Annotated in this window: 44 protein-coding genes and 2 pseudogenes; 21 read left to right on the forward strand and 25 right to left on the reverse strand. The window is 68.2% G+C overall.

The features are described 5' to 3' along the window. The 9 genes and pseudogenes from ACFW3F_RS20105 to ACFW3F_RS20145 all read left to right on the forward strand — a co-directional run. Positions 1-184 (forward strand): annotated as a pseudogene (locus ACFW3F_RS20105) (ABC transporter ATP-binding protein); the annotation flags it as partial. A 108-nt stretch (positions 185-292) separates the two neighbouring features. Then, positions 293-1,789, forward strand: coding sequence for an acetyl-CoA acetyltransferase (locus tag ACFW3F_RS20110; protein WP_388060513.1), 1,497 nt, complete (start codon positions 293-295; stop codon positions 1,787-1,789). Between the two features lie 72 nt (positions 1,790-1,861). Next, the gene (locus tag ACFW3F_RS20115; RefSeq protein WP_388060515.1) at positions 1,862-2,176 is read left to right on the forward strand and encodes a hypothetical protein; all 315 of its coding nucleotides are present in this window, start codon (positions 1,862-1,864) and stop codon (positions 2,174-2,176) included. Beyond that, positions 2,173-2,616 (forward strand): Zn-ribbon domain-containing OB-fold protein, encoded by a 444-nt coding sequence (locus tag ACFW3F_RS20120; protein WP_388060517.1) that lies wholly within the window; start codon positions 2,173-2,175, stop codon positions 2,614-2,616. The genes ACFW3F_RS20115 and ACFW3F_RS20120 overlap by 4 nt, the downstream gene beginning before the upstream one ends. Continuing rightward, a complete protein-coding gene (locus tag ACFW3F_RS20125; protein WP_388060519.1) occupies positions 2,613-3,797 on the forward strand; it encodes a transporter in 1,185 nt (394 codons plus the stop codon). The genes ACFW3F_RS20120 and ACFW3F_RS20125 overlap by 4 nt, the downstream gene beginning before the upstream one ends. 46 nt (positions 3,798-3,843) lie before the next feature. Then, positions 3,844-5,283: an aldehyde dehydrogenase gene (locus ACFW3F_RS20130; protein ID WP_388060520.1), complete on the forward strand. Its 1,440-nt coding sequence runs from the start codon at positions 3,844-3,846 to the stop codon at positions 5,281-5,283. Positions 5,284-5,345: 62 nt separating this feature from the next. Beyond that, the gene (locus ACFW3F_RS20135; protein ID WP_388060522.1) at positions 5,346-7,718 is read left to right on the forward strand and encodes a CaiB/BaiF CoA transferase family protein; all 2,373 of its coding nucleotides are present in this window, start codon (positions 5,346-5,348) and stop codon (positions 7,716-7,718) included. 12 nt (positions 7,719-7,730) lie between these two features. Beyond that, positions 7,731-8,732 carry a GNAT family N-acetyltransferase gene (locus tag ACFW3F_RS20140; protein WP_388060524.1) on the forward strand — a complete coding sequence of 334 codons (1,002 nt, stop codon included), beginning with the start codon at positions 7,731-7,733 and terminating at the stop codon, positions 8,730-8,732. A 47-nt stretch (positions 8,733-8,779) separates the two neighbouring features. Beyond that, positions 8,780-9,760, forward strand: a complete 981-nt coding sequence (locus tag ACFW3F_RS20145; RefSeq protein WP_388060526.1) for a PDR/VanB family oxidoreductase — start codon at positions 8,780-8,782, stop codon at positions 9,758-9,760. Between the two features lie 39 nt (positions 9,761-9,799). Here ACFW3F_RS20145 and ACFW3F_RS20150 read toward each other — a convergent pair whose 3' ends face one another. From ACFW3F_RS20150 to glp, 7 genes are all read right to left on the reverse strand, one after another. Next, on the reverse strand, positions 9,800-10,459 hold the full coding sequence (locus ACFW3F_RS20150) for a TetR family transcriptional regulator (RefSeq protein WP_388060528.1): 660 nt from the start codon (positions 10,457-10,459) through the stop codon (positions 9,800-9,802). A 112-nt stretch (positions 10,460-10,571) separates the two neighbouring features. Further along, positions 10,572-11,405, reverse strand: a complete 834-nt coding sequence (locus ACFW3F_RS20155; protein WP_388060530.1) for a universal stress protein — start codon at positions 11,403-11,405, stop codon at positions 10,572-10,574. After that, positions 11,402-13,081: an MDR family MFS transporter gene (locus ACFW3F_RS20160; RefSeq protein WP_388060532.1), complete on the reverse strand. Its 1,680-nt coding sequence runs from the start codon at positions 13,079-13,081 to the stop codon at positions 11,402-11,404. Before ACFW3F_RS20160 ends, ACFW3F_RS20155 begins: the two co-directional genes overlap by 4 nt. Before the next feature lie 294 nt (positions 13,082-13,375). Then, a complete protein-coding gene (locus ACFW3F_RS20165) occupies positions 13,376-15,658 on the reverse strand; it encodes an AAA family ATPase (protein WP_388060534.1) in 2,283 nt (760 codons plus the stop codon). Continuing rightward, positions 15,655-16,704, reverse strand: coding sequence for a CDP-alcohol phosphatidyltransferase family protein (locus ACFW3F_RS20170; protein WP_388060535.1), 1,050 nt, complete (start codon positions 16,702-16,704; stop codon positions 15,655-15,657). The genes ACFW3F_RS20165 and ACFW3F_RS20170 overlap by 4 nt, the downstream gene beginning before the upstream one ends. Before the next feature lie 26 nt (positions 16,705-16,730). Continuing rightward, on the reverse strand, positions 16,731-17,462 hold the full coding sequence (locus ACFW3F_RS20175) for a phosphatidylserine decarboxylase (protein WP_388060537.1): 732 nt from the start codon (positions 17,460-17,462) through the stop codon (positions 16,731-16,733). 104 nt (positions 17,463-17,566) lie between these two features. After that, positions 17,567-18,808 (reverse strand): gephyrin-like molybdotransferase Glp, encoded by a 1,242-nt coding sequence (glp, locus tag ACFW3F_RS20180; RefSeq protein ID WP_388060539.1) that lies wholly within the window; start codon positions 18,806-18,808, stop codon positions 17,567-17,569. 99 nt (positions 18,809-18,907) lie between these two features. On the opposite strand from glp, the gene ACFW3F_RS20185 reads away from it, so the two are divergent. After that, positions 18,908-19,708, forward strand: a complete 801-nt coding sequence (locus ACFW3F_RS20185) for an HAD-IIA family hydrolase (protein ID WP_388060541.1) — start codon at positions 18,908-18,910, stop codon at positions 19,706-19,708. A gap of 42 nt (positions 19,709-19,750) precedes the next feature. Here the strand turns inward: ACFW3F_RS20185 and ACFW3F_RS20190 are convergent, their stop codons facing one another. From ACFW3F_RS20190 to ACFW3F_RS20205, 4 genes are all read right to left on the reverse strand, one after another. Then, positions 19,751-20,209 carry an SRPBCC family protein gene (locus ACFW3F_RS20190; RefSeq protein ID WP_388060543.1) on the reverse strand — a complete coding sequence of 153 codons (459 nt, stop codon included), beginning with the start codon at positions 20,207-20,209 and terminating at the stop codon, positions 19,751-19,753. Positions 20,210-20,309: 100 nt separating this feature from the next. Then, a complete protein-coding gene (locus ACFW3F_RS20195; RefSeq protein WP_388060545.1) occupies positions 20,310-20,783 on the reverse strand; it encodes a DUF350 domain-containing protein in 474 nt (157 codons plus the stop codon). Positions 20,784-20,948: 165 nt separating this feature from the next. Beyond that, complete coding sequence (locus ACFW3F_RS20200; RefSeq protein ID WP_388060547.1) at positions 20,949-22,061, reverse strand: acyl-CoA dehydrogenase family protein; 1,113 nt, start codon at positions 22,059-22,061, stop codon at positions 20,949-20,951. A 39-nt stretch (positions 22,062-22,100) separates the two neighbouring features. Continuing rightward, a complete protein-coding gene (locus ACFW3F_RS20205; RefSeq protein WP_388060549.1) occupies positions 22,101-23,294 on the reverse strand; it encodes an acyl-CoA dehydrogenase family protein in 1,194 nt (397 codons plus the stop codon). 218 nt (positions 23,295-23,512) lie between these two features. On the opposite strand from ACFW3F_RS20205, the gene ACFW3F_RS20210 reads away from it, so the two are divergent. Next, positions 23,513-24,124 carry a TetR/AcrR family transcriptional regulator gene (locus ACFW3F_RS20210; protein ID WP_388060551.1) on the forward strand — a complete coding sequence of 204 codons (612 nt, stop codon included), beginning with the start codon at positions 23,513-23,515 and terminating at the stop codon, positions 24,122-24,124. On the opposite strand, the gene ACFW3F_RS20215 is transcribed toward ACFW3F_RS20210, so the two are convergent. Further along, entirely contained in the window at positions 24,085-25,320 is a 1,236-nt protein-coding gene (locus tag ACFW3F_RS20215; protein ID WP_388060553.1) for an MFS transporter, read from the reverse strand. The two genes, ACFW3F_RS20210 and ACFW3F_RS20215, sit on opposite strands and share 40 nt — an antisense overlap. A gap of 87 nt (positions 25,321-25,407) precedes the next feature. Between ACFW3F_RS20215 and ACFW3F_RS20220 the strand changes: the two genes are divergently transcribed. Then, a complete protein-coding gene (locus tag ACFW3F_RS20220) occupies positions 25,408-26,022 on the forward strand; it encodes a TetR/AcrR family transcriptional regulator C-terminal ligand-binding domain-containing protein (RefSeq protein ID WP_388060555.1) in 615 nt (204 codons plus the stop codon). Between the two features lie 9 nt (positions 26,023-26,031). Next, positions 26,032-27,444, forward strand: a complete 1,413-nt coding sequence (locus tag ACFW3F_RS20225; protein ID WP_388060557.1) for an amidase — start codon at positions 26,032-26,034, stop codon at positions 27,442-27,444. A gap of 92 nt (positions 27,445-27,536) precedes the next feature. Here ACFW3F_RS20225 and ACFW3F_RS20230 read toward each other — a convergent pair whose 3' ends face one another. The 7 genes from ACFW3F_RS20230 to ACFW3F_RS20260 all read right to left on the reverse strand — a co-directional run bounded on the left by ACFW3F_RS20230 (position 27,537) and on the right by ACFW3F_RS20260 (position 34,652). Further along, complete coding sequence (locus tag ACFW3F_RS20230) at positions 27,537-29,189, reverse strand: cation acetate symporter (RefSeq protein ID WP_388060594.1); 1,653 nt, start codon at positions 29,187-29,189, stop codon at positions 27,537-27,539. Positions 29,190-29,200: 11 nt separating this feature from the next. Further along, a complete protein-coding gene (locus ACFW3F_RS20235; RefSeq protein WP_388060559.1) occupies positions 29,201-29,557 on the reverse strand; it encodes a DUF485 domain-containing protein in 357 nt (118 codons plus the stop codon). Between the two features lie 158 nt (positions 29,558-29,715). Then, positions 29,716-31,494 carry a cation acetate symporter gene (locus tag ACFW3F_RS20240; RefSeq protein WP_388060561.1) on the reverse strand — a complete coding sequence of 593 codons (1,779 nt, stop codon included), beginning with the start codon at positions 31,492-31,494 and terminating at the stop codon, positions 29,716-29,718. Beyond that, the gene (locus ACFW3F_RS20245; RefSeq protein ID WP_388060563.1) at positions 31,491-31,976 is read right to left on the reverse strand and encodes a hypothetical protein; all 486 of its coding nucleotides are present in this window, start codon (positions 31,974-31,976) and stop codon (positions 31,491-31,493) included. Before ACFW3F_RS20245 ends, ACFW3F_RS20240 begins: the two co-directional genes overlap by 4 nt. After that, entirely contained in the window at positions 31,969-32,784 is an 816-nt protein-coding gene (locus ACFW3F_RS20250) for a LytR/AlgR family response regulator transcription factor (protein WP_388060565.1), read from the reverse strand. The genes ACFW3F_RS20245 and ACFW3F_RS20250 overlap by 8 nt, the downstream gene beginning before the upstream one ends. 73 nt (positions 32,785-32,857) lie before the next feature. Beyond that, positions 32,858-34,048, reverse strand: a complete 1,191-nt coding sequence (locus ACFW3F_RS20255) for a sensor histidine kinase (protein ID WP_388060567.1) — start codon at positions 34,046-34,048, stop codon at positions 32,858-32,860. Then, on the reverse strand, positions 34,041-34,652 hold the full coding sequence (locus ACFW3F_RS20260) for a TetR/AcrR family transcriptional regulator (RefSeq protein ID WP_388060569.1): 612 nt from the start codon (positions 34,650-34,652) through the stop codon (positions 34,041-34,043). The genes ACFW3F_RS20255 and ACFW3F_RS20260 overlap by 8 nt, the downstream gene beginning before the upstream one ends. 81 nt (positions 34,653-34,733) lie before the next feature. Here ACFW3F_RS20260 and ACFW3F_RS20265 point away from each other — a divergent pair, with 81 nt between their 5' ends. Next, the gene (locus tag ACFW3F_RS20265; RefSeq protein WP_388060571.1) at positions 34,734-35,684 is read left to right on the forward strand and encodes an SDR family NAD(P)-dependent oxidoreductase; all 951 of its coding nucleotides are present in this window, start codon (positions 34,734-34,736) and stop codon (positions 35,682-35,684) included. Here the strand turns inward: ACFW3F_RS20265 and ACFW3F_RS20270 are convergent. The 6 genes and pseudogenes from ACFW3F_RS20270 to ACFW3F_RS20295 all read right to left on the reverse strand — a co-directional run. Next, positions 35,678-37,240, reverse strand: a complete 1,563-nt coding sequence (locus ACFW3F_RS20270; protein ID WP_388060596.1) for a polyamine aminopropyltransferase — start codon at positions 37,238-37,240, stop codon at positions 35,678-35,680. The two genes, ACFW3F_RS20265 and ACFW3F_RS20270, sit on opposite strands and share 7 nt — an antisense overlap. 67 nt (positions 37,241-37,307) lie before the next feature. After that, the gene (locus tag ACFW3F_RS20275) at positions 37,308-37,733 is read right to left on the reverse strand and encodes a DUF350 domain-containing protein (protein WP_388060573.1); all 426 of its coding nucleotides are present in this window, start codon (positions 37,731-37,733) and stop codon (positions 37,308-37,310) included. Positions 37,734-37,790: 57 nt separating this feature from the next. Further along, complete coding sequence (locus tag ACFW3F_RS20280; RefSeq protein WP_388060575.1) at positions 37,791-38,324, reverse strand: DUF4247 domain-containing protein; 534 nt, start codon at positions 38,322-38,324, stop codon at positions 37,791-37,793. Next, positions 38,321-38,869, reverse strand: a complete 549-nt coding sequence (locus ACFW3F_RS20285) for a DUF2617 family protein (RefSeq protein ID WP_388060577.1) — start codon at positions 38,867-38,869, stop codon at positions 38,321-38,323. The genes ACFW3F_RS20280 and ACFW3F_RS20285 overlap by 4 nt, the downstream gene beginning before the upstream one ends. A gap of 56 nt (positions 38,870-38,925) precedes the next feature. Continuing rightward, positions 38,926-39,561, reverse strand: coding sequence for a DUF4178 domain-containing protein (locus ACFW3F_RS20290; RefSeq protein ID WP_388060578.1), 636 nt, complete (start codon positions 39,559-39,561; stop codon positions 38,926-38,928). Positions 39,562-39,636: 75 nt separating this feature from the next. Beyond that, positions 39,637-39,793 (reverse strand): annotated as a pseudogene (locus ACFW3F_RS20295) (LLM class flavin-dependent oxidoreductase); the annotation flags it as partial. A 206-nt stretch (positions 39,794-39,999) separates the two neighbouring features. Here ACFW3F_RS20295 and groL point away from each other — a divergent pair. The 7 genes from groL to ACFW3F_RS20330 all read left to right on the forward strand — a co-directional run bounded on the left by groL (position 40,000) and on the right by ACFW3F_RS20330 (position 47,973). Next, positions 40,000-41,625, forward strand: a complete 1,626-nt coding sequence (groL, locus tag ACFW3F_RS20300) for a chaperonin GroEL (RefSeq protein WP_388060580.1) — start codon at positions 40,000-40,002, stop codon at positions 41,623-41,625. 164 nt (positions 41,626-41,789) lie between these two features. Next, positions 41,790-43,103 carry a flavin monoamine oxidase family protein gene (locus ACFW3F_RS20305; RefSeq protein ID WP_388060582.1) on the forward strand — a complete coding sequence of 438 codons (1,314 nt, stop codon included), beginning with the start codon at positions 41,790-41,792 and terminating at the stop codon, positions 43,101-43,103. Between the two features lie 110 nt (positions 43,104-43,213). Next, positions 43,214-44,461 (forward strand): ABC transporter substrate-binding protein, encoded by a 1,248-nt coding sequence (locus ACFW3F_RS20310; protein ID WP_388060584.1) that lies wholly within the window; start codon positions 43,214-43,216, stop codon positions 44,459-44,461. Continuing rightward, the gene (locus ACFW3F_RS20315) at positions 44,458-45,222 is read left to right on the forward strand and encodes an ABC transporter ATP-binding protein (RefSeq protein ID WP_388060586.1); all 765 of its coding nucleotides are present in this window, start codon (positions 44,458-44,460) and stop codon (positions 45,220-45,222) included. The genes ACFW3F_RS20310 and ACFW3F_RS20315 overlap by 4 nt, the downstream gene beginning before the upstream one ends. Then, a complete protein-coding gene (locus ACFW3F_RS20320) occupies positions 45,219-45,959 on the forward strand; it encodes an ABC transporter ATP-binding protein (protein ID WP_388060588.1) in 741 nt (246 codons plus the stop codon). Before ACFW3F_RS20315 ends, ACFW3F_RS20320 begins: the two co-directional genes overlap by 4 nt. Beyond that, entirely contained in the window at positions 45,956-46,843 is an 888-nt protein-coding gene (locus tag ACFW3F_RS20325; RefSeq protein WP_388060590.1) for a branched-chain amino acid ABC transporter permease, read from the forward strand. Before ACFW3F_RS20320 ends, ACFW3F_RS20325 begins: the two co-directional genes overlap by 4 nt. Then, complete coding sequence (locus ACFW3F_RS20330; RefSeq protein ID WP_388060592.1) at positions 46,840-47,973, forward strand: branched-chain amino acid ABC transporter permease; 1,134 nt, start codon at positions 46,840-46,842, stop codon at positions 47,971-47,973. Before ACFW3F_RS20325 ends, ACFW3F_RS20330 begins: the two co-directional genes overlap by 4 nt. Positions 47,974-48,006 lie beyond the last annotated feature (33 nt).

Genomic DNA, 48,006 nt, shown 5'->3' on the forward strand with positions numbered 1-48,006 from the left:
TGAGCGGGTGCATCAGATGCTGCCCGACCTGCCGTCCAATGCCCAGGAAGCGATCCGGCGCAGCCAGGAACAAGAAGATCGAATCCGCGGCGAGAACCGCGCTCACGCCGCGGATGTCGCGGACCGGCGTCGAGACGACCGGGTCTGGCAAGACGCGCCCACCGAGGTACTCCCGCGCGTCTGACGCTTGACCGGCCGCAATCCCCGAGGGGAGGATTGCGGCCGGTTATCTATCGTGGATAGATTTGGGTGACGGTCGCCGGCCGTCTAGTCGATTGGAGGCAGGCCACTCATGACCATCGATCCCCGCACGCCCGTCCTCGTCGGTGGCGGCCAGGTGACCGCTCGCGACGGCGGCGTCGAACCGTTTGAGCTCCTCGCCCGCGCGGCGCGCGAGGCAGCTGCCGAGGCCGGGTCGTCGCGCATCCTGGAACTCGTCGACTCCATTCGGGTGGTCGGCCTGCTCTCGTGGCGCTACCGCGACCCCGGAGCCCTGGTCGCCGAACGGATCGGAGCGCATCCGCGGCACACCGGATACACCGGGAACGGCGGCAGTACGCCTCAGGTACTGGTCAACGGTGCGGCCGAGGACATCGCCGCCGGCCGCGCAGATGTCATCCTCATCGGCGGCGCCGAGGCCTGGCGCACACGCATGAAACTGCGCGCGCAGGGCGAACGGCCGGCGTGGACGCGACAGGACGACGCGGTCCCGTCAGCGCCCATCATCGTGCCGGACGTGCCCATGGAGGCCGACAGCGAACGGCGGATCGGGCTCGACCGGCCGTCCTTCGTCTACCCGTTGTTCGAGCAGGCGCTGCGCATCGCAGCGGGTAGGAGTATCGCCGACCACGAGAAGCTGCTGGGTGAGCTGTGGTCGTCGTTCAGTGCGGTTGCCGCGGACAATCCCCACGCCTGGACCCGGCGACAGTACGCGCCGGAGGAGATCACGACCCCGACCGATGTCAACCGCCTGATCTCGTCTCCCTACCCGAAGTTGCTGAACTCCAACAACATGGTCGACCAGGGTGCAGCGTTGCTGATGTGCTCCGTCGAGACCGCGCAGCACTTGGGGGTTCCCGCGTCGTCGTGGGTTTTCCCGCACAGCGGAACCGAATCCAGGGACACCGACGCCGTCGCGGCTCGTCCCGCCCTGGACGGTTCGGCGCCGATCCGGATCGGCGCGGCCCGGGCGCTCGAACTCGCCGGCGTCGGGATCGCCGACATCGAGCACCTCGACATCTACTCGTGTTTCCCCTCGGCCGTGCAGGTCGCCGCCGCCGAGATCGGGGTGCCCATCGATGATCCCGATCGTCGGCTCACATGCACCGGCGGGCTCACCTTCGCGGGCGGCCCGTGGAACAACTACAGCACGCACGCGATCGCCGCGGTGGCCACCCGGCTCCGCGAAGCGCCCGGCACATTCGGAATGGTCACCGCGAACAGTGGGTACCTGACGAAGCACGCCTTCGGGGTGTATTCGACCGACCCGCCCGCGGCCGGCTTCCGCCGGCACGACGTCACCGAAGCGGTCGAGCGGGCATGGGTGGACGCCGAGCCGCCGGTCGGGGTCATCGATTCCCACGAGGGTGTCGCCGAACTCGAGACCTGGACCGTGGCGTACGACCGCGCCGGATCCCCCGAGCGAGCTTTTGTCGCAGGGCGCGTTCGGGGCGGTGGTCGCACCCTGGCGGTGGTCACCGACCCCGACGACCTCGGTGTCCTGGCGAGCACGGAGGCGCAGGGGCGACGCGTGCGCATCGCCGCTGACGGCTCCGCACATCTCGATTGACGCCATATAACTAAAGCCGTAAGGTTTATGACGATGACGACGGACAGTGATCCGGCGGTGAGGAGAGATACGATGAGCGAACTGGACGACTTCCGGACGCGTTACGAGCGGCACGTCGGCCATGTGGTCGAGGGGGACATGAAAGCCGCGGTGGCCGAGATGATCCAGGAGAACATCCCGGCCGTCTTCGACGGCGTCGACGTCCCGCGCGGCGCGGTGGACGGGCACCGGATCGTCGGTGTCCGGGCCGACGGTGACCGCATGATCGGGGAAACCGTCTACACCACGGAAGGTCGCGAGATCGGCCTCCGGTCCATCTGGGACCGTCGGGATGGCGAGTGGCTGGCGGGAGCTCTGGAGAACTTCACACCCGAGTCGGTGCGATGACGACTGTCGACGTCCCGTGGGGGCCCACCGCCGACGGGCTGGACCGGCCGTACTGGGACGGGCTGGCCGAGAAAGAACTGCGCCTCCAGCGCTGCCGGAGCTGTTCGACCTGGATCTGGAGCCCGCAGTCGGTGTGCGGGAGCTGCCACTCGCTCGACTTAGGCTGGGAGGCCGTCGAACCAGTGGGCACGATCTACAGCTGGAGCCGAAGCTGGTACCCGTACATCGAAGAGTTGGCCGATCGGCTCCCGTACGTCAGCGTGCTCGTCGAACTGGACAATGCGGGTGATCGGCGCGTGCTGGGGCTGCTGACCGACGACCCCGAACACACCCCGCGTATCGGCGAACGCGTCGTCGGCGTCTTCGAGGAACGCGACGGTGAGCCGTGGCCGCTTCTCCGCTGGCGGCGGGCCGAGTCGAACGACGGAGGGCGCAGATGAGCAACGGAATTCGCGGTGGTGCCGCAGTGGTCGGCGTCTCCGAGACGCACTACAAGCGCGGTCAGTCGCCGTTCACCGAACAGCAGATGACGATCCGGGCGATCCTCGACGCCTGCACCGACGCGGGGGTGTCACCCCGGGAGATCGACGGATTTGTTTCGTACGCAGGCGGTTCCAACGACGGGCCGATCCTCGGCGCGGCACTGATGATCGACGAGCTCCGGTGGTCGAACATGATGTGGGGTGGCGGTGGCGGAAGCGTGGCGGCCGCGATCACCAATGCGGCCGTCGCCATCGCATCGGGCCAGGCCCAGTGCGTCGTCGTGTACCGGGCGATGTCCCAGGCCGACACAGGTCGACTCGGATACGCCAAGTACCACTACGGATCTCACTTCCTCGCCCACGGTGTCGGGTCGCCGGCCCAGATCTGCGCCATGCGCACCCAGCGCATGCTGGAGCACGACGGTGTGCCCCGCTCGGCGATGCGTTCGCTCGTGCTGGCGGCGTATCAGCACGCGCAGCAGAACCCGACCGCGCAGGGTCACGGCAAGCCGCTCGACGAGGAGACCTACGAGTCCTCGCGGCTGATCGCCGAACCCTTTCATCTCTACGACTGTTCGCGGGAGAGCGACGGCGCCGTCGCGCTGGTCCTCGTCGGAGCCGACCGCGCGCGGGATCTGCGTCGGGACCCGGCGTTCGTGCTGGCGGGTGCGCAAGGCGCGCCGGGCGGCTTCTGTGAACGGGTCGACAACGACGCGCAGTATTCGACGGCCGGGTTCGGTCCGGCGAATAACGGAAAACCCGGTGTCGCCGAGCGACTTTGGGCGTCGGCCGGGCTGGGGCCGGACGATGTCGACGTGGTCCAGGTGTACGAGAACTTCAGCGGTCCGGCGGTCGCCGCGCTGATCGATCACCGGTTGTGCCCGCCCGGTGAGGCGGCCGGCACCGTGATGACGGTCGACAATCTGACCGCGCCCCACGGGAAGCTGCCGGTGAACACCAGCGGCGGCAACCTGGCGGATTCGTTCATCAACGGATTGAATCTGGCGGTGGAAGCAGTCCGTCAGATTCGCGGTACGTCCACCAACCAGGTTTCCGACGCTCGGACATCGTTGTTCATCGGCGGACCGATGGCACCGCTCGTGAGCTCGGTGCTGTTCGGCCACACCGACACCGTGTAGCAACGGCCGCAGGCACCTCCGACACCAAATCTGACCGGGAGTAGACATGTTCGAGCGAAACGACCTGTTCATCGGTGGGCAGTGGACACCGACCGAGTCGGGCACCGGTTTCGACGTCATCGAGGCGGCCACCGAGAAGCCGCTGGGCAGAAGCGCGTTGGCCGGCCCGGCCGACATCGATCGTGCGGTCGCCGCCGCGCGGTCGGCGCTGTCGGGACCATGGCGGGCGATGGGACCGGGCGAGCGGGCCGATGTCCTCGACCGGTTCGCCGCCGCACTGACGGCACGTGCGCGCGACACCGCCCAGCTGGTCACCCGCGAGAACGGCATGCCCATCGCACTGTCCAAGTCGGTCAACGGATATGGCCCGGCAGCGATGCTCTCGTACTACGCGAACCTGATCCGCGCCGCCGACACCGAGGACGTGCGTCCGAGCGCGTTCGGTGGACGCACCGTCGTCCGTCGTGAGCCGGTCGGCGTGGTCGCGGCGATCACCCCATGGAACTATCCGCAGCCGCTGGCCGCGATGAAGATCGCGCCGGCGCTTGCCGCGGGTTGCACGATCGTGCTCAAACCCGCACCGGAGACGGCCCTGGATGCATTTGTGTTCGCCGACGCGGCGCAGGAGGCCGGACTTCCCGACGGAGTGCTCAACATCGTCCCGGCCGAGCGCGACGCCGGGGCGTACCTGGTAGAGCACCCCGGCGTCGACAAGGTGGCCTTCACCGGCTCGACCGCCGCCGGTCGGGCGATCGGCGAGGTGTGCGGTCGGCTCCTGAGACCGGTGACCCTGGAACTCGGTGGTAAGTCGGCGGCGATCGTGGCCGAGGACGCCGATCTCGAGGAATTCAGCAGGCATCTGCTCGACGTCTCGCTGGTGAACAACGGCCAGACGTGCCACGCCAGCACCCGAATCCTCGCTCCCCGTGCCCGGTTCGACGACGTCGTGGAAGCGGTCACCGAGACCGTCCGCGCGCTTCGCGTCGGCGACCCGCTGGACAAGGCCACGGCAATCGGGCCGCTGGTCAGCGCGACGCAACGCGATCGGGTGCTCGGTCACGTCGAGTCCGGCCGGGCTGCGGGGTATCGGATCACGACCGGCGGCGGTGTCCCGGCCGATCAGGCGCATGGTTGGTTCGTCGAACCGACGGTGTTCGCCGGCGTCGAGAACTCCGCGTCGATCGCCCAGGAGGAGATCTTCGGGCCGGTCCTCACCATCACCGAGTACACCGATGAGGACGACGCGATCCGCATCGCCAACGACTCCGCGTACGGACTCGGCGGCACGGTGTGGACGACCGACGAAGCACGCGGACTCGACATCGCCGACCGGATTCACACCGGGACGGTGGGCGTCAACCACTACGCGCTCGATCTCGCCGCACCGTTCGGGGGCGTCAAGGCGTCGGGTCTCGGGCGTGAACTCGGCCCCGAGGGCCTGGCACCGTATCTGTCCGCCAAATCGGTCTACTTCGCCACGCGATGACCGTCGACGGCGAGGCAGAGAGCCGGTCGGATGCCGGTGGCGAGAATCTCGAGAGGAGTGACGTGAGCGATCTACCCCTGTCGGACGTCCGGGTCGTCGACGTGACCGACGGACTCGGCGAGTCGTGCGGCCGGTTCCTCGCGGACCTGGGTGCAGACGTCGTGCGCGTCGAACGTCCGGGAGGATCGCGGTCGCGCCGTGCCGAGCCGATCGAGGCCGGGCTGAGCATCCCGTTCGCCCTCAACAACGCGAACAAGAGCGTCGTCGTCCTCGATCTCGGATCAGATTCCGGGCGTGAGAGTTTCGGTGATCTGGTCGCCGGTGCCGACATTCTCATCCACTCCTTGTCCGACGAGACCGGTGTCGACCCATCGGACCTCACTGCGGCGAATCCGGCACTCGTCGTCGTCACCGTCAGTGGATTCGGCCGGACGGGCCCGTACCGGGACTGGGTCGCCACCGAGTCGGTGATCTATGCGATGAGCGGTGTGCTGTCGCGGTCCGGTGAGCCGGGTCGCGAGCCGCTGCTCCCACCGTCTGGGCTCGTCGAACAGTCGGTGGGTGTGCACGCCGCGTGGTCTGCGCTGCTCGCGTATTTCGACCGGGTCCGAACCGGCGCCGGACAGCTGGTGGACATCTCCGCGTTCGAGTCGGTGGTGCACGGCTTCGACCCCGGCTTCGGCGTCCAGGGATCGGCGGCCGCGGGCCGGCGCGACGACTTCCCGCGTGATCGGCCCGATGCCGCGAACTTCTACCCCGTCCTGCGTTGCGCGGACGGCCAGGTGCGGATCTGCCTGCTGGCCAAGCGTCAGTGGCGTGCCATGTTCGCCTGGCTGGGCGAGCCCGCCGAGTTCGCGGACCCGGCGTTCGACACCATCCCGGCCCGATTCGCCGCGGCAGACCGTTTGCATCCGTTGATCGAGCAGCTGTTCGCCGATCGCACACGCGACGAGCTGGTTGCCGAAGGCGCGGCCCGGGGCATCCCGATCGGCGGTGTCCTCCGCATCGGTGAGGTACTCGGCAACGACCATTTCAGCGTCGCCGGGACCCTCGTCGACGCCGAGATCGGTCCGGACATCCGTGCTCGGATCCCATCCGGATATGCGCGGATCGGCGGGCGGCGAGCGGGATTCCGGCATCGTGCGCCCGACGCGGACGTCGCGCACCCGCCCTCGTGGCCGGTACGGCCCGGCGCGCGGCGGCCGTCGGTCGAACCCGCACCGCCCGGTGGGCAGCCGTTCGCCGGGCTGCGGGTGCTCGACCTCGGTGTCGTCGTCTTCGGCGCCGAACTCGGCAGGCAGTTCGCCGATCACGGTGCCGACGTCATCAAGGTCGAGAATCGTGAGTACCCTGATGGTCTGCGTCAGTCGAAGAGACCGAACACGCTCTCGCCGTCGGTCGCCTGGGGTCACCGCAACCGTAGGTCGCTGGGGTTGAACCTGCGGGCCGCAGAAGGAAAGGACCTCTTCCGCCGCCTCGCCGCCGAGGCCGACGTGGTCCTCGCCAACTTCAAGCCCGGCACCCTCGGTGCGATGGGCATCGGCTACGACGAACTCCGCGCGGTGAATCCGCGGATCATCGTCGCCGAGGGAAGTGCCTTCGGCAGCGTCGGTCCGTGGAACACCAGGCTCGGCTACGGACCACTGGTCCGTGCCGCGTGCGGGGTGTCGTCGCTGTGGCGCTACTCCGACGACGATGCCGGCCTGTGTGACGGTTCCACCGTGTATCCCGATCACATCGGCGCTCAGGTCAGTGCCGTGTCGGTGCTCGCGGCGCTCATCGCCCGGGCAGCTCACGGACGCGGCACCGACATCGAGATCGCCCAGGCCGATGCCGCGCTCGTCGCACTCGGCGGGCAGCTCGCGCGCGAGTCGCTCGCGCCGGGATCGGTGAGGGCGGAGGGCAACACCGACCCGTTCGCTGCACCGTCGGGCGTATACCCCTGTGCCGGCGATGACGAGTGGGTCGTGGTGTCGGTCCTCGACGACCGTGACTGGCGAAGCCTGACAGCGGTCATCGGACGTGAGGACCTCGCCGACGATCCTCGATTCGCCCTGCGGGACAACCGTGTCGAGAACCGCGCCGAGGCGGACAAGGTACTCGCGGGGTGGCTTGCCGAGCGTACGCCGACCGAGGCGATGACCTTGCTGCAGGACGCGGGCGTGCCGGCGGGCGCGATGCTCCGACTCCCCGAACTGCTCACCGACCCACATCTTCTCGATCGCGATGCGTACACCCGGCTCGAACACCCCTTGCTCCCGGCGTCGCTGCCGACGGCGGTGCGGGTCGCCCGATTCGGATCGATCCCCGATGCACCGCTGCGCCCGGCCCCGCAACCCGGGGCCGACACGTACGAGATCGCGGTCGGGATCCTGGGACTGACCGACGACGACTACAGCCGGCTCGTCGACGACGGAGTCCTCCAGCCCGCTTGACAGGAGTGCACAGTGATCACCTACGAATGGCGCCCGGAGCTCACCGGCGCGGATCTCGACGAAGTTCTCCAACTCGTCCGCGACGCAGCGGAATACGATGAAGAGGCTGGATTTTCGTCCATCGACCCGGATAGCGTCCGAGAGGTCGGTACCGGCGCCGGAACCGGCCGTGCCGGCACCGTCGCCCACCTGCCGATCAAGGCTCGACGCGACCTCAGCCCGCTCGAGGATGTCCCGATGGTCATCGTCGCCTACCTCCATCTGTCGGTCGATGCCGACGGCGTGGGCACGGTGTCCTACGTCGTGCACCCCGACTACCGTTCGCGCGGCATCACGACCCTGCTGGTGGAGGAGGTCGGACTGGATGTGGCCGGGGGAGAGGGATGGGAACGTACCGGAGCCGATGCGCTTCGATGTTGGGCATATGCCACCCATCCGGCATCGGGAAGGCTGACACGACGATTCGGCATTCCCGCGGTGAGCAGGCAGTGGACCCTCGCCCGGCACCTGGCGGGACCGTTCGCACTCCCTCTCGACGAGACCGATGCGCCGGATGGAGTGACCGTCGGCGTATCGCGCGAACTCGTCGCTGACGATCCCGCGATCGCGCAGGTGGTGGCGGCCGCACATCTGCCCGAACGTCACCACGACCGCGTATCCGCCGACCTCCGCCGTGGTGGCGGGACCGTCCTCGACGCACGGGACGAGAACGGTGACGTCCTCGGATTCGTGTGGTTCACCACCGAGTACCGGATGCACCTCGACCTACGAACTGCACGCGTCCATGCACTCGTCCTGACGGACAAGGCACGTGGTCTCGGCCTCGGGGCGACGCTGCTGACCGCGGCGCTGGCGCTGCAACGTGATGCCGGGATTCAGGTCTCTCAGTTGCGCATCGATCCAGACGATCCCGGTGCGGTCCGGATGTGCCGCCTGCTCGCCTTCGAACAAGAGGACGTGCACTCCTGCTATCAGGTCGGCGCGAGTACGAGTCCGCCACCGGCGTTCCGGTGACAACCGTTCGTGTCGGTCGACAACTGCTGTGACGATGGGAAGTCCGAATGAGTGAGGGTCTGACGGCCACCGAGTTCGCAGGCGATGCCAAGCTGCGGGTCGCCGCGAAACAGGTGGAGGCCGAAGGGGTCGTGTCGCTCACGCTGGTCGATCCAGACGGAAAGCCGCTGCCCTCATGGGAACCCGGCGCGCACCTCGATCTCATCCTGGGTGACGATCTGATCCGTCAGTATTCGCTGTGTGGCGATGTGAACGACCGGGACCGACTGCGGGTCGCTGTGCTGCGTGAGCCCGCCGGCCGGGGTGGTTCGTCGCGCGTTCACGATGAACTGGCGGTGGGGGATCTGGTCGCGGTCAAGGGGCCGCGCAACAACTTTCCGCTCGTGGATGCGCCGGCGTACCTCTTCGTCGCGGGTGGGATCGGTATCACCCCGCTGAAGCCGATGATCGCCGAGGTGGACGGGCGGGGTGCGGAGTGGACGCTGCTGTACGGCGGCCGGACCTCGTCCGGCATGGCGTTCGGAGACGTTCTCGCGCAGAGTCATCCGCAACGGGTGGGGTTGCGGCCCCAGGACGAGTACGGACTACTGGATCTCGACCGGGCGATCGCCGGCGTCCCGGCCGGAACGGCAGTGTACTGCTGCGGGCCCGAACCGCTCCTCTCCGCGATCGAGGAAGCCTGCCGCATCCGACCCGACATCGAGCTCCACGTCGAACGATTCGCGCCCAAGACCACTCTGCAGGACAATGATTCGACCGGTGGCCCCTTCGACGTCGTCCTCGACCGCAGTGGGCGGACGGTCACGGTGTCTCCTGGCGATACGGTTCTCGACGCCCTGCTCGACGACGGTCTCGATGTGGACTTCTCGTGCCGTGAGGGTACCTGTGGCACCTGTGAACAAGTCGTTCTCGAGGGTGTGCCCGACCACCGCGACTCGGTGCTGTCCGAGGACGAGCAGGCCTCGAACGACTGCATGATGGTCTGCGTGTCACGCAGTCGGACACCGAGACTGGTTCTCGATCTGTGATCACCGAGCGGGCCGTTCGCGGTGCCCGCTCGTCCCTCGTCATCCCGCTACGGCGGGTTCCACGTCCGGTGCCGGCAGGTCGTGATCGCGGATGATCCCGTGCAGAAAACTGCGCACGATGGCCTCGAACAGCTGGCGCTGAGTGAGTTCGTTGCTCGACAGGGCTTGCGCCAGAAGAGGTTGCGACTCCGCGGAGACATTCGGGAAGATCGCAGACTTGGAGCGTGGCGGTCGCATCGCTTCCATCAGGACCGCGCCGATCGACAAGGTCTCCATGCCGTCGAGGATGCGCACGTGCAGGTCCACGGGCACGCCTGAATCGAGTAGGAACTGCGCGGTGTCCTCGTAGGTCGATGTGAACAGATCACGCGGGAGATGTTGTAGCAGGACCGGGGCCGCATTGCGGTGACGCAGGATCGACTGCCGGAAGTTCAGCGCCAGCGCCACGAAGAACTCCGGCCAGTCGGGCCCGGGGTTCATCCGTGGTCGCCGGACCGCGGTACCCGCGATGTAGCGGGCGACCTCGGTGAGGATCTCGTTCTTGTCGTCGAAGTGATGATAGAGCGAGGGTGCGCGGACCCCGAGGTGTTTGGCGAGCCGCGGCAGGCTGAACGCGTCGAGTCCCTCGGAGTCGATGATCTCGATGGACGCCATCACGGCCGCCTTACGACTGATCAACGGCTTGGACGGCCGTGCCATGTCCCACCTCTCGACGCTGCCTGAACGGACCTAACAAGCGTAGTTTCACCGGCGATGGATGTCCATGTGGGCGTGCCGGTTCGATGATCCGACACAGCGAGCAGTGCGGTCGTCAGGACGTGCGGCTGTGATCCACGATCGCAATCGGGCATCGCGTGTGATGCTGGGCAGCGCGTGCCACCGAGCCGGCCCAGGCGGCAAAGGTGCTCCCCGCGCGCGGGCGGGTGACGACGAGCAGCGACGCCTGCGGGACCGCCTCGCTGACGGCGCGGGACGGATTGCCGTTGACCAGCTGCAGCGTCGTGTCGCAGTCGGGGAAGCGGCGGCGCCAGGGTTCGAGCAGCGCGTCGGCCTGCGCGTAGACGGACTCGATCTGTGCGGGCGGGGCCGCCTCGGGGATCGCGCACACGACCGCCACCGGGCTCCCGGTGACACCGGCGTACTCGAACGCGGCCGCGAGCGCGAGGTCGGAGGGTGCGTCGGCGTCGATCGCGGCGACGACCGGACCGCCGGCTGCGAGATTGCCGTAGGGAACTGTCACGACCGGGCAGTGCGACCGCGCCGAGAGCGCGGAACTGATGCTCCCGGTGGTGAGACGTTCGATGAGACCGGGCCGATGGTGGCCGAGGACCATCAGGTCGACCTGACCCGACACCCGCGTGAGAAGCGGGATGGCGAAGTCGTGCTCGATGACGGGGTCGATGCGCAGACCGGGATGCTGGGCGCCGAGTCGGGCAGCCATCGAGGACAGGTGGGTGACCGCCGCACGCCGCGTCGCGGTGACGTCGAAGTCGAACTCGAATTCGCTGAGGGGTTGCAGCGCTGCGGCGGCCGCGAATCCGTGGATCAGCAGGAGGCGGTCCCCGACGCGGGCCGAGGCGGCCGCCCAGCGGGCGGCCGCCTCGGATTCGGGGCTCAGATCCACCCCGACGGCGATGGTCTTCATCGCGCGTGGGTGGTGTCGCCCGTCCGCGTGTCGACGTGCGCGACCCGCGTCGCGCCGTCGCGCTCCGCGGCGAGGGCCATCGGTGCGGGTGCCGCGGCGTCGGCTTCGGCAACCTCCTGCGCACGGCGCTCCTCGTCGCTGCTCATCGTCTTGAGTGCCACTTCCTTGATGAGCACGATCGCGATGAAGCTCAGAGCTGCCATGACCGCCGCGACCAGGAAGATCCGTGCCGTGCCGTCGCCGTACGCGCCGCGGACGATGGCTGCGATCGGAGCCGGCAGTTCGTTCAGGTTGGCCAGGCCGGCGCCGCCGCCACCGGTCTGTCCGGACCCGATGCCCAGGGCCCCGAGGCCCTTCGCGATGAGGTCGGTGACGTGATTGGACAGGATCGCACCCAGCACCGAGACGCCGGCGGCACCGCCGAGTGAGCGGAAGAAGGTGACGGTCGAGGTCGCCGCGCCGAGGTTGTCCGGGGTGACGTTGTTCTGGACCGCGAGAACGAGGTTCTGCATCGTCATGCCCATACCGCAGCCCAAGACGAACAGGTAGGCGCCGACCAGGACCATGTCGGTGTGCGCGTCGATGGTCGCGAGCAGGCCGAAGCCGACCGTCATCATCGCGGCACCGGCGACGAGGAATCGCTTCCACCGTCCGTACCGGGTGATGAGATTGCCCGAGATCGTCGCCGAGACCATCGACCCGATGACCATCGGCAGCGTCAGCAGACCGGCCGCGGTGGGCGAGTAGCCACGTGCGATCTGGAAGTACTGACCGAGGAACACCGCGCCGCCGAACAGGGCGACGCCGACGCCGATGCTGGCGAGCGTGGCGAGGGCGGTGGTGCGGTCACGGAAGATGTGCAGCGGGATGATCGGGCTCGACACCTTCGACTCGACGAAGACGGCTGCGGCGAGGAGGACGACACCGAGCGCGACGAGTCCGTAAGAGGTCAGCGACGCCCAGTCGAAGCTCTTGCCTGCCAGGGTGACCCAGATGAGCAGGGTGCTCACGCCGGAAGCGATGAGTACCGCGCCGCCGTAGTCGATACTGACCCTTTTGCGGACGACGGGGACGTTCAGGGTGCGCTGGATGACGACGAGCGCGATGACCGCGAGCGGCACGCAGACATAGAAGGTCCAGCGCCAGCCGAGCCAGCTGGTGTCGACGATGACGCCGCCGATGAGCGGACCCGCGACGGTCGCGACCGACATGACCGCGGCCATCGGACCCTGGTACCGACCGCGCTCGCGCGGACTGAACATGGTGGCGACCACGATGACGACCAGGGCTTGCAGGCCTCCCAGGCCGAGGCCCTGGATGACGCGGAAACCGATCAGCATCTCGACCGACGTCGACAGACCCGCGAGTACGGAACCCAGCGTGAACAGGAACAGCGCGCCCTGCACCAGGATCTTCTTGCTGACCAGGTCGGCGAACTTGCCCCAGATGGGCGTGGTTGCCGTGGACGCGAGCAGTGTCGCGGTGATGACCCAGGTGTACTGGTCCTGGGTGCCGTGCAGGTCGGTGATGATCGTCGGCAGGGCGTTGGACACCACGGTCGACGACAGGAACGCGACGAACATGCCGAGCAGGAGGCCGATGAGGGCCTCGATCTTCTGGCGATGAGTCATCGGCACGTCGACGGCCGGCGCCACCGCAGATGCGGGTGCACTCATGAAGAAAACCTCCGGAAAAAGAAAGCTGCCCGCGACGACAGGAGACGGGCGGGAGCGAATCGGTGCGCAGGGCACACCAGATTGGTTGATTAGTGCAACTATAAAGCGTGATCGTTGCAACCAGCAACTATCGGAGGTTATTCCGAGTGTGTTCCAGGACCCACCAGGTTCCTGTCACCAGCCACATCCGTCGACTGGGCAGGAGATCTCGTTGACTGTGCGTCAGGCCGGGACAGTCGATGAAAAAGCCTGCACAGTCGACGGAATGTCCTGCACAGTCGAGGGTGTCGAAGTTCAGTCGAGGCGACGCTCGGCGTAGGCCTTCAGGTCGGCCACCTGCGTGGGATCGAGCGACGGCCGCACCCGGCTGCGCGCTTCGGCGACGTCGGAGGCGGTCACGGCGGCGGCATCGATGTCGCGACGCATCGCCGACAGCGCGGCCTCGCGCAGGAGTGCCGAGCAGTCCGCAGCCGAATACCCCTCGAGGTCGGTGGCCAGCTCGTCGAGGTCGACGCCGTCGAGCGGGACGTCTCGCCCGGTGGCGCGCAGGATGTCCCCGCGGGCGTCGGCGTCCGGCGGTGGCACGAAGACGAGTCGCTCGAGCCGCCCGGGTCGGAGGAGGGCCGGGTCGATGAGGTCGGGGCGGTTCGTCGCACCGAGCACGACGACATCCTGGAGCGGTTCGACACCGTCGAGTTCGGTGAGCAGTGCGGCGACCACCCGGTCGCCCACCCCGGAATCGGTGGACTGGCCGCGGCGAGGGGCCAGGGCGTCGACCTCGTCGAGGAAGATCAAGGAGGGCGCCGACTCGCGGGCCCGCGCGAACAGGTCACGCACCGCCTTCTCCGACGATCCGACCCACTTGTCCATCAGTTCGGCGCCCTTGACGGTGTGCACCGACAGCTGCCCCGATGCCGCGAGCGCGCGGACGACGAAGGTCTTGCCGCAGCCGGGCGGACCGAACAGGAGAACGCCGCGAGGCGGGTCGACGCCCAGGCGGGCGAAGGTGTCGGGATGTTGCAGCGGCCACAGGACCGCTTCGGTCAGAGCCTGTTTCGTTTCCACCATGTCGCCGACGTCGGCGAGGGTGATCGAGCCGAGCGCGACTTCGGGGGAATCCGAGCGCGACACCGGCCGGATGACCTCGAGGGCGCCGACGAGGTCTTCGGTGCGCAGCGCCGGCGCGGACTTCTCGGCACTCGCGCGGGTCGCGGCGCGCAGCGCGGCCTCGCGGGCCAGCGCGGCGAGGTCGCCGGCAACGAATCCCGGGGTGCGTGACGCGACCGAGGTGAGGTCCAGGTCGCCGTCGGTCGGGACGTTCGTCAGGATCGCCGACAACAACCGCGCACGGGTGGCGGAGTCGGGGAGTCCGATGACCAGTTCGCGGTCACAGAGCGAGGGATCGCGCAAGCGGGCGTCGAGGCGTACCGGCTCGGCGGTCGTCGCGACGAGCGCGATGCGACCGTCGGCGATTCCGGAGCGCAGTTCGTCGAGGATGAGGGCGGCGACCGGATCTGGTTCGGCGGGCAGCAACGCGTCGACGTCGGTGATCAGTAGGACCCCGCCCGTCGATCGGGTGCGGGCCACGGCGTCGGCGACCGTGCGCAGTCGGGCGTTGGCCTCGGTTGCTCCGGCGGTCGGGCCGTCGATGGTGACGAGCGTGCGGTGCGCACACACCGCGCGCACGAGGGTTGCCTTGCCACCGCCGGCCGGTCCGGTGACCAGGACGCCGAGCCGCGGCGCCGCACCGAGTGTGCGCAGCACCTCGGGCTCGTCGAGCGTGATCGACAGCCATTCGGTGAGCTTGGTGATCTGGGAGTCGACGCCGACCAGCTCCGACACCGGGCGGGCCGGAACCTCGGGCTCCCGGGCCGGTGGCGTCGCGGCGACCGGCTGCCGGCGCGACTCGGACTCCGACACCATGCCGAGGGCACCGGGGATCCGGGGTGAACCCGGCCCGGTCCGATCGCCGAGCGGCGCCACCTCGCCCGCGGTCGTCGACCACAGCACCGCGGTGTTGGTCTGCACGCTCACCGGCGCCGACACCTGGCCACCCGGGGGCGGGGCGGGGTCGGTGGCGGTGACGGTCAGCAACTCGGTGGTCCAGGTGATCCCGACCGATCGGGCCAGTGCGCGCGTGGCCTCGGTGGCGGCGAGTTCGGGACCGAGATCGCGGGGGAGCAGCGAGACGGCGTCACCGACGGACAGGACCTTTCCCAATAGCGCGCGACGCAGTGTCGACTCGGTGATCGACTGAGTGGCCAGCACGGAGCCGCTCACCACCACCCGGCTCGCGCCCTGGACCGCCACCGGCGCGAGAACGACCGCCGAGTTCTCGCGGACACCGGCATTGGAGAAGGCGATCTCGTCGAGGAGGGCCACCCCGGTCGGCGCGGAGGCCTCGGTCGCGGCCACCACCGCCGCCGTGACGCGTGCGCCGGTGATCGACACCGCGTCCCATTCGCGCAGCGACAGTGCGGTCAACACCTCGGGATGCACGCGGATGATGCCGCGCCGCGCCTCGGCCGCCGAGGGATTGTGACGCGCCGTCAGCGTGAGGGAGGCGGGTGTGCTCATTCGGGCTCGCTTTCGGTCGTCTCACCGTTCGTGCGCGCGGCGGGGACGCCTTGGCCGGTGGGGCGGTTCAGGCCCAGGCGTCCCAGCGAGTTGATGACCGGCCGGCGGCGCCGACCGCCGGGTGACGTCGCACGCAGGGCCCGCCGCTGTGCGCGACGTTCGGCCGGTTTGTCGTCCCAGTGCTCGGGCCGGGAGGCCACCCAGCGACGAGCTCGCCACGCGTACGGGATGTGCAGGACATATCCGGCGATCGCGATCATCATCAGCACGTACGGGAACGTCACCAACAGTGCGGCGGCCGCGGCGACGAGCACCAGCAGGCCGGCCACGGCGCGGGCCGGAATCGAAGCGGTCTTCAACGAGGACGTCGGGATGCGACTGACGGCCAGGAAGGCGACGAGCATCAGCCACCCGCCCACGGCCGGCAGGGAGGTCCACCAGCCATCACCGAACTGCTGTTCCAGCCCGATCGGTAGGAGCGCGCAGATCGCCGCGGCGGGCGCGGGTACACCGGCGAAGAAGTCCTTGGTGTACGCGGGTGCCTCGTCGTCGTCGAGCAGGGTGTTGAAGCGCGCGAGCCGCAACACGATCGCGCAGCAGTAGATCAGTGCGAGTACCCAGCCGAGGTCGTGGCCGTCGATGAAGTGGAAGTAGATGATCATCGCCGGGACCACGCCGAAGTTGATCGCGTCGGCCAGCGAGTCGATCTCGGCGCCGATGCGACTGGTCGCACCCATCAGGCGGGCGACCCGGCCGTCGATGCCGTCGAGGAACGCGGCAGCGACCAGGAGTGCCATCGCGGTGTCGACGTCGCCGTTGATCGCCGAACGCATCGCCGTGAGGCCCGCGCAGATCGCGAGGATCGTCAGCGAGGAGGGGATGACGATCCGGCCGGCTTGTGCCTGGCGGCGAAGACGCCGGCGCTCCGGCTCTTCACGCGGAACCGGGTGGGCCTGTGCGTGCCGACTCGCCGATCGCGCTGTCGGGGTGCGGGCGGTGCGCGAGCCGGGGCGGCGCCGCCCGGGATTCGTACCGGATGAGGTCATGTCGGTCGGGTTCACCGGGCCGGAGTTCACTGGTCCAGGTACGCGAACGGGGTCTCGCCGCCGACCGCACGCTGGCCGACCGAGACGCGGGGTCGGGTGCCGGCCGGGAAGTAGACGTCGACGCGCGACCCGAAGCGGATCAGCCCGTAGGTCTCGCCGATCGCCAGCGAGTCCCCGACCTTCGGCTCGCAGACGATACGACGCGCGATGAGACCGGCGATCTGCACGACCGCCAGCTCGGGGCCGGGGGCGCCACCCGCGGAGGTGGTGCGGATGGTCATCGTGGTGCGCTCGTTGTCGCTGCTCGCCTCGGGCAGGTCGGCGGAGACGAACGCGCCCGGCGTATGGGTCACGGTGGTCACCGTGCCCGCGATCGGCACGCGCTGGACGTGGACGTCGAAGATCGACAGGAAGGTCGAGACCCGGGGCAGCGGCTGCGTCCCGAGGCCGGACTCGGCGGGCGGAACGGCCTCGTCGACGAGGGCGATGGTCCCGTCCGCGGGTGCGACCACCACTCCGGGCTCGGTGGGCGTGACCCGCTTCGGGTGGCGGAAGAAGGCCGCGCAGGCCCCGGCGGCCAGCGCGGCCGGTCGGGCGATCCACCGGTGGCGGCGCCCCAGGAGTGCGACGGCGGCCGGTGCGGCGACGAAGGGCACGCCCGCCGGGTGGATCGGGGGGATGGTCTCTCGGGCCAGATCGAGAAAATGGGCGACACGGCCGGTGTCACCGGAGCCGTCCGGACGCGGACGTCGGGCCACGATCAACCTCCTCTGGCCTGTGTCCAGGCCGGGTACTCGGTGCGCACCGCATCGCCGGGTGCATCGGCGTCCACTCTAGAGCGCTACACCCACAGACCTCGCCGTCAGCGCAGGACCAGCACTTCCACCGACGATCCGGCATCGACGGTCTCGACGTCGGCGGGCACGTCGATCAGCGCGTCGGCCTCCGCGAGGTAGCGCAGGTGATGGGAGGCCGGTGGGCCGATCGGGTCCACCCCGACGACCCCGTCGGGGTGCGCGGTGTCGAGCACGCCGCGCAGGAACTGCCGTTTGCCGCGAGGTGAGCGGATGTCGGCACCGAGCCGGGCGGAGATCCGCTCCCGGTCGGCCGGCAGGCCCATCGCGGCGCGCAGTGCCGGCCGGATGAAGACCTCGAACGACACGAGCGCACTCACGGGGTTGCCCGGCAGCGTGATGATCGGTACCCGCGTCCCCCGTGTGGTGGGGAAGTGGCCGCAACCCTGGGGCATGCCGGGTTGCATCGCCACCTTCACGAATTCGACGGTTCCGGTCGCCGACAGGGCGTCCTTCACCACCTCGAAGGCGCCGGCGCTGACACCACCCGAGGTGATGATCAGATCGGCATCGTCGGCGACCTCGTCGAGGCGCGCGGCGAAGTCGGCGGTGTTGTCGGGCACGAAGTGCAGGTGACGGCCGACCGCGCCGGCCTCGGTGACCGCGGCGGTCAGCATGGCGCCGTTGGATTCGTAGATCTGCCCATGGCGCAGCGGCTTTCCGGGTTCGACGAGCTCTGAACCGGTCGACAGTACGACCACCCGCAGCTTACGCGCGACGGTGATCTCGGCGATGCCCAGCGCGGCCAGCAGGCCGATCTGCGGCGCGCCGATCACCGTGCCGGCCGGTAGCGCCCGGGTGCCGAGCTCGATGTCGGAGCCGCCGCGCCGGATGTGTCTGCCACTCACGGCCGGTGCCGTGAAGGTGACTGTCGGCGCCGCGGCCACCGGGCCCACCACGGCGTCGGTCAGTTCGACGGGGACCACCGCGTCGGCGCCCGCGGGCATCGGGGCGCCGGTCATGATGCGATGCGCGCTCCCCGGTTCGAGCGTGAGGTCATCGGTGCGCCCGGCGGGGATGTCCGCCGCCACCGGCAGCGTGACCGGGGATTCGGTGCTCGCGTCCGCGAGATCGGCAGCGCGCACGGCGAATCCGTCCATCGCGGAGTTGTCGAAGCCGGGCAGCGACAACGGGGCGTCGACGTCGGTCGACGTCGCGAGACCCAGGGAGTCCGGCACTGCGACCTTCGACGGTTCGGGCGCGCCGAACAATGCCGCCACGACGCGCTGGTGCTCTACGACGGTACGCATGTGCTCAGCATGCCAGGTGTCGGAGCGGTCGATGACGCGTCCCGGCAGCTGGTCGGGCCTGTCCTGCGACGCAGCAGCCCGAGGACTACATTCGTGCGCATGGCGCTGGGTCTGCTGCTCGACATCGACGGGGTGATGGTCACCTCGTGGCAGGCGCTGCCCGGCGCGGTCGAGGCGATCGCCGACCTCGCCGATCAGGGCATCCCGCGGATGTTCCTGACCAACACGACGTCCCGCTCACGCGGCGAGATCGCCGAGGCGTTGAACTCATCCGGTTTCGAGGTGAAGCCGGACGAAATCCTCTCGGCGGCAAAGCTGACCGCCGAACACGTGGCGACCACCTACCCGGGCAAGCGCGTCTGGGTGCTCAACCAGGGCCCGATCGCCGAGGACATGACCGGCGTGGAGTTGACCGACGATCCGGCGTCGGCGGAGGTGGTGGTGCTCGGCGGCGCCGGTTCGGTGTTCACGCACGCGACGCTGTCGAAGGTCCTCGAGATGCTGCTCGACGGTGTCCCGGTGATCGCGATGCACCGGTCGATGACCTGGTCGACGGCGGACGGCCTGAGCATCGACACCGGGGTGTACCTCGAGGGACTCGAAAAGGCCTCGGGCGCAAAGATCAAGGCGATCGGCAAACCCTCGCCGGTCGGCTTCCGGGCGGCCACCGAGATCCTGGGTCTCGAGCCGACCCAGGTGGTGATGGTCGGCGACGACATGCACAACGACGTCCTCGGCGCACAGGCCGCGGCGCTGATCGGCGTGCTGGTGCGCACCGGCAAGTTCCGCGAGGAGGCGCTGCATGCGCTGCAGCGTGACGAGTTCGGGCCCTACCCCGACCACGTCATCGACTCGGTCGCCGACCTCCCCGAGCTCATCGGCAAGCTCGGCGGAACCTGACATCTACTCCCTGAGGAGCGAGCTTGCGAGCGTCTCGAAGGGTCAGTTGGACTCGGCGGCGCGCTTGATCTTGCCCAGGGTCTCGGCCATCCCGAGCTTCAGTTCCTCTTCGAACGACTCGGCCCCACCGAAGAGTTTGTCGACGAGCACCGACGAGACCTTGGTCGTCGACCCGTTGACCTCGCGGCGCTCGGTGACCGTGACGCCGGCGTCCTTCGGCGTGATGGTGTAGCTCCAGATGGTGTGGTTCTCGGCGACCCGGAACCCGAGTTCCTGATGCGGGGTGTAGCGGACGACCTTGGACGTGGTCGGCCACACCAGCGGGCCCCGGCGGTTGATGTTGATCGTCTTGGTCCCCAACCCGACGGTGCCACCGCGGATGATCATCTTCTTGCACTGCGGGCTCCACTCGCCCATGCGCTTGAGATCGGAGATCACCGACCAGACCTGTTCGGGTGTGGCGTCGATGTCGATGGACTCTTCGATGAGTGCTGCGGTCATGGTCGCTCACCCTATGGGCTTGTTGGCTGAGGGTCAATAAGCATGTTCGGGTGCTCGAGTCAACCCGGAAAGGGCGCGGACCTGCGGCGTCGCGCCGTACTCAGACCAGGAGGGTCATGCCGATGACAGCGCCGATCGCGACGAACACCGCAGCCGTGATCCAGCCGGCGGGATGTTCCTCGGACGCATCGTGACCGGCCTCGGATGGGTCTTCCCCGCGCGACGCCCCGTCGAACAGCAACGTCCCGAGCTTGCCCGGGGTGAGCCAGTCGATCAGCACGAACGACCACATCATCACGGCGATCGCCAGCACCGAGTAAGCCGCGGTGTAGAGCAGCGCACGCCACAACTCCAGGAGTTCGGTGTCGATGACCGAACAGACCAGGACGATCGCGAGACCGATGACCATGGACGTCGTCAGCAGCACCGCGTTGCGGTTGTGCTCGATCCACACCAACCGGCGCAGCCGGCCGGGCGTCACCAGGTCGAGTGCCGCAAATCCGAGGATGAGCACAGCGATCCCGACCAGGCTGAACGACGCGCCCGCGGCCAAATTGTCCCGCAGCAGTTCCATCCGGCTCCCTCTCCCCTGACAACAAACACCGTCGGCGGGCTGCCGCCCGAGAACGACTTCAGCGAAGGCCTGCACGCGAGAAGCGCACAGGACCTTCGCTGAAGGACAGTAGCCGGGGTGCAGCCCCGTGGCACCGCTTCCGGCACGTGTCCGGAAGTCGCGGTGTCAGCCGACGCTGAGCATGTCGTAGGTGTCGATGTTCTCCGCCAGGCGGGTCACATGGTCCGACGCATCGCCGAGCGTGTGGCTGATCGCTGTCAACCGGCTGACGTAGTGGGCGATCGGGTACTCGGCGGTCATGCCGATACCGCCGTGCATCTGGATCGCCTCTTGACCGATCAGACGCGCGGAGCGGCAGATCTGCAGCTTCGCCCGCGAGGCGATGATCGGGTCGGCGATGCCGTCCGCCAGCGCGGAGGTCGCGTACAGGCTGAGGCTGCGCGCGAGTTCGAGCTGGACGTACATGTCGGCGGCCCGGTGGGTGAGGGCCTGGAAGGCCGACAGGGTGACGCCGAACTGCTTGCGCGACTTCAGGTATTCGACGGTCAGGTCCAGGCTGCGCTCCATCGCGCCGACGGCCTCGGCGCACAGCGCGGTCTGGATGCCGACCTCGGCGTCGGCGATGGTCTGCGACGCGTCGCCGGTGCCCAACCGCGTTGCCTTGGCGTCGCTGAACTCGATCTGCGCGCCGCGTCGGCGATCGTGCGTCCGGTACGGCGTCCGGGTGACGCCCTCGGCGTCGGCATCGACGAGGTAGAGGCCCACGCCGTTGTCGTCGCGTGCCGACACGATCAGCTTGGCTGCGCAATCGCCGTGTGCGACAAGGGTCTTGGTGCCGTTGAGGACTCCGTCGGCGGACGCGGTGGTCTCGACCCGCGCCTCCGGCCAGCGGTCTCCGGGCTCGGTGTGGGCGAAGGCCATCAGGAGTTCACCGGATGCCAGCGCAGTGCGCAGTTCGGTGCGGGTCGCATCGTCGGCGAGGCCGAGGAGTGAACCCGGGACGAGTACCGAGTCGAGGTAGGGCTCGGGTGCCAGCGCACGTCCGAGTTCGGTCATCACGCTGGTGAACTCGACCGGGCCGGCGTCCATGCCGCCCTCGTTCTCCGGGAAGGTGAGGCCGAGGATGCCGATCTCGGCCAACGACTTCCACACCTTCTCGCTCCAGCCGAGATCGGTGTCGGTGACCTTGCGCAGTGTTTCGACGTCGTACGTCTTGGTGAGGACCTCGCGAACGGTGTCGCGCAACATCCCCTGCTCTTCGGAAAGCTCGAAATCCATGGTGTTCCTTAGGTGAGGTCTGGGAGAGGCGTGGTCGGCTCAGAGGCCGAGGACGGCCTTGTCGATGATCTGGCGCTGGACCTCCGACGACCCGCCGTAGATCGTGACCTTGCGGTAGTTGAGGTAGGTCGGTGCGGCGAGCTGGGCCCACTCGGGAGCGCTCACCTCGGCGCTGCCGTTCGGCGCCGACGCGTCGAGCTGTGCGACCGGGAGCGAGTCGGGGCCCGCGATGTCGGCGATCAGCTCCATCGCAGCCTGCTGCAGCTGGCTGCCGGTCAGCTTGAGCAGGGACGACGCCGGGTTCGGCTTGCCGTCGGCCGACGAGGCCGCGACGCGCAGCTGGGTGAGTTCGAGTGCGAGCAGCTCGTTCTCGACCTCGGCGAGGCGCGCGGCGAACAGCGGATCGTCGAGCAGGGTGCCCTTCGCGGTGCGGGTCTGCTTGGCGAGTTCCTTGGCGCGGGCGAGCTTCGCCTTGGTGTAGCCGACGCGGGCGATGCCGTTGCGCTCGTTGCCGAGCAGGAACTTGGCCTGCGTCCAGCCGCTGTTCTCCTCGCCGACCATGTTCTCGGCGGGCACGCGGACGTCGTTGAAGAAGACCTCGTTGACCTCGTAGCTGCCGTCGATGAGCTGGATCGGCCGGATCTCGACGCCCGGTGTGTCCATCGGGAACAGGAACATGCTGATGCCGGCCTGCTTCTTCACCTCGGGGTCGGTGCGCGCGAGGCAGAAGATCCAGTCGGCGAACTGGCCGAGCGTGGTCCACGTCTTCTGGCCGTTGATGACGTAGTCGTCGCCGTCGCGGACCGCCCGGGTCTTGAGCGAGGCCAGATCGGAGCCGGCCTCGGGCTCGGAGAAGCCCTGGCACCACCAGATGTCGAGGTTGGCGGTCTTGGCGAGGAAGCGTTCCTTCATCTCCGGCGACCCGAACTGGGCGATGACCGGACCGATCATGCCGACGTTGAACGGCAGCATGTCGGGGACGAATGCGAGGCTCATCTCCTCGCGGTAGATGTGGTGCTGGATCGGGGTCCAGTCCTTGCCGCCGTGTTCGGTCGGCCAGCTCGGGGTGGCGACACCGTGCTCGTTGAGGATGCGCGTCGTGGTGACGAGATCCTCGGGGTACTGGAGTTTGCCCTCTTCGCATCGCTTGCGGACGTCTTCGGGGACCTTGGCGAAGATGCCACGAATCTCTTCGCGGAAGGCCTCTTCTTCAGGACTGAATGTCAGCTGCATGGGTTCTTCTCTACTCCTGTCGAGGGTGTCCGTATCCGGGCGATGGTGTCCGGGCGATGGCCTCCGCCATGTGTGCACTCGAACCGGGAAAACCCCAGTCGAGCCACGAATGACTAAGCGCTTGCTTAGTGATAGGTTGCACTATGCCGCGCGGGCCGGATGCTGTCAATCACGGCCGCCGCGCCGGCCACTCCGACCACTCCGACCGATCTGAGGGGGTGACCGTGGCTCCGTCCGCCGACCCGGTGTCGCAAGCCCGGCCGATGGCCGCCCGGGCGCGGCTCCTGCGCGCCGCAGTGGAGGCGTTCGCTGCGAAGGGGTTCAACGGCACGACGACCCGCGACATCGCCAATGGTGCGCAGATGAGCTCGGCAGCGGTCTATGTGCACTTCCGCTCCAAGGAAGAGCTGCTGTTCGAGATCTCCGACGCCGGTCACCGCGCCATCCTCGCGGCGATCGACGAGGCCGACGATCCGTCGGCGTCCCCCGGCGACCGGCTGCGCGAGCTGGTCCGCGCGTTCACCGAGCACCACGCTCGCGAACACGTGGGGGGTCGGGTGGTGAACTACGAACTGAATGCGCTCGCGCCCGACCACCTCGACACGGTGATGGCGATGCGTCGCGAGATCACCCGCCGGGTGCGCGCGATCATCGACGCCGGGATCGATGCCGGGGACTTCGATGTCGCTGATTCGCTCGCCACCACCAACGCGATGCTGTCCATGGGCATCGACGTCGCGCGCTGGTATCGCGAGGACGGCGCGCTGTCGCCGGAGCAGATGGGGGACTTCTATGCGGAGCTGGCGATGCGGATGGTCGGTTCGCCGTAATCTGCCGGCGGCCGGCGGCGCGTGAGGACGGTCAGTACCGCGCCGATGAGCGCGACGGCGAGCACGTAGCAGACGTAGCCGATGATCGTGCTGCGCAAACCGATGTGCGACACCACGATCCCGGCGATCACGGCGGGCACGCTGAAGGCGAGGTAGCTCGCCACGAAGACGGAGGAGAAGACCTGGCCGCGCTGGGTCGGAGGCGTGGCCGCGGAGATGTTGTCCATCGCTCCGAGGAAGGTCGCCGCCCACCCGGAACCGGCCACGATCGACCCGGCGATGTACAGGGGCAGAGATTCGACGAGCACCCCCGACAGGGAGATCAGCACACCTGCCGCGAGGGCGGGATAGCCGAAGGCGGACTTGACGGTTGACGAGCGGCCGGTGATGAGCAGCGAGGTGACCGCCGCGCACGCGAAGAAGACGAACAGGATCAGGCCCGCGGCACCGTGATTGGTGACGCCGAAGACCCGCGAGACCACCGACGACCCGAGCGACAGGTAGAGCCCACCGAGCGACCAGGTGGCGATGAGTGCGGGGGCCGACGCGAAGAAGACCCCGCGGACGGCTCGGGGCACGCTGATCTGCGGGGCGAGCGTGACCGCGAGGTGCCGCCGCGAATCGAAACCGCCGCGCTCCCCGGTCTCGGGAACCACGAGCAGCGCGATCAACAGGGCGGCGAACAGGGCCAGGATGATCTCGAAGACGAGGATGCGCGGGGCCGGGGCGTATTCGACGAGCAGTCCGGCAACGGCCACCCCGCCCGCCAGGCCCATGGCGGGTGCCGCACCGATGATCGTCGAACCCATGCGGGCGGTGGGTTGCAGGTCGACGGTCGTCGCGGTCAAGGTTCCGAGGGCGGCGCCGGTGGCCAGGCCCTGGAGGGCGCGGGCCGCGAGCAATGTGCCGACGTCGCCGGCGACCACGAACAGGATCATGCTGATGATCAGTAGCGCGAGCGCGACCGCGAGGACCGGGCGGCGGCCGATGTGGTCGGACAGCGAGCCGACCGTCAGCAGGCTCAACAGCATCGTGACGACGTAGACCGCGAAGACCAGGGTGAGCGTCAGCGCCGAGAAGCCCCACAACTCCTGGTAGACGGGGTACAGCGGCGAGGGCGCGGCGGAGGCGAACAAGACCATCACATAGGTCGCCGCGATCAGCCAGAACGCGCGATGGGGGTGTAGCGGCGCCATCTCATCTCCTTAACGCAAACGCACTTGCGTTTACGAAGTTAGCGGTGCCGAGGCCCCAAAAGCAATCAGCTTTGCAATAATGGTCGCATGACGAGTGCCAGCGCACCAGCTCAGCAGGAGTCGGCCGGGTCCGGGGCGCCCGCGCGGCGGCCCGGCGGCCGCAGCGCTCGGGTGCAGTCCGCCGTGTACACGGCGGTCGGTCAACTGGTCGGTGCCGGACGCCGCGAGACGATGACGATCCCGGAGGTCGCCGACCTCGCCGGGGTCAATCCGACCAGCATCTATCGACGGTGGGGATCCATCGACGCGCTTCTCGGGGAGGTGGCGGTCGCGGCACTGACCCGGGGCGAACCGCTGCCGGACACGGGCACGCTTGCCGACGATCTGTCCGAGTGGGCGACGATCATCGCCGCCGACATCGCGCGCCCCAAGCGCCGGGCCTACCTTCGCGCCATGGTCGCGGCCCGGGAGGACATCGTGGAGGTCTGCCCCTGCTGGGAGATCCGGCGTGAACACGCCGAGCAGATGATCGCGCGGGCACAGGAGCGCGGCGAGCCCACGCCGTCGGTGCGGCAGGTGCTCGATCACGTGATCGCCCCGCTATATCACCACGCGGTGTTCGGGCTCGAACTCGACGCCGATCACGCCGCCGAGCTGGTCGGTGACCTGTTATCGATGATCGGGGCCGGGCCGAGACTGTAGGGTCCGGGCATGAAACACGTCCACGCGTTCACCGACGACGCACTCGGGGAGCACGACGCGGTCGGCATCGCCGACGCGATCTCGTCCGGTCAGATCTCCGCCGCGGAAGCCGTCGAGGCCGCGATCGCCCGCATCGACGCCGTCAACCCACACCTCAACGCAATCGCCTTCGACGACCGCGAGCGCGCCCGAAAACGCGCCGTCGACAATGACTTCCCGCTGGGATCGTTCATCGGGGTGCCGTCGATCATCAAGAACAACACCGACTTCGCGGGCCTGCCGACCTGTCACGGGTCGGCCGCGGTTCCGCCGCGACCGGCCGAGGCCAACGAGGCCTTCACCAACCAGTTCCTGGCCAGTGGGGTCAACGTCGTCGGGGCGTCGACGATGCCCGCCTTCGGACTGACCTCGACGACGGAGTTCGTCGACCGTGAGCCGACGCGCAACCCGTGGAACACCGATTACTCCTCGGGTGGTTCATCGGGTGGTTCGGCGGCGCTGGTCGCCGCCGGAGCACTGCCGATCGCGCACGCCAACGACGGTGGCGGATCGATCCGGATTCCCGCCGCCATCTGCGGGCTGGTGGGTCTCAAGCCGAGTCGCGGGCGGGTCGAGTCGTCGAAGGAGACGCGGGACGCGCCGATCGACCTGGTGTCCAACGGGATCGTCAGCCGCTCGGTGCGTGACACGGCGCGATTCCTCGCCGACACACAGGGTTTTAAACCCGCGCCCGGGATGCCGCCGATCGGGATCGTCGAAGGTCCGGGGACCAAGCGGCTCAAGATCGCGCTGATCACCGAACCTCTGACCGGGGCGCTGCTCGACCGCGAGACCCAACGGTGTGTCGCCGAGGCGGCCGAACTCGTCGAGTCGCTCGGTCACCGCACCGAGATGGTGCCGCTGCCGGTCGATCGTGACTACGTCCGGGACTTCATCGATTACTGGTCGTTGCTGGCACTCGCGCTGGATCGCTTCGGAAAACGGGTGGTCGACAAGGGGTTCGACCGGTCGCAGGTCGACTCCTTCACCCGCGGCCTGTCGCGCAGTGCGCTCCGGCACTTCTACCGGCTGCCCGGCGCGGTCCGGGGGTTGAAGAAGTCCACCGCCACGATCCGGGGTCTGCACGACACCTTCGACGTCATCCTCACCCCGACCGTCGTCCACACGACCCCGGAGATCGGATACCTCGACCCGGCACTCGAATTCGACGAGGCGATGGACCGGCTGACCCGCTTCATCGCGTTCACCCCGGCCAACAACACCGCCGGCACCCCGGCGATCAGTCTTCCTCTCGGACAGGATGAGTCGGGCATGCCCGTGGGAATCCACTTCGCCGCCGACCTCGGCCAGGAACGCACGCTTCTCGAGTTGGCCTTCGAGCTCGAAGCCGCTCAGCCGTTCGCGCGGATCCAGGACGCCTGAGTCCCGGCTGAGCACAAACCCACCCCTTTTCCTTAGACCCACCACCTCGCAAGGTGGTGGGTCTAAGGAAAAGGGGTGGGTCTGCGAGAGCCCTAGTGCTGCACGGCCTTCTCGGCGCCGACGCCGGTGAGGGAGCGGACCTCCATTTCGGCGTTGCGTTCCGGGGTGCCGTTGTCCGACGGGGTCGTCAGCGTGCCGACGATACCGAGAACGAAGGCCAGCGGGATCGACACGATGCCCGGGTTGGCGAGCGGGAACCAGGCGAAGTCGGCGCCGGGGACCATGGCCGTCGACGACCCGGACACGGCGGGGGAGAAGATGATCAGCACGATCGTGGAGATCAGGCCGCCGTACATGCTCCACAGGGCGCCGCGGGTGTTGAACCGCTTCCAGTAGAGCGAGTAGACGATCGTCGGCAGGTTCGCGGCCGCGGCGATCGCGAAGGCCAGTGCCACCAGGAAGGCGATGTTCTGGCCGTTGGCGAGGATGCCGAGGATGATGCTCACGATACCGAGGACGACGACGGTGTACCGGGAGACGCGGACCTGGTCGGCCTCACTTGCCTTGTTGCGCTTGATCACCGAGGCGTAGATGTCGTGGGCGAACGACGCCGACGCGGTGATGGCGAGGCCGGCGACCACGGCGAGGATCGTCGCGAAGGCGACCGCCGAGATGATGCCGAGCAGGACCACGCCACCGAGCTCGAACGCCAACAGTGGTGCCGCGGAGTTCTGTCCGCCGGCGGCGTCGAGGATCTTGTCCGGTCCGACCAGGGCAGCGGCTCCGTAGCCGAGGACCAGGGTGAACAGGTAGAAGGCGCCGATCAGGGCGATGGCCCACACCACCGACTTGCGAGCCTCCTTGGCGGTCGGCACGGTGTAGAAGCGCATCAGCACGTGCGGCAGGCCCGCGGTGCCGAGGACCAGGGCGATGGCGAGCGAGATGAAGTTGATCTGGCTCGTCAGCGATCCGCCGTACTGGGCGCCGGGCGCGAGAACGTCACGTGCGGCGACCTTTTCGCTGGTCGAGTCGGTGACCGCGTCCTGCGCCGCACCGAGAATGGACGACAGGTTCATGCCGAACTTCGCCAGGACGATGAAGGTCATGATGCCGGCACCCGCGATGAGCAGGACGGCCTTGATGATCTGCACCCAGGTGGTGCCCTTCATGCCGCCGATGAGCACGTAGACGATCATCAGCGCGCCGACGACGGCGATGACGATCGACTGACCGACGCGTCCCTCGATGTCGAGGAGCAGGGCGACGAGGCCGCCGGCGCCGGCCATCTGGGCGAGCAGGTAGAACAGCGACACCGCGAGGGTGGAGATCGCCGCGGCCAGACGCACCGGACGTTGCTTGAGGCGGAAACTCAGGACGTCCGCCATGGTGAACTTGCCGGTGTTGCGCAGCAATTCGGCCACGAGCAACAGGGCGACGAGCCACGCGACGAGGAAGCCGATCGAGTAGAGGAAGCCGTCGTAGCCGTAGACCGCGATGGCGCCCGCGATGCCGAGGAAGCTGGCTGCCGACAGGTAGTCGCCGGCGATGGCGATGCCGTTCTGGGGTCCGGAGAAGCCGCGACCGCCGGTGAAGAAGTCGGCAGCCGTGTTGTTGTTCTTGCTGGCCTTGATCACCACGAACATGGTGACTGCGACGAAGGCGGCGAAGATGGCGATGTTGGCGGCGGGGCTGCCCACGGTCGCCGCGAGGACGGTCACGTCGGTGGTGTGCACAGAGGTGTCCACAGCGGGGGTGTTCACAGCGAGGGACCGCCTTCCATCTCGTTGCGGATCGCCTCGGCCTTCGGGTCGAGGTTGCGATTGGCGAAGCGTACGTACATGCCGGTGATGACGAAGGTGCTGACGAACTGCAGCAGACCGAGGATCAGGCCGACGTTGATGTTGCCCCAGACCTGGGTCGCCATGAAGTCATGCGCGAAGGCGCCGAGCAGCACGTAGACGGAGTACCAGATCAGGAAGAACGCGGTCAGCGGGAAGACGAACTTGCGCAGGGTGCGCCGCAGGTCCTGGAACTCCGGGCTCGCCTGCATCTCGATGAATTCTTCGCCGGTCGGCGCGTGTGGCGCCGGTGGTGGTTGGTCGACGGTCGACACGTTTCCTCCCAGGGTGACGTGGCCACGTGTGTGATGGCCATACGAGAGTCAGCCTGGATGAGGTGCAGATCACATGGCAATCGGGTGTCCTGGGTCACACGCCGAAGCCCGCGGTCTGTGCGACGGGCGGTCGGTCAGATCCGACGAACGGCGAGCGGTCAACTGGCCGATCGGTCAGGTGTCGGGTCGTCCGGGCCCCGCCCGGGGGTGCGGTCCACTCCCATCCCGACTCGCTCCGGCACGTGCATACGGGCGAAGGTCCGTGCGAGATCGGCCGGTACCAGGCGGCGGGTCGCCATGCTGACCAGGACCATCGTGCCGAAGGCGAGAGGCACCGTCACCGCGGCCGGATACCCGATCACTACCTCGAGCCACCCGCCGAGCGCGTCGTCGTCGACGACCCCGGCGATCGCCAGCATCGTGGCCGACCCCGAGGACGCGCCGCCGACGACGAGCCCCGCGATGGCGCCGACGGCCGTCAGCCCGCGCCACCAGATGCCGAGCACCAGCAAGGGGCAGAGCGTCGACGCGGCGACCGCGAACACCAATCCGACGGTCCGGGAGAGCTCCAGCGAGGCGGCCGCCAGCGACAGGCCGATCGGGATGAGTCCGCCGATGACCGCGGCCAGGCGAAAGTCGCGGACGCGGCCACGCAGGAGGTCGGTCGCGAGCGCGCCGGCGACCGACACGAGCAGCCCCGATGAGGTGGCGAGGAAGGCGGCGATCGCCCCCGCAGCGACGAGTGCGGCCAGGATCTGGCCGGCGATCCCGCCGACCGCCGCACTCGGCAACAGCAGGACCGCGGCGTCGGCAGTGCCGGTGATCAGCAGCTCGGGGACGTAGAGCCGCGCGAACACGCCCAGCAGGATCGGGAACAGATAGAACAGCGAGAGCAGAGCGATGACGGCCAGCGCCGTCCGCCGAGCCGATCGACCGTCGGGATTGGTGTAGAAGCGGACCAGGACGTGCGGCAGACCCATCACTCCGAGGAATGTCGCGATGATCAGCGACAGCACCTGGTAGAGCGGATGGTTGCCGCCGAACCCCCCGCCGGGGGCGATCCATTCCGCGTTCTGCGTCGGTGCGCCCGCGACGACGGGGGTGGCTGCTCCGGCGTCGAGGAAGATGGTGGAACCCGCGGAGATCACGTGCGGTCCGGTGGTGGCCACGGGTGCGTCGTCGACGACGACGCCGTCCAAGGTTCCGGTGACCCGGACCCCGGCGGTCTCGGCGACGGTGACCGACACGTCGGTGGTCACGTCGACCGTGGTCGCGGTGGTGATGCGTGGCGGCGCCGGTTCCCCGACGGGCGCGGGGTCCTGGGCGAAGACGCCGATCAGGACGAGCGCGGGAACCGCGATCGCGGTCAGCTTGAGCCAGTACTGGAAGGCCTGGACGAAGGTGATCGATCGCATGCCGCCGCCGACGACGTTCACGATCACGATCACGCCGACACCGACCACGCCTGCCCACACCGGTGCGCCGAGAAGAATGTTGAGCGTGAGTCCCGCGCCCTGGAACTGCGGGATGAGGTACAGGACGCAGACGACGACCACGACGAGCATCGCGGTCTTTCGCACGGCGGTGGAGGCGAGCCGGAACTCGGCGAAGTCGGGCACCGTGTAGGCCCCGGAACGACGCAGCGGCGCGGCGACGAACAGCAGCAGTCCGAGGTAGCCGGCGGTGAATCCCACGGGATACCAGAGGGCGTCTGCGCCGTACTTCGCGATGAGCCCGGCCACCCCGAGAAAAGATGCCGCCGAGAGATATTCGCCGGAGACCGCGGCCGCGTTCCAGCGTGAGCCGACGCTCCGCGAGGCCACCAGGAAGTCGGACGTGGTGCGCGAGAACCGGCCTCCCCAGGCGCCGACCGCGATCGTGGCGATGGCGGCGGCGAACAGCCCGACAGCGGTGAGGACGTGAACCTCGGTGGTCATGACGGGCCCGGTTCGGGCGAGTCATCCCCGACGGAGTCGGCCAGATCGTTCCCGACGGAGTCGGACAGATCGTTCCCGACGGAGTCGGCCAGGTCGATCCCGACGGAGTCGGACAGATCATCATCGACGAGGCCCATGAAGTCGCGTTCGGCCTGTTCGGCGAGATGCACGTACAGGCGACCGGTCAGGTAGAGGATCGGGAAGGCGAGCACGCCCAGCACCAACCAGATCAACCGGATTCCGAAGACGTCGGCGTCGGCGATTCCCGGAAACAGCCAGGCGGCAAGGGGTATCGCCGCGGCCACCGCGAGAAGGGTGCCGCCGAGTCGGAGGCCGAGACCGAGTTGAGCGCGCATGAGGCCCCGCACGAGCGCGTCGCCGACCTCGGTCTGTTCCTGGACCTCGACGCGGGTGCGCACCATCCGTGCTCCGCGGCGGGAGGCGAGCACCACGCGTTCACGCTGGGGAGGAGGCTCAGCCATCATCTCGGCCGGTGGGAGAACGATACTGGCGCAGCGGGTCCCGGATGAGACGGTCTTTGAGCTCGCGGACCTGTCGGCGGCTGACGGGCAGTTCGACGGCCTCGGATGCACCGTTGGCGCGGACGCACACCACGGTGCCTCCGCCGACGGTCCGCAGTCCGGTGACCATCGGCAGCGAGACGAGGTAGGACCGATGGACGCGCGCGAAACCGGTGTGCTGCCAGCGTGACTCGAGGGTCGACAAGGGGATGCGCACGAGGTGGGCGCCGGAGTCGGCGTGTAGGCGGGCGTAGTCGCCGACGGCCTCGACCCAGGAGATCGAGTCGCGCCGGACGAGTGAGGTCACGCCGCTCATCTCCACCGGGATGACGTCGTCCGATGCGATGCGACGTTTGGGACGAGCGGCGGGTGGATCGGGTTCGGTCGCGCGTCCCGGACTGTCGAGGCTGGCGCGGACGCGTTCGACTGCCTGTGTGAGACGTTGTTCGCGGAGTGGTTTGAGCAGGTAGTCGACGGCTCCGACCTCGAACGCGTCGACGGCCCGGTCGTCGTGGGCGGTGACGAACACGATCGCCGGGGGCGAGGCGTATTTCGCGAGCACACCGGCGAGTTCGAGTCCCGACAGGCCGGGCATGTTGATGTCGAGAAAGATCGCGTCGACGCGATGCTCGTTGAGTTCGCGGAGGGCGCCGGTGGCGTCGGAGGCGGACCAGACCTCGGCGACGTCGTCCTGCCGGTTCAGCAGGTAGCCGAGCTCGTCGAGAGCGGGTGGTTCGTCGTCGACCGCGAGAACCACCAGTGCGGTCATGGAGCACCTCCCGCGTCGACGACAGCCCGCAGTTTACCGTCCGCGGGTTCCGACGCCCGCCGAATCCATGCGTTCACGCCCGGATCCCCGCTCGGAACTTGGGAACGCGCATGCCCACTTTGGTGCCGGCGCCGACGGCCGTCTCGACGACGAGCCCGTAGTCGTTGCCGAAGGCGGCGCGGAGCCGGTGGTCGACATTGGTCAGGCCGACGTGCGCGCCCTCGCTGTGATCGAGGGCGTCGAGGGCGCCACTGCGCAGGAGTTCCGGTTCCATGCCCACGCCGTCGTCCTCGACCGTGATGACGCAGTCGGTGCCCTCGTCGGCCGCGACGATGGTGATGGTGCCCCCACCTTTCGACGCCAGGCCGTGGCGTACCGCGTTCTCGACGAGTGGTTGCAGCGCGAGGAACGGCACGACGACGTTCAGGACCTCGGGTGCGACATGCAGTTTGACGTCGAGCGCGTTGCCGAAGCGGGCTCGTTCGAGCGTCAGGTAGCGGTCGATGTTGCGCAGTTCGTCGGCGAGCACCGTGTATTCGCCTGCGGCCCGGAAGGAGTAGCGGGTGAAGTCGGCGAAGTCGAGGACGAGTTCGCGCGCGCGGTCTGGGTCGGTTCGGACGAAGGAGGCGATGGTGTTGAGCGCGTTGTAGATGAAGTGCGGGCTTATCTGAGCGCGCAGGGCGAGAACCTCGGCGCGGTTGAGTCGTGCGCGTGAGGCGTCGAGGTCGGCGAGTTCGATCTGGCTCGACGCGTACCGCGCGACTTCGGCGATGGCGCCGAGCATTCCGGGGCCGGGCCGTCGGGTGGTGGCAACCACGAGGACCCCGACGCCGACATCGTCGGCGAGGAGGGGCTGGGCGACGAGCGCACGCACCGGGGACTCCGCGCCGCTGGGTTCGGTGAGCAGGACGCGCCGGAGGTCGCCCAGTGCGGAGGACGCTGCGCGGTCGGCGTGGCCGAGCATCTCGTCGTCCCAGATGTCGTCGCCGTCCGGGAGATGGGCGAGCCGGCTCGGTTCACCGTCGTAGAGGGCGACCGCCTCGGCGGCGGTGAGGGTGTGCAGGTGTGGCAGTGCTTCGCGAGCGGAGTCCGCCGACAGTCCGGTGCGTAGCGAGCGCGCGGCGAGGGACGCGGTGTGCAGCGCCAGGTGGACCGCACGTTCGGCCGGGGTCCGGACGACGCGTCGCGTGCGGATCAGCACCACCGCGCCGACACACGCGAGTAGCCCGAGCAGGACGAGTGCGATCGTCACGCCGCTAGACATCGGCGCTCCCGTTGCTGCTGTCGGCACCGTTGCGGTTGCGTCCGCTGGAGAGTGAGGAGACGGCGAGATCGATCAGGGCGTGCCGGTCGGCGTGCCATTTGGCGGGCGGAAGGTGGCCGTGCGTGTCGAGGTCGGTGAGTCCGTGGGCCGTCGCGAAGAGCAGCGCTGCGTGGTGTCGCGCGGCGTCGGCGCCGACGATGCGGCTCACCAGGGACACCAGGCCGTCCTGCGCGCGTACGGCTCCGGGGATCGCCGGAGCGCCGGCCGGAGTCGCGAACATGAGCCGATACAGATGCGGCCGGTTCAGTCCGAGGTCGGACAGGGCGTACAGCGCCGATCGCACGGCGTCCTCGGCGGACAGGTCCGGGTCGGACGAGATGACGTCGAGTCCGTCCGCGACGACCGCCCACGCCTCGGCCGCCACCGCCGCCAACAGCTCGTCCTTTCCGACGAAGTGTCGGTATGCGGCGGACCGGGAAACGCCTGCGCCGCTGCCTACCTCGCGAAGAGTGACCGCTTCCGGTCCGCCGTGGTCGAGGAGGGTCGATGCCGCCGCCAGCAGTGCCTGGCGGGTGTGTGCCGCGCTCTCCGCCCTCGTGGTCATCGCCCCACCCTACAGTTGACACCGTCAACCGAATGCTGTTTTCTTGAGTTGACAATGTCAACTCAAACGGCGGGAGCCGAGATGAACCAATCCCACACACCGACTGCGTCCTGGACGCTGGTCATGACAGGGGCCACCAGAGGCCTCGGCCTGGTCGCCGCCCGTTCCACCGTGTCGACCGATCCGTCGTGTCAGCTCGTCGTGCTCGCTCGCGGGGGTGGACCCGCCGGCTTCGTGGACGGCTTCGGTGCAGGCGCAGAGCGCGTCGTCGTCGTCGATGCCGACCTCGCCGACACGGCCTCCACGGTCGCTGCGGCGGCGAGGATTCGGCGGATGCTCGACGACACGGCGCTGCCTCCCCTGCGGGGCCTGGCGGGAAATGCGGGCGTCCAGTTCGTCGACGATCACCAAGCCGGCGCTGATGGACTCGAAGCCACCTTCGCGGTCAACGTGTTCGCGAACCATCTGCTGATCGGTGAGCTCGGTGGACACCTGACCCGCGGATCCCGGATCATCATCACGGTGAGCGACACGCACTTCGGCGACTTCCGGCACAACCTGGGCATGGTCCCCGCACCGCAATGGACGACCCCGGCACGCTTGTCCCGACCGGGTGCGTTCGGAGGCGCGAGTCCGTCCGCGGGCCGAACCGCATACTCGACCAGCAAACTGGCCGCGATTCACCTCGTCCACGAGTGGGCGCGACGCCTGCCCGACGGAGTCGAGATCGTCTCCTACAATCCGGGTTACGTGCCCGGTACGGACCTGGCCCGCGAGGCGAGCGCGCTCCAGCGGTGGATGAACAAGTGGGTGCTTCCGGGTCTGGCCCTCGTCAGCCCGTTGGATCGGGTCCCCACGGCGGGCCGACGTCTGGCGTCGGCGATTCTCGGTGCGCCCCAGGCGGATACCGGCGCCTATGTCGACCGTGGGCGGGTGTCCGACTCGTCAGCGGAGAGTCATGACCCCGAACGCGAGCACGATCTCTGGGACCACCTCGAGGAGCTGCGTTCGGAGATCAGTCAACGTCAGTAGGTAGCCCATTCGCCTTGCGCGTACCGCAGGATCCGGGGGTCCATCAGGGTCGACGGCGGGAGGTCGAGGCGTTGCCGGTCGAGCGGGAAAACTGTGGCGGCGGCCAGCTGTTCGGGGCTGAGAAATCGGATGGGGCCGGGCGCCTCGACGGTCGGGGTGACTGGGCCCCCGGCGCCGGCCAGGTGAAATCCCCAGTCGCCGAAGGACGGTACGTCGACGTGATACGGGGTCGGGTCCAGTCCGGCCGCGCGCATGGTCGACGCCACGCACCAGAACGATCGCGGTGCGAAATACGGGGACCCCGCCTGCACGACGACCCGGCCCGTCGGGGCGAGATGCGCCCGGACCATCGCGTAGAACTCGGTCGAATACAGCTTCGCGGTGGCGGAGTCGTCGGGGTCGGGCATGTCGACGATGATGACGTCGAAACGCCGGTCGGTGCCGCGCAGCCAGGAGAACGCATCGGCGGCGATGACCTCGGCTCGGGGATCGGTCATCGATGACCGGTTCAAGGCGGTGAGCCGCTCGTCGGTACGGGCCAACCGGATCATCTCCGGGTCGAGTTCGACGAGCGTGATGTCCCGGGCGTCCGGGTAGGTGAGGACCTCGCGGAGTGCGAGTCCGTCACCGCCACCGAGGATCAGGACGTCCTCGCGCTTGCCGGACATCGCCGGATGTACCAGTGTCTCGTGGTACCGGTGCTCGTCGACGGAGGAGAACTGCAGGTCGCCGTTGAGATACAGGCGGGTGTCGGCCGCTGCGCCGAAACGGTTCTCGGTGATGACGATGTCCTGGTACGCGCTACGTTCGGCGGCGACGATCGGATCCCGGTACAGCGCCTGCCGGGCGGTGATCTCGAAGCGGCCGGAGAGCATCAGTCCCGCGACCAGCACGGCGACGACTCCGATCGCCGCCGCGGACAGCACGAGCATCTGGGTGCGCGACATCGACTTCCGGAAGATCACGAAGACGAGGAAGCAGCCGGCGGCGGCGTTGACGAGTCCGACCACCAGTGCGCCCCGCAGCTGGCCGAACCAGGGCAGCAACAGGAACGGGAAGCACAGGCCGCCGATGAGGGCGCCGATGTAGTCGACGGCGAACATGTCGGCGACCGCGGAGCCGGCCTCCTGGCGTCGGATCCGTTGCAGCAGAACCATCAGGAGTGGAATCTCGGCGCCGATCAGGATACCGAGCACGAAGGCCACGAGAACAAGAGCGGGGGTGTACAGCTCGAGGTAGGCGAACGCCGCATAGAGCGCCATCACCGACAATCCGCCGATGAGTGCGAGCAGCAACTCGATGACCGCGAAAGCCGTGACCGATTGTGGCTGGAGCGGTTTCGCGGCGAGCGACCCGATGCCCATGGCGAAGACCATGACCGCGAGGACGATCGACGCCTGCGTCGCGGTGTTGCCGATGAGGAACGACCCGAGCGAGACCAGGGCTAGTTCGTAGACCAGGCCGCATGCAGCGCAGACGAACACGACGGCCAGCAGTCCGGCGCGCGCGAACCTCGGCCGCGCCGCCAACGCGTCCGGAGCGGGTTCGGTCGCCACCGGCCCGGGGTCGTCCGAAGTGGGTTCGCGGCCGGTCACGAAGGGAGTGGGGAGTGCGGTGAACCGGTCACAGGATGGAGGCGGCGACGATGACCGACACCCCGATGTGGGCGATGCCCTGCACCCAGACAGCCGGGTGGCTCTCCGATTGCACCAGAAGCTCGCCGAGATTTCCGGGAGTCAACAGATCGATGACGAGGAAGGTCACCGCCATCACGACGAGGCCGATCGCCGAGTACACGGCGGTGTAGGTGAGTCCTTCGAGGAGCCGGCCCTCGCTCGCGACGATGGCGGCTGTGACGATGACGGCGACCGAGAAGAGGTTGGAGCCCACCAGGATGCCCGCGTTGCGGTTGCGGTCGGTCCACAGATGGGATCGCAGCTTCCCGGGAGTCAACAGATCCAGGATCGCGAAGGACACGATCATCAGGATCACGCCGACACCGGCGTAAGCGCCTGCTGCGTAGGCGTTCTCAGCGATATCAGCGAGCATGGTGTTCTCCGTTGGTTGATCGGACGAATTCGGTGGAACGTGCCGGACGGACACTGATCATTTGCCGCCACCGCCGCTCCCGCCACCGCGGTTGCCGCTGCCGCTACCCGCATAGCGGGGTGTGGGCACCCAGAACGCGCCGACGTAGGGGTGATAGTGGTGGTATCCCGACCGGTAGTCGCGGCTCAGCATCACCCGAGTGGTCCCGGCGGCCAACGGGAACAGTCCCACGAGGTAATCGGGGTACTGCAGGAATTGGGTGCCGGAGACGTTGCCCGCGCCCGTGGCGCCGGTCCGCTGGTCGCTGGGACGTTCGGCGTCGCGCAGCTCGCCCGCGACTTCCGCGGGGGTCCCGTTGGCGACGTAGGCGTCGACGTCACCCTCGTCGAGCGCGGTGTCACGCTCGTAGTTCTGCGAGATGTAGTCGCGCGCCGACCCGCCGATACCGCCCCCACGCGCGACTCGCGCGGTGCACGCACCGATGAGCGCGAAGACGGTGAGAACGACGATCACGCCGATGATGATGTTGCGCGTCTTGTTGATACGGCGCCGCGGGTCCGGGGGCCCGCCGGGCGGAGGTTGATCGGTCATGGACGGGTCACCGGACCGCGGTCGATCTTGCTGGAGGTGATCACTACCTCGGCGGCTTTGGGATAGGTGTGCCAGGTGTGCCAGCTGATGGCATCGTCGGTGGACTCCGTCACGATCGCGGTGACGGCGTGCGGCTCACCGGGGAAGTGTCCCATCACGCACGGATGCCCGGTGGCCGACTGCTCGGTGACTCGTGCGGTGAGCTGTTCGACCAGTGCGGCGAGTTGATCGGGGTTCACCGGCTCGACACGTGAACTGAAGTAGTAACCGCTCTCCTGAAAGCTCTCGGGCAACGCCGAGGTCACCTCCGGCAGGCAGGCGACGGTCTCGCAGATCCGTTGCGCGCCGTCCTCGACGAGCACCTGATGGCTCGCGCCGAGTAGCCGCACCGACACGGTGATGCCGTCGATCTCACGGTCCTCCTGCGCCAGCGGCTCCTGCAGTGGCGCGCTCAGCGAGAAACCGAGTTGGGCCGCGCTGGTGTCGGCGTAGGCGACCGCGAGTTGCGCGGTGGGGTCGCCGGGGCGTTCTGGGTTCTCTGTCATGCGTCGCGGGGGTCTCCGTGCTCAGGGCGTCTGGTGGCGGGTGGTCGGTGTCGCGGTCAGGGCGTCTCCGGGGCGGGGTTGGTCGGGTAGATGCGGTAGTCCGCGCGGGACAGCAGCTCGCCGCGGGCGCACTCCCAGCCGCTGCCGTAGTCCTCGAATGACAGACGGTCGTTGCCGGCCTGGTAGTCGTGGTAGGCCATCCGGCCCGAGGCTGCGACCCCGGTGGTCCCCGCAGAAGTGAAGCGCGCGGAGCCCGCTTCCTCGGACTGGTATCGACGGCCCTCGATCTCGACGGTGTCGGGGCCGGGCGTGACGGTGGCGCCGGGGAGCTCGTGCCACAGCACGACCTCGAGATCGGGATCGTCCTCGACCGAGACCCATGCCTTGGACCCGACACCGGTGTCGAGAAAGTTCTCCGTCCAGGTGTAGCCGTCCTGCGTCAGGCGCAGCGTGCCACGAACGGCGTACGTCTGACCGCGCAGTTCGACGAGATCGCCCGGTTTGAGGTCGCGGGGATCGCCGTAGACGGAGTCGTCGTCGGCTGACGAGAAGGGGTCGCCGGGCCGATAGGTCCGCTCGCGCAGGGCGTCCTGCTCGGCCTGCCGGGCTTTGCGGTTGCCCAGGAAATTGAAGATGACGACCACCGCGATGATCGCCAGTAGCGCGACGATGATGATCAGCAGGAATTCCACGGTTCAGACCCTAGTCGACCGGGCGGCCCGGGATGGCAGTCGTCGAAGGTGCGAATGACCGATCCGATGAGCACCGCCCGCTGCCTCGGATTCTTCCCGCACGTGGTCCGCTGCCGAGCCCGAGCTCCACCCGGCCGTCGGACAGCTGGTCGACCGTGGCCGCATCCCGGGCGAGCAGGGCTGGGTTGACGGACGCCGCGTCGAGGACGAACGGGCCGACGCGCAGTCGCTGCGGCCGACCGCGTCGACGTGACGGGTTCGGGTGCTGCCTTGCACTCGCACTGGTCGAGTGCTAAAAACGAGGTTGGCACTCACGAGCTGTGAGTGCCAGGTCGGGACGGTGAGGCCGGTACCGAATGACACACCGGTCGTCCGTCGCGGGCACCGAGTTCCGGCCATACGAACCTAGTGTCACCCCCTTCGGAGGATCACTTACCCATGGCCAAGCAAATTGCGTTCGACGAAGAGGCCCGTCGCGGCCTCGAGCGGGGCCTCAACAGCCTCGCCGACGCCGTTCGAGTGACGTTGGGACCCAAGGGTCGCAACGTCGTTCTGGAAAAGAAGTGGGGCGCCCCCACGATCACCAACGATGGCGTGTCCATCGCCAAGGAGATCGAGCTGGAGGACCCGTACGAGAAGATCGGCGCCGAGCTGGTCAAGGAAGTCGCCAAGAAGACCGACGACGTCGCGGGCGACGGCACCACCACCGCCACCGTTCTCGCCCAGGCACTCGTCCGTGAGGGCCTGCGCAACGTCGCTGCCGGCGCCAACCCGCTGGGTCTGAAGCGCGGCATCGAGAAGGCCGTCGAGGCCGTCACCGAGTCGCTGCTGAAGAGCGCCAAGGAGGTCGAGACCAAGGAGCAGATCGCTGCTACCGCCGGTATCTCGGCAGGCGACCCCTCGATCGGCGAGCTCATCGCCGAGGCGATGGACAAGGTCGGCAAGGAAGGCGTCATCACGGTCGAGGAGTCCAACACCTTCGGCCTGCAGCTCGAGCTCACCGAGGGCATGCGCTTCGACAAGGGCTACATCTCGGGCTACTTCGTCACCGACGCCGACCGTCAGGAAGCCGTCCTCGACGACCCGTACATCCTGCTGGTCTCGGGCAAGGTCTCGACCATCAAGGACCTGCTGCCGCTGCTGGAGAAGGTCATCCAGGCCGGCAAGCCGCTGCTGATCATCGCCGAGGACGTCGAGGGCGAAGCTCTCTCGACCCTCGTCGTCAACAAGCTCAAGGGCACCTTCAAGTCCGTCGCCGTCAAGGCTCCGGGCTTCGGTGACCGCCGCAAGGCCATGCTGGCCGACATCGCCATCCTCACCGGTGGCGAGGTCATCAGCGAAGAGGTCGGCCTCTCGCTCGAGGGTGCGGGCGTCGAGCTGCTCGGTACCGCACGCAAGGTCGTCGTGACCAAGGACGAGACCACCATCGTCGAGGGTTCGGGCGATCCCGACGCCATCGCCGGTCGTGTGGCCCAGATCCGCGGCGAGATCGAGAACAGCGACTCCGACTACGACCGTGAGAAGCTGCAGGAGCGTCTGGCCAAGCTGGCCGGCGGTGTTGCGGTCATCAAGGCCGGCGCGGCCACCGAGGTCGAGCTCAAGGAGCGCAAGCACCGCATCGAGGACGCCGTCCGCAACGCGAAGGCTGCCGTCGAAGAGGGCATCGTCGCCGGCGGTGGCGTGGCCCTGCTGCAGTCGGAGCCGGCCATCGACGCACTCTCGCTCGAGGGTGACGAGGCCACCGGCGCCAACATCGTCAAGGTCGCGCTCTCGGCTCCGGCCAAGCAGATCGCGATCAACGCCGGCCTCGAGCCGGGCGTCGTCGCCGACAAGGTCCTCAACTCGCCCACCGGCACCGGCCTCAACGCCGCCACCGGTGTGTACGAGGACCTCCTCAAGGCCGGCATCAACGACCCGGTGAAGGTCACCCGCTCGGCGCTGCAGAACGCAGCCTCGATCGCGGCTCTGTTCCTCACCACCGAGGCCGTCGTCGCCGACAAGCCCGAGAAGAACGCCGCAGCGGCCATGCCGGGTGGCGACGAGATGGGTGGGATGGGCTTCTGATCTCCTGATCAGATCCCTGCGTCCTCTCCACGCAGAACACACCAAAGGCCGGTCACCCGAGAGGGTGGCCGGCCTTCGGCATTGCGGGCGGCTCGAAGCCGCAGAGGTCGTACGGTTGGCGGACGTGAAAATCGGGCGGCATCGGCCGACGACGGGGGTGTCCCATGGCGACGAGCGAGAACGTGGGGGACATGTCCACCACGGTGTGCGTGGTGGGAGGGGGCATGTCCGGTCTGATCGCGGCACGCGAGCTGCGTCGCCGCGGTGTTGACGTCCTCGTCGTCGAGGCCGCGGACCGTCTCGGTGGTCGAGCACTGAGCGAGACGACCGTGCTGGGGTCGCGAGTTGATCTTGGCGGCCAATGGCTCGGCCGCGACCACCACCTGCTGAAGGAACTGGCCGCGGAATCGGGAGTCGACGAATTCCCGATGCACACCACCTTGATGCCGACGCTCGTCGACGGCAACCGCCGGTTGCGGGTGTTCTCGCCGGCGGTGATCGCAGCGGGGGCGGCCTTGACCGCCTTGTCGGCGGTTGTGCAATTCGTGGACACCCAGCGCTGGAACTCGGTGGCAGGGCAGACGTGGCTCGACCGGGTGCCGGGTCGGGCCACCCGCAGAATCCTCGAGATCTCCGCGCAGATCTCGTGGACAGGTGACCTCGACGAGATGTCGGTGCACGCGATGGCGACGGCGATCCGGCGACAGCACGGCCTGGGCACGATGCTCACCACTGCCGGTGGAGCGCAGGACTCGCTGCTCGTCGTCGGGGTGGGCACACTCGTCGATGCGATCGGTGCGGAACTGGGCCCGGCGGTTCGGACCGGACACCGCGTGACCGCGATAGTGCACGATGACGACCACGCGCTGGTGACAACCACACGCGGCGACATCCGTTGCGCCCGCGTGATCGTGACCGCGCCCGCGCCCCTCCTGTCTCGCATCGCCTTTCAACCGGCGTTGACGCGGACGCGTGCGGCGCTGGTCGACAACACCTACATGGGAGCGGTGTACAAGGCCATCGCCGTCTACGACAGACCGTTCTGGCGCGAGCGCGACGGCGGCGAACTGGTCGTCCTCGACGCCCCCGGACGCGCCGTCTTCGACACCACACCCCCGGGAGGTCCGGGTCACCTGTGCATCCTGGTCGGCGGGCGGGAGGCTCGTCAGCTCGACTCGATGGATCTCGCAGCGCGGCAGGCGAGCCTGCTCGGCGGCCTCAGTCCGTTCACCGGTCCCGGGGTTCTCGAACCCGTTGGGTGGCACGAGAAGTCATGGCACCTCGACGAGAACGTGGGCGGCGGGTACATGGTGTTGCCGCGCCTCGGGACATCTGACGGACTGCCGCCCGTGGACTGCGCCCCGTTCGGGGCGATCCACTGGGCGGGGTCGGAAACGGCCGAGGTGCACCCCGGTTATCTCGACGGGGCGATCGAATCGGGGCTTCGCGTGGCCGATGAGGTGGTGTCGACCCTCTGAGAAGAGGTGATCACCCTCTGTAGGTGATGTTCCTCGGCGTGGCGTACGCCACAGTCAGTGCACGAGCGGCGTTAGCGCCACAGTTGCCGCTGAGACCGAGGAGAACAGAGATGAACCGTTCACGCCCGCAGTCGATTCGTCGCCGGAGGGGCCGCACCGCGGTAGCCGCAACCGCTCTGCTGGTCGGGAGCCTGACCGCCTGCACCGTCGACTCGGCCGCGTCCGACGACGGCGTGGTCGACGTGGGAATCCTGTCCGAGTACACCGGCCCCCTCTCGCTGTACGGGCCCGCATGGGAGAGCGGGTTCCGGGCCGGGCTGGAGGAGCTCACCGGCGGAACCTATGAGGTCGACGGCACCAAGATCGACATCGAGGTCAAGGACAGCGCGGGTGATCCGGCCACGGGCCAGACCGCCGTTCGAGAACTCCTGGGCAACGGCACCGACATCATCGTGGGTACCGCCAGTTCGTCGGTGGCGGTGTCGGTCGCCCAGACGGCTGTCGAGAACGATGTCGTGTTCATCGCCGGAGCCGCGTCGACCCCCGCCCTGAACGCCATGAGCCCCGGCGTCTTCCGCACATCGGTGGACGTTCGCACCGTCAACAACGCAGTCCTGGAGATGATCAAGCAGAACGGTGGCAAGCGCGTCGCCTACGTCGGTCAGGACTACGACTACGGCCAGACACAGGCCGATGCCATGGCCTCACAGGCCGGCGAGTACGGCCTGACCGTCGAGAAGTTCCTGTTCCCCACCAACACTCACGATTTCACCGCCGGAGTCGCGAAGGTACTGGCCTCCGGCGTCGACACCATCTACGTCGGCTGGACGGGTGAGGGACTCGCCCAGCTCTTCCAGGCGTTGGTGGCGCAGAACGCGTTCGCCGACGACTCGCCGGTGACGGTCACCTCGCTCGCGCCGCTTCCGCAGGAGTACGCCACCGTCGCGAACGCCGTGGGCGACAAGGCGCTGGCCAATTTCGCCCTGGTCTCGGTGTACGCCGAGGACACGACCGGGACACCGGCCGAGAAGGTGGTCGCCGAGTACGTTGCCACCGAAGCGGAGGACACCGAGATCGGTGCCCAGCAGGCCTACGGCTACCTCGGCGCGCTCGCACTCGTCCGCGCGATCCAGGAGGCGGGTCCCGGTCTGGCGCCCGCCGACGTCCACAAGGCCTTGGCCGGTGCGAAGTTCGACGGTGTGCAGGGGCCCGTCGCAATTCGCGCCGAGGACCACCTCGTCGAATCGCCGATGTTCGAGTACCGCCTGGTGAACAAGGACGGCGCACTCCGCCTGGACGTGGTGCGCGAGATCGCCTTCGAGCAGATCGCACCACCGGTGGACAAGGCGCTGTCGTGACCGCCGGAGACATACCGGTCCTGTCTGTCACCGACGTCAGCCTGTCGATCGACGGCGTGCGGATTCTCGACCACGTGACCCTCGATGTCCCGAGAGGCGAGCTGCTGGTCCTCATCGGACCCAACGGGGCAGGGAAGACGAGCCTGATCAACGTCCTGAGCGGGGCGATGACTCCCTCGTCCGGCACGGTGCGGATCGGCACTCACGATGTCACGCGATGGGCGCCGCACCGGCGGGCGCGGGCAGGCGTCGGACGAACCTTCCAGACGTCGAACCTGTTCGTGGGCAGAACAGTTCACGAGAACGTCCGGCTTGCTGCGGTGGCGGGACGTCTCACCTGGCGAAACGTCCTGCGTCCCGCCCGGCCGACCACGGAATTGGCGGGCAACATCGCCGCGCATCTGGAACTCGTCGGATTGGCAGGGCGTGCAGGCGATCTGGCGGCGAACCTGTCGCACGGAGACCGCCGGAAGCTCGAGATGGCGATGGTGCTCATCAGTGACCCGGAGGTGATCCTGCTCGACGAGCCGATGGCCGGAGTCAACACCGACGACGTCCCGGGGCTGGTCGAACTCATCAAGAAGGTGCATCGCGACAAGGGCGTCACCATCGTGATGGTCGAGCATCACATGCACGTGGTTCTCGACCTGGCGCAGCGGATCGCGGTGCTGGTCGAGGGTGCGTTGCTCGCAGCCGACGCGCCCGACAAGATCGTCGCCAATGCGACCGTACAAGCGGCCTATGTGGGGGAGCCGTTGTGACCGAGAATAATTCGAATCCAACCCTCGTGGTGCGCGATCTGCGGGCCTGGATCGGCCAGTCCTCGATACTTCGTGGTGTCGACCTCGTCGTGCCGGCGAACTCGGTGACGGTTCTCCTGGGCCGCAACGGCGTCGGGAAGACATCCACACTGCGGGCCGTCCTGGGGTTGATCTCCAGGTCGGGCGACATCGAGTTCGACGGGCGTCGGATCGGGTCCATGCCCACTCACCGCATCGCCAATCTCGGAATCGGTTATGTCCCGGAGGACCGCGACGTCTTCCACGGACTCACCGTCGCGGAGAACCTCCGGCTCGCCGAACGTCCCGGAACAGAACCTGACTACGCACGCGTCTTCGAGCTGTTTCCCGAGATGAAGAGCCGGGGAGGCCAACTCGCCGGCAGCCTGTCCGGGGGGCAGCAACAGATGGTGTCGCTGTCGCGTGCGCTGCTCAACGAGAACAAGCTGCTGCTCATCGACGAACCCACCAAGGGGCTGGCCCCGCGGCTGGTGACCGAGTTCGCCGAGGCGCTCGAAGCCGCCACCGCGAACACTGCGGTGCTCCTGGTGGAACAGAACCTCGCCGTGGCACGTCGGCTGGCCGATCACGTGGTGGTCATCGACCAGGGAGCGGTCGTCGCCGCCGGGCCGGCCGCAGAGATGTTCGACGACAATGCGGGCATCCGCCAGATGCTCGGGGTCGGCGACCCCACTCCGTCCGGGAAGGCAGGCCGATGAGCGACCTCGTCCTGATTCTCGTTGCCGCACTGGGCCTCGCGTCCCTGATCTTCCTGCTCGCCTCCGGGCTGTCCCTGATCTTCGGGCTGATGAGGGTGCTGAGCTTCGCCCACGGCTGCTTCCTCACCCTCAGCGCATACATGGCCTGGTTGCTGATGAAGGAGATCGGTACCGCTTCGACAGGCGGACTGGTACTCGGAATCGTCGTCGCCATGGCCGCCGGTGCGGTCGTCTCCCTGGTCACCGAAGTGCTGGTGATCCGTCCACTCCGCGGTCGCGAACTCGAACAACTGCTGGCCACCGTCGGCATCAGCATCGCGGTCGTCGCGCTGCTCACCGGCATCTGGGGTCCCGACCAGCATCTGGTGGAAGTACCGGGCTGGCTGCGTGATTCGACGGAGATCTTCGGTGCCGCGATACCGAACGTGCGGTTTGCGTTGATCGGTGCTGCGGCCGTCGTGCTGATCGCGATCAAGGTCCTGCTCTCCCGCACCCGTTACGGGATCACCATCCGGGCCGGGGTGGAGAACCGGGAGATGGTGTCCGCCCTGGGAATCGACGTACAGCGTTCATTCACGCTGGTGTTCACCATCGGTGGCTTGCTCGCCGGGCTCGCCGGCGCACTCACCGCCGTGTACTACCGCGGTGTCACGCCGTACATGGGCGACGAGCTCATGATCCTGGCGTTCATCGTCCTGATCGTCGGGGGTCTCGGCTCGATCGAAGGGGCCGCGATCGCAGCGGTGGCGCTCGCGACGGCGCAAGCCCTGGCCAATTTCTACATCGACGCCGGCGCCGGCGACATCGTGATCGTGGTCCTGATGCTCCTGACGCTCCTGATCAGACCGCAGGGCATCCTCGGACAGAAAGGACGACTGGCATGATGCCGACGACCAAGTCATCGACCGCGCAGTCATCACCCGCCCAGACCCCGACTCCCGAGGCATCGGCCCAGACCAACGGTCGACGCCTGCCGAGGCCACGACACCTCCTGGGTGGGGTGCTCATCGGCATCGCGGTGATCGTCACGCTGCTCGTGCCCCTGTTCAACGTCTCGCTCGGCGGGCTCCTACCCGGACCGCTCAACAGTCCGGGCAGCATGAACCTCCTGGCCCTGATGCTGGTGGCCGCCGCGACGGCGATCACTCTGGATCTGGTCTTCGGCTACACCGGACTGCTCTCGCTGGGGCATGGCGTGTACTTCGGTGTCGGCTGCTACGCGGCGGTGATGTTCGGCAACATGGAGTCGGTGGGCTTCGGGCTCGGCGTGTTGTTGGCCCTGGCCACAACACTTCTCGTGTCGATTGTGGGCAACGCGTGCGCTCTGAAACTGACCGGGTTCGGATTCGCGATGGCGACCCTTGCGTTGGTCCAGTTGTTCGCAATCTGCGTCGAACGGGGCTATTGGGGGCTGGGCGGCGAGGTCGGTGTGACCTACGACTTCGGGGTTCTGCCGGCCAACTTCACCGGACTCGTCAACGCGCGCAACGTGTACTGGCTGGCGGTGGCGACCCTGGTGGTCGTGTACGTGGTTGCGCGACTGATCGTGGCGACCGAGGCCGGCAGCGTGTGGCAGGCGATCCGGGAGAACGCGCTGCGCGCCGAGGTACTCGGGATCAATGTCTATCTGTACCGGCTGTTCGCCGCGACCACGGGCTCCTTCCTGGCCGGGTTGTGCGGGATCGCATACTCGGTCGTGATGGGCGGCGGCAATCCAGGCATCGTCGCTCTGACGTACTCGCTCGGGTTGATCCTGATGGTCGTGCTCGGTGGGCGGGGATTGCTGTGGGGTGCGCTCCTCGGTGGGCTGCTCTACACGTACCTGAATCTGCGTCTCTCCGCCTTGTCGACGCTGCCCGCGATCCAGGATCTGCCCGCGGTACTGAGTGTCCCGCTGACGCAACCGCAGTTCATCCTCGGCGTCATCTTCGTCCTCGTGATCCTGTTCCTGCCGGGTGGGCTGGCGTCGGCCATCACCGGGCGGCGACGCCGGTCGGACGCCGCGGCGTCGTGACGGGTATGAGGCGCCGGCGCGCTCCCCATGAGG

The organism is Gordonia sp. NPDC058843 (genome assembly GCF_042743165.1).
Taxonomy (GTDB): domain Bacteria; phylum Actinomycetota; class Actinomycetes; order Mycobacteriales; family Mycobacteriaceae; genus Gordonia.

Bases quoted from the DNA above. Each gene is read 5' to 3' on its own strand.
- ACFW3F_RS20110 (WP_388060513.1), top strand. From the start codon at position 293: ATGACCATCGATCCCCGCACGCCCGTCCTCGTCGGTGGCGGCCAGGTG.
- ACFW3F_RS20115 (WP_388060515.1), top strand. From the start codon at position 1,862: ATGAGCGAACTGGACGACTTCCGGACGCGTTACGAGCGGCACGTCGGC.
- ACFW3F_RS20120 (WP_388060517.1), top strand. From the start codon at position 2,173: ATGACGACTGTCGACGTCCCGTGGGGGCCCACCGCCGACGGGCTGGAC.
- ACFW3F_RS20125 (WP_388060519.1), top strand. From the start codon at position 2,613: ATGAGCAACGGAATTCGCGGTGGTGCCGCAGTGGTCGGCGTCTCCGAG.
- ACFW3F_RS20130 (WP_388060520.1), top strand. From the start codon at position 3,844: ATGTTCGAGCGAAACGACCTGTTCATCGGTGGGCAGTGGACACCGACC.
- ACFW3F_RS20145 (WP_388060526.1), top strand. From the start codon at position 8,780: ATGAGTGAGGGTCTGACGGCCACCGAGTTCGCAGGCGATGCCAAGCTG.
- ACFW3F_RS20150 (WP_388060528.1), bottom strand. From the start codon at position 10,459: ATGGCACGGCCGTCCAAGCCGTTGATCAGTCGTAAGGCGGCCGTGATG.
- ACFW3F_RS20155 (WP_388060530.1), bottom strand. From the start codon at position 11,405: ATGAAGACCATCGCCGTCGGGGTGGATCTGAGCCCCGAATCCGAGGCG.
- ACFW3F_RS20160 (WP_388060532.1), bottom strand. From the start codon at position 13,081: ATGAGTGCACCCGCATCTGCGGTGGCGCCGGCCGTCGACGTGCCGATG.
- ACFW3F_RS20165 (WP_388060534.1), bottom strand. From the start codon at position 15,658: ATGAGCACACCCGCCTCCCTCACGCTGACGGCGCGTCACAATCCCTCG.
- ACFW3F_RS20170 (WP_388060535.1), bottom strand. From the start codon at position 16,704: ATGACCTCATCCGGTACGAATCCCGGGCGGCGCCGCCCCGGCTCGCGC.
- glp (WP_388060539.1), bottom strand. From the start codon at position 18,808: ATGCGTACCGTCGTAGAGCACCAGCGCGTCGTGGCGGCATTGTTCGGC.
- ACFW3F_RS20185 (WP_388060541.1), top strand. From the start codon at position 18,908: ATGGCGCTGGGTCTGCTGCTCGACATCGACGGGGTGATGGTCACCTCG.
- ACFW3F_RS20190 (WP_388060543.1), bottom strand. From the start codon at position 20,209: ATGACCGCAGCACTCATCGAAGAGTCCATCGACATCGACGCCACACCC.
- ACFW3F_RS20195 (WP_388060545.1), bottom strand. From the start codon at position 20,783: ATGGAACTGCTGCGGGACAATTTGGCCGCGGGCGCGTCGTTCAGCCTG.
- ACFW3F_RS20200 (WP_388060547.1), bottom strand. From the start codon at position 22,061: ATGGATTTCGAGCTTTCCGAAGAGCAGGGGATGTTGCGCGACACCGTT.
- ACFW3F_RS20205 (WP_388060549.1), bottom strand. From the start codon at position 23,294: ATGCAGCTGACATTCAGTCCTGAAGAAGAGGCCTTCCGCGAAGAGATT.
- ACFW3F_RS20215 (WP_388060553.1), bottom strand. From the start codon at position 25,320: ATGGCGCCGCTACACCCCCATCGCGCGTTCTGGCTGATCGCGGCGACC.
- ACFW3F_RS20220 (WP_388060555.1), top strand. From the start codon at position 25,408: ATGACGAGTGCCAGCGCACCAGCTCAGCAGGAGTCGGCCGGGTCCGGG.
- ACFW3F_RS20225 (WP_388060557.1), top strand. From the start codon at position 26,032: ATGAAACACGTCCACGCGTTCACCGACGACGCACTCGGGGAGCACGAC.
- ACFW3F_RS20240 (WP_388060561.1), bottom strand. From the start codon at position 31,494: ATGACCACCGAGGTTCACGTCCTCACCGCTGTCGGGCTGTTCGCCGCC.
- ACFW3F_RS20245 (WP_388060563.1), bottom strand. From the start codon at position 31,976: ATGGCTGAGCCTCCTCCCCAGCGTGAACGCGTGGTGCTCGCCTCCCGC.
- ACFW3F_RS20250 (WP_388060565.1), bottom strand. From the start codon at position 32,784: ATGACCGCACTGGTGGTTCTCGCGGTCGACGACGAACCACCCGCTCTC.
- ACFW3F_RS20255 (WP_388060567.1), bottom strand. From the start codon at position 34,048: ATGTCTAGCGGCGTGACGATCGCACTCGTCCTGCTCGGGCTACTCGCG.
- ACFW3F_RS20260 (WP_388060569.1), bottom strand. From the start codon at position 34,652: ATGACCACGAGGGCGGAGAGCGCGGCACACACCCGCCAGGCACTGCTG.
- ACFW3F_RS20265 (WP_388060571.1), top strand. From the start codon at position 34,734: ATGAACCAATCCCACACACCGACTGCGTCCTGGACGCTGGTCATGACA.
- ACFW3F_RS20275 (WP_388060573.1), bottom strand. From the start codon at position 37,733: ATGCTCGCTGATATCGCTGAGAACGCCTACGCAGCAGGCGCTTACGCC.
- ACFW3F_RS20280 (WP_388060575.1), bottom strand. From the start codon at position 38,324: ATGACCGATCAACCTCCGCCCGGCGGGCCCCCGGACCCGCGGCGCCGT.
- ACFW3F_RS20285 (WP_388060577.1), bottom strand. From the start codon at position 38,869: ATGACAGAGAACCCAGAACGCCCCGGCGACCCCACCGCGCAACTCGCG.
- groL (WP_388060580.1), top strand. From the start codon at position 40,000: ATGGCCAAGCAAATTGCGTTCGACGAAGAGGCCCGTCGCGGCCTCGAG.
- ACFW3F_RS20305 (WP_388060582.1), top strand. From the start codon at position 41,790: ATGGCGACGAGCGAGAACGTGGGGGACATGTCCACCACGGTGTGCGTG.
- ACFW3F_RS20310 (WP_388060584.1), top strand. From the start codon at position 43,214: ATGAACCGTTCACGCCCGCAGTCGATTCGTCGCCGGAGGGGCCGCACC.
- ACFW3F_RS20325 (WP_388060590.1), top strand. From the start codon at position 45,956: ATGAGCGACCTCGTCCTGATTCTCGTTGCCGCACTGGGCCTCGCGTCC.
- ACFW3F_RS20330 (WP_388060592.1), top strand. From the start codon at position 46,840: ATGATGCCGACGACCAAGTCATCGACCGCGCAGTCATCACCCGCCCAG.